Here is a 57,264-nt window from a genome sequence, read left to right on the forward strand (position 1 = left end):
ACGTACACCGTGAACAATGGGCGGGGAGCGCCGATATGACGGCACGCGAGTCCATCCTGGAGCTTCAGCGGCGAGTCAACCGGTCCATCATCGGACAGGCACGCGTCGTTGAACGGCTCGTCATCGCGCTTCTCGCGGATGGCAACGTGCTGATGGAGGGCCTGCCCGGCCTTGCCAAGACCCGCGCGATCAAGAGCCTGTCGAAGAGCCTGGAATCCAACTTCAGCCGCATCCAGTTCACCCCGGACCTGCTCCCTTCCGACATCACGGGCGGTGAGATCTACCGCAGTGACGGCGTGGGCGATGCGGCCTTCACCTTCCGCCAGGGCCCGATCTTCGGGAATCTGATCCTCGCCGACGAGATCAACCGGGCGCCGGCCAAGGTGCAGTCCGCCCTGCTGGAGGCAATGGAGGAGCGGCAGGTGACCGTTGCCGGCAAGCGGTACCCGCTGCCCGGCCTGTTCATGGTGCTGGCGACGCAGAATCCCATCGAACAGGAAGGCACTTACCCGCTCCCCGAGGCGCAGATGGACCGCTTCCTCATGCATGTCCGGATCGATTACCCGAGCGATGCCGACGAGGTGGAGGTGCTGCGGCTGGTGCGGCGGGAGCAGGGGGGAGTTCCCGAAGCGGACCGTGCGCCGCAAGAGGAGCGCATCGCCCAACGCTGTGTTTTCGACGCGCGGGCGGAGATTGCCGAGGTGACGACCGCCGAGGCGATCGAAAGCTACATCGTTGCCCTGATCGCGGCGACCCGGCGGCCCGAGGAGTATGGCGACACGCTCAAGACCTGGATCGCGGTGGGCGCCAGTCCGCGCGGCTCGCTGGCGCTCGACCGTTGTTCGCGCGCCCATGCGTGGCTGCAGGGGCGGACCTACGTGGTGCCTGAGGATGTGCAGGCCGTCGCGCACGACTGTCTGCGCCACCGCGTGTCTCTGACCTACGACGCCATCGCCGACGGCGTGACCAGCAATGGGGTGATCGACGAGATCCTGCGGCAGGTTGCCGTCGCGGCCTGAACCGGCGTGCGGAGGACGACGAATGGCGATGGATGAACCGAAGCGTTGGCAACGCAAGGCGCCGTCCAACGGCGCGGCGCGGGCCTATGTCACGCTCGACGCCCTGCAGCGCCTCCGGCATCGGGCGCGCGGCTTCAGCTTCCTGCCGCGGCAGCCGGTCCACAGCATCCTGACCGGACGCCACGCCTCACGGCTGCGCGGGCGCGGGCTGAACTTCGAGGAACTGCGCCGCTACGTCGAAGGCGACGACATCCGGACCATCGACTGGCCCGCCACCGCCCGGCTTGGCAGCCCCTACGTGCGCGTCTACACGGAGGAACGGGACCGGACCGTGCTGCTGCTGGTGGACCAGCGCCTGTCCATGTTCTTCGGCAGCCGGCGGGCCATGAAGTCGGTCGTCGCCGCGGAGGTCGCGGCGCTGTCGGCCTGGCGCGTCACGTCGCTCGGCGACCGCGTCGGAGCCATCGTCTTTTCCGAGGGCGAGGTGGCCGAGATCAGGCCACAGGCACGGAGCGGGGCGGTCCCCGGCCTCCTGGAAGCCGTGGTCCGTCAGAACCGGGCGTTGCGCGCCGACGGAGAAACTTTGGCCGATCCGGGCCTGTTCAACGATGCCCTGCGACGGGCCACCCGCCTGATCCCGCACGACGGCCTGCTGTGCCTCATCACCGACGCCTTCGGCGCTGACGATGAGACCGTCCGGCTCGTCACGCGGATCGCCGCGCACAACGACGTGCTGACGGTGTTCATCCACGACCCGATGGAAGCGGCCTTGCCGGATATGGGCCGGGTGGTCGTCGCGGAGGGGCCGCATCAGATCGAGGTCGACACGGCGGCGCGCGGCTTGCTCGATCGCTTCGCCGCCGGCTTCGCCGAGCGTCGGGCGCGCATCGCCGGCTTCGCGCGCGACCACGCCATTCCGGTTCTGCCCATCGCCACCGACCACGATGTGGTCGATCAACTTCGCGACCTGCTCGGGCACCGCGTGGCGTCTTCCGCAGCGGAGCGGAGAGGAGTGCGCGGATGAGCGACGATCCGGCGAGCCTGTCCAACCTCCGCGACCTTGCGCTCCCCAACCCGGTTCCCTGGTGGCCCCCAGCGCCGGGTTGGTGGATTCTGGCCGCGGGGGTTCTGCTGGCCGGTTTCCTGTTGGCCGTCCACGCCATGGCCCGTTATCGCGCCAACGCTTACCGCCGGGAGGCCCTGCGAGTCCTCGACGCGCTGGAGGGTGACATCGGCAAAGCCGATGCGGCCTTGCTCGCCCAACGCATGGCCTTGCTGCTGAAGCGGGCAGCGCTCGCCGCCTATCCCCGGTCGGAGGTCGCCGGCCTCGACGGAGCCTCGTGGCTCGCCTTTCTCGACCGAACCGCGGGAACCGACCGTTTCACAACGGGGCCGGCGCGGCGTCTTCCCGACCTCGTCTACGGGGCCGCCGAGGGCGGCACGGACGCCCTGCGGGAGATCGCTGCCACGGCCCGCCTGTGGCTCCGGACCCACCGCGCTCCGGCATCAAGACGGAGCGGCTGGCTATGCTGACGTTGGCCTATCCGTGGCTGCTGCTCCTGTTGCCCCTGCCGTGGATCGTCCACCGGATGGTGCCGCCGCGCATCGAACGGCGACCGGCGGTGCGCGTGCCCTTCTTCGCCACCCTGGTCGCGCTCACCGGAGCGGCACCCCAGGGGGGAACCGCCGTTGCCCGGCGGGGCATCTGGCGGACCGCCGTGCTGATCCTGTGCTGGTGCCTGTCGGTCGGCGCCCTGGCGCGTCCACAATGGATCGAGCCGCCGCTGCACCGGGACCAGCCGGCGCGGGACCTCCTGCTGCTGGTCGATCTGTCCGGTTCCATGGAGACGCGCGATTTCACCGACGCCAGCGGAGTGGCGGTGGACCGGCTGACGGCGGTGAAGCAGGTGCTCGACGATTTCCTGTCGCGCCGCGACGGCGACCGGGTCGGCGTGGTGGTCTTCGGCAACGCGCCCTTCACGCTGGTGCCCTTCACCGCCGATCTTGGGCTCTGCCGCCGTCTCGTCCAGGAGATGCAGGTCGGCATGGCCGGTCCACGCACCGTGTTCGGCGACGCCATCGGATTGGGCATCACGCTGTTCGAGCGCTCGACGGTGCCGGCCAAGACGATCATCGCCCTGACCGACGGCAACGACACGGCGAGCCGCGTCCCGCCGGCGGAGGCCGCCCGCGTCGCCAAGGACAAGGCGATCACCATCCACACCATCGCTATCGGCGATCCGACCGCGGTCGGCGAGGACGCGCTCGACGAGAAGGCCCTGCGGGACGTGGCGGACGCAACCGGCGGCGGCTTCTTCCGCGCGCTTGATCGGACCCAGCTCGCTGAGGTTTACCAACGGCTCGACGCCATCGAAACCCGGAAGGTGGACACCGTGTCCGTCCGGCCGAGGACCGACCTGTTCTGGGTGCCGCTGGCGGCGCTCACCATCCTGAGCATGGCGGCCCAGACACTCGGCCTGCTGCCGAGGCTGCGCCGCGGCTCCCCGTCCGGGCGCGCCGATGGCCATTCAGCCGCGACGCCGGGAGTGCGCCCATGACCGATCCGTTGTCCGAGCTGCATGTGCTGCGTCCCTGGTGGTTGCTGCTGCTGATCCCCGCGGTAGCCTTGTGGTGGCTCGACCGCCGGACGGGCGATCCGCTGCGGCCCTGGCGGGCCGCCATGGCTCCGGAACTGCTGGCCCATCTGACCGTCGGCGGCGGAGCCAACCGGCGCTTCGCACCCGGTACGCTTCTGCTGTTCGGGTGGTTCGTGGGGATCGTGGCGATGGCCGGACCGACGTGGCGGCGGGAGCCTTCCTTGTTCGCCGACGCTGCCCCGCCCGCCATGATCGTCCTGCGCGTGACCCCGACCATGACGGCGCCCGACCTGCCGCCAACCCGGCTGGAACGGGCCCGGCAGAAAATCTCCGACCTCCTGGACCGGCGGGAGGGGGCGGCCACCGGCCTCGTCGCCTACAGCGGCTCGGCGCATCTGGTCCTGCCGCCGACGACGGACAAGGACGTGGTTTTGACCATGGCCCGCGCCCTCTCTCCGGAGATCATGCCGCGCGAAGGCGACCAGCTTGCCCAGGCGGTGGCCCTGGCGGCGCGGGTGCTGGCGGAGGGCAAGCGCGGCGGTTCGCTGGTCGTGCTGGCCGATGCGGTGGCGCCCGATCAGGCCAACGCGTTGCGGAGCACGGGCCAGAGCGCCGATCGGCCGCCAACCGTCCTGTGGGCCATGCTGCCTCCGGACCGCGCCGCTCAGGACACCACTTTGCAGAACGCTGCCACCACCTTGGACGCCCGTTTGGTGGAGGTGACCCCCGATCCCACCGACGCCGCATCCGTCGCCCGTCGCCTGGATTCCGCGACCGCCCCGGCGGCCACCGCCCAGGGAGATGAGGCTCGCTGGCAGGACGCGGGATATTGGCTGACCCCCTTGATCGCCGCGCTGGTGCTCGGGTGGTTCCGGCGCGGCTGGAGTCTGGCGGCATGAGGAACGCAGTGGTTGGTCTTCTCGCCATCGTTCTCCTCTCCCTGGCCGGCGCCACGCTGCTCCTCGGCTGGAAGGACTTGTGGGCGACGCCCGACCAGCGTGGCCGCTGGCTTATGGAACGGGGGCGGTACGCCGAGGCCGCCGACGCCTTCATCGATCCGATGTGGCGCGGCGTGGCGCTGATGAAGGCCGGCAACTTCAAGGACGCGGCACCGCAGTTCGCCGGCATCGACACCGCCGAGGCCGCCTACGATCAGGGCAATGCCTTGGTGATGCAGGGAAAATACGACGACGCGGTCGCCCGCTACGACCGGGCGCTCGCCCTCAGGCCCGGCTGGGCGGACGCCGAGGCCAACCGGACGCTCGCCCGTCTGCGCGCCGACCGTGTCCGGGCGAAAGGGGGCGACGACGGCGACACCGAGGATGACCCGGACGACGTCGTCTATGACCGAACCAAGAAGGATGGCGGCAAGGACACGGAGACCTCCGGCGGTGCCCCGATGAGCGACGAGGCGATCCGCGCCCTGTGGCTCAAGCGGGTCCAGACGCAGCCCGCCGATTTCCTGCGGGCGCGCTTCGCCTACCAGCTTCAGGCAGCGCCTGGAGCCGGCACTGCTCCGGGAGGTTCGCCATGAGCCTGGCCCGCAAGCCGCAGCGGTGCGGTTGGGTGGCGGTCTGGCTGGCGATGGTGCTGTCCATCGGCGGCATGACCGCCGGTTCGGCGCGCGCGGAGGAGGGAACGGGCACGCCCCCGGTCGTGGTTCGCACGTCGAGCCGCCCGGACCAGACCGCCATCATCGGGCAGCATGTGCGCGTGTTCGTCGACGTCCTGTTTCTGGATGGGATGGCCCACCCGCCGCGTGTCACGTTGCCGGCCATGGATGCCGCGCAGGTCTTTCGCTTCGAGACCCAAGCGACCTCGCTGAGCGAAGGCATCCGGGGGCGGACCTATGTCGGCCAACGCTTTGAATTCGCCCTGTACGCACGGCGCGGTGGCACCCTGACCATCCCGGCAGCCAATGTCGTGCTTCTCGACCGCGACGGGCATGAAACCGGTGTGGTGTCCGGCACCGCGCTGACGCTGTCCGTCACCGTGCCCCCGGGGGTCGACCCGTCGCAGGCGGTGACCGCGTCTACACGGCTGAGCGCGCACGAGAGCTGGGCGCCGGAACCGGACACAGCGTTCAAGGCCGGTGACGCCCTGGTCCGCACCATCACGCGGGAGGTTGCCGATGTTCCGGGCAGCGCGCTTCCGGACATCCGCTTTTCGGCGCCGGACGGGGTGCGCGTCTATGGGGAGCCAGCCCGGATCGACGACCGGATCGAGCGCGGCGATCTGACCGGGGAGCGCACGGACCGGACAACCTACGTCTTCGAGACGGCAGGGCGCTTCGACCTGCCGGCCGTGTCGCAGACATGGTGGGACCTGGAGTCCGACCGTCTGCGCACCGTCACTTTCCCGGCGGTTCGCGTAACCGTTGCCGCTCCACCGCCATTGGTCATGCCGCCGGGCGGCTCGCCGGATGCTGGTCCAGGACGGATCTGGATGCTGGCGGTGGTTTTCGGTGGGATTATCCTGCTGACCGTCCTCGCCGTTTTGGCAAGGGACCGTCTTGCTCAAGCATGGAAAGCGTGGCGCCTTCGGCGGCAGCAATCGGAACGCAGCATGTTCAATACACTGCTGCGAGCCTGCCGGGGGAACGACCCACGCGCCATCTACACGACCTTCACCCGATGGCGTGATCGGTTGGCCGGACGGTGCCGGCTGGAGGATCACCCGGAAGGGGCGGCCCTCATGCTTGCCGCAAAGGACTTGGAGCATGTCCTGTTTGCTGGCGGCGGTTCGCCGCAAATATGGTCGATGGAGCAAAGCCGGAGTTTGGCGAAGGCCTTGCGGACCCTCCGCCCGGATGTCCTGCAAAGGCTAACCTCGGCAAACACCCGCAACCTTCCACCACTCAATCCTGCCCGCCTCTCGTCCATCCGGCCTCGGCTGCTGACAGCGCGCTTCAAAAGCTTGGTGAAGGAAGCCGCTTGCGGCCCTTGACCTTCCTGGCCGCGTCGAAGCCACGCGCGCCCCCTTTCCCGTGGTTTTAACGCTCTGGGTGTCGAGAATGGCGGCCGAGGGGGTCGGATCGCGGCCCTCCTGCTCGCGCAGCATCACCACCAGATGGTGGCGCAAGGTCTCCCACACGCCGGCTTCCAGGAAGGCGCGGAAGTAGCGGTAGACCGTGGGCCAGGGCGGGAAGGCTGGCGGGGGCGGTAGGGGGCGCCATTGGCAGCCGGTCCGCACCACGTAGAACAAAGACAGCCGGCGCATGTCCGTGCTGCGGGGGGCGTCCGCCGGGCTTGGGCGACGGGATCAGGGGTTCGATCAACCGGTACTGGTCATCGCTCAGCGCTTGGCTGGCGCTGTAATCGCCAACCAACCGGCGTTCCTCGGGCGTCCACATCGGCGGCCTCCGGCAGTGGGGTTCAGCGCGCCATTATCAAAGCCAAAGTCGCCGCTCAACTTGCGATGTGCATCGCCAAGGATGAGCCATCGTTCGGAAGGGTTGGGGTGGATTATTTTGAGAATGAAGAAGCAAAAGTAAAGTTACGTTTATGTATTTTAACCAAACAAGCATATCTTCATAGTTAACAAATATTCACCGCCTCCATAGCTAATCGTCGATTGAATGCAGCGCATTGTTGACTCTCGGTATTTATAGGTTATGTTTGCGCGGAGTTTGGGTTTTTAGCTCATCATCCGTCATCCGCAAAGATTGTTGTTCGAGTCCATCAGAATGCTTCGGAAAGCGCCATTTGCCTCAATGTCCTTGCAGCGGCAGTTCATGGCCCTGATCGGGATCGGCCTGTCGTTGCTGTCGGCTGTCTGCCTGTTTGGCGTCGCCTGGCTCCAGACGGACCAGATGGAGCACAACATGGAAGAGTTTAGCCGCAATGAGTTGGACTCGCTGCACGCGCTCATCGTGAGCGTGATGGCCAAACGCCCGACCGACGCCGAGGATGTCGGGATCGGGGTGTTCAACGACTGGTTCCGCCAGCGCAACACCGACTATCCCGGTCAGATCTGGAGCGCCTGGTCGCCGTCGGTCGCCAGCCACATGGCCGAGGGCTCCCCGAGCACCCCGCCCAAGGAACCGCGCGACGACATCGACCGGGAAGCGCTCCGTTCGGGCAAGCCGGTCGGCCGGTATGTGCGCGACACCTACCGGATGACGCTGCCCATTGTTCTGGGCGAGACGCCGGGCGCCGACCAGGAGGTCTGCTTCACCTGCCACGGCGCGATGGGACTGCGGAAGGGCGACGTCATCGCCGTGCTGTCCAGCCAGCTCGACGTTGGCGCGGAGCAAAGCCGCCTGCGCGACATTCTGCTGAAATTGCTCGGCTGCGGCGTGCTGCTGACCGTGACCAGCATGCTGGTGGTCCGCTGGACCTTGGTGAAGCGCGTCACCGGCCCGGTCGCCACCATCACCCGCTCGATGGAGCGCATGGCCGCCGGGGATTGGGCGGTCGATATCGCGGGCGGGGAGCGCCGCGACGAGGTCGGCGCCATGGCCCGCGCCCTGGCGGTGTTCCGTGGCAATGCGGAGAAGCGGGCTGAACTCGAAGCCGGCCAAGCGGCCCAGGCAGCGGAACGGGAGCGGCGCATGCGTCACATCGAAGAGTTGGTCCACCATTTCGAAGGCACGATCGCCCAGGTCCTCTGCAACCTCTCCTCGTCCACCGAACAATTGGTCGGTACGGCGCGCAGCATGACCGAAACGGCCGATGCCGCCACGCACACGTCCGAGCGGACCGCGGAGGCGGCCGGGACGGCGTGCGGCAGCGTGCAATCGGTCTTCGCGGCCGCGGATCAGTTGGCAAGCTCCATCCACGCCATCGGCGACGAGGTGTCGCGCTCCACCCGGGTGTCGAAGGACGCCGTCGCTTCAGTGGTGCGTTCGACAGAACGGGTCCGCGCGTTGGAGGAAACGGCGCGGCAGGTCGCCGGCATCGTCGATCTCATCTCCAGCATCGCCGGGCAGACCAACCTTCTCGCCCTCAATGCGACCATCGAGGCGTCGCGGGCCGGTGCCGCCGGGCGCGGGTTCGCGGTGGTGGCCTCCGAGGTCAAGGCGCTCGCCGCGCAGACCATGGGGGCGACGCGCGAGATCATGGAGCGCGTCGGCGCCATCACCGAAAGCACCGCCGAAGCCGTTCAGGCGGTGCGGACGGTTGCGGCCACCATCGATTCCATCGACGGCGCTCTGGTGACGATCGCGGAGTCCGTGGAGCAGCAGGACGCCGCCACGCGCGAGATTGCAGCCAACAGCCGGCAAGCTGCGGAAGGCACCGAGACCGTGACGGACAACATCCGCATCGTCGGCTCAAGCATCCATAAGGTCGAGGAGGTCGGCCATACCCTTCAGGCCGTTGTCGGTGATCTCGAGCGGCAGGCAAAAGTCCTCCGCGAGGAGGTCGATCTCTTCCTTTCCGGTATTCGCACCGCATAAGGCCCTTCTTCTCGTTTCGGGACCCAACCCATGCTGAACGTCATTCGAAAAACCCGCCTCGCCAGCCGGATCACGGCAACCACCATCTTTGGTCTTCTGCTCATGTCGGGGACGCTCATTCTGCTGGTGGGCAACGATCTGAACGCCCACCTGTCCAAGCAGGCGAACCAGCGCCTGGACGAAAACGTCTCTGCGATGCGGGAACTGGTGCTGTCGCATGGAGGCGCGCTTCGATCCGAGGAAGGGACCCTCTGGGTCGGTGCCCGCAAGCTCGACGGGCAGAACGCGCTGCTGGACCGATTTGCCGGCGCTGTCGGTGGCGTCGCGACGATCTTTCATGGGGATGTCCGGGTGGCGACGACCATCGTGACGGACGGCAAGCGTGCGACCGGCACGCGACTGGCGCCGGGACCGGCCTACGAGGCGGTGTTCACGCACGGTCGGTCGTATCGTGGCGAGAACACGATTCTCGGCAGGCACTACATGACGGCCTACGATCCGATCCGCGACGATTCCGGCCGCGTCATCGGCATCCTGTTCGTCGGCGTGGAAAAGAGCCAGTTCTATGCGGCCATTGACGCGCTGATCCGGCGGGTGACGCTGGCCGCCTTGCTGGTGACGGCCATCGTCGCGGTCGCCGTGTTCGTTGCGATGCGGGTCACCTTCCGCCCTTTCGACGCGCTCCGCCGGGTCATGCTCGACCTTTCGGAAGGCCGCAAGGTGGCGTCCATCCCCGGACTCGGCCGTGGGGACGAGCTTGGCGACATGGCGCGCACCTTGGAGGGCTTCCGCGAGAACCTTCTTCGGGTGGAGCGGCTGCGGGCCGAGCAGGAGGAGCATGAGCAGCAGGTCGTCATCGAGCGGAAGCGCTCGATGCTCGCGATGGCCGACACCATGGAGCAGCGGGTCAAGGGCATGATCGCCGCCATCGGCCGGCAGATCGAAAGCCTGCACACGGCGTCCGGCGCCATGTCCGCCGAGGCGCAGCAGACCAGCGCCCAGAGCGCGGCCGTTTCCAGCGCCTCGCAGCAGGCCTCGGCCAACGTGCAGACCGTCGCCTCGGCCACCGAAGAGCTGAACGCGGCCAGCCAGGAAATCAGCCAGCAGATCGAGCGGTCGACCGATGTCGCCCGTCTGGCGGCGGACCGGTCCCGCCGCACCGATCAGATCGTCCAGGGGCTGGCGCACGCCGCCGGGCGGATCGGCGAGGTGGTGGACATCATCCGTCAGATCGCCAGCCAGACGAACCTGCTCGCGCTGAACGCCACGATCGAAGCGGCCCGCGCCGGCGAGGCCGGCAAGGGCTTCGCCGTGGTGGCGCACGAGGTGAAGAACCTGTCCAGCCAGACCGCCCGTTCCACCGACGAGATCGCCCAGCAGATTGCGGTGGTGCAGGACGCGACCGAAAAGGCCGTAGCGGCCATCGAGAACATCGTCGGCACCATCCAGGAGGTCCACGAGACCTCCTCGTCCATCGCCGCGGCCATCCATGAGCAGCACGCCGCCATTGCGGAGATCAGCCGCAACGTCCAGCAGACCGCGGCCGGAACCGCGGACATCAACAGGCACATCGCCGACGTCTCCGCGGGCGCACAGGGAACGTTGCAAGCCGCCCACATCGTCACCCTGGCGGCGGACGAGCTGGTCCGGCAGTCCGAAGCCCTGGAACAGCAGGTCGAGGACTTCCTGAGCGAGGTTCGCCAGTCGAACCGCCTGAGCGAGGCAGCGTGAGCAAGGGCACAGCAAGCAAGGATATGGCCCGATGGCAAACAGGCATCACCCGCTGACCGGGTTTGAACGCACCTTCGATCCCGGAGAGCTGATCGTCACGAAAACCGATCTGAAGGGCCGGATCACTTACGCAAACCGGGTTTTCCTGCGCATCTCCGGGTATGACGAACATGAAGTGATCGGAGCGCCGCACAACATCCTGCGCCACCCGGACATGCCGGCCTGCGTGTTCAAGCTTTTGTGGGACACCATCGGTGCCGGCCGGGAAATCTTCGCCTATGTCGACAACCGTGCGAAGACCGGCGACCATTACTGGGTGTTCGCCCACGTAACACCGAGCTTCGACGAAAACGGCACAGCCATCGGCTATCACTCGAACCGGCGCGTTCCTCGCCGTGACGCCGTCGAAACGATCCGGCCGCTGTACGCGCAACTCCTGGCCGAGGAGCGACGCCACGCAAACCCCAAGGCCGCCATGGTCGCCTCCACCGCTCTGTTGAGCGACCTCCTCAAGCGGAATGGCACAACCTATGATAAATTTATCTTCGCTTTATAGGTCGGGCATCCTCACCGCCGGCTCGGCCGCCCTGCTGTTGGGCTCGGTCCTGTGGGAAGCCACGACGGGCGGAGCGGCGCTGCCGATGGCCGTGGTCACGCTGCCGGCGGGGGCGGCATTGCTCGCCGCCTTCTTCTTCCAATGGCGGGTGGGGGAGGCGATCAAGAGGGCGACCGAGGTGTGCCGCCAGGGGGCTTCCGGACGGTTCGAGGCCCGCCTTGTCCGCATGCGCGAGAGCGGAGAGGTCGGGGCTCTGTTCGATGCCATCAACGACCTCCTCGACCCGGTGGACGCGTTCGTCCGTGAGGCGACCGCCTCCCTGGACGTCGTCGCCAGGGGCGAGTTCAGCCGTTGTCTGGTCGAAACCGGCCTGCACGGCGCCTTCGCGCGGGCGGCCGGGGCGATCAACCGCTCCTCCGCGCACATGGCCGCCCGGATGGCCGATCTGGAGCGCAGGACCGCCGATTTCGAGAACCGCACGCTCGCCATCGCCACGACGATGGCCGACGCGGCGGCGTCGCTGCGCGCGGACGCGGCCATTCTGGCGGAAAGCTCCGAAGGGACCGTAGCGATCGTGTCGGACGTCGGCGCTGCCGGCCGGGCCACGTCCGATGTGGTTCGCCGGGCGCTGGAAACCCTGTCCGCCTTCGCCGAACGGGTGACGGAGGTCGAGCGCCATTCCGCCGTGTCCGCGGCGCAGATCGTGCGGACGGTCGCGCAGGCTCGCGAAACGGATGAGCGCATGAACACGCTGGCGACGGCGGCCCACCGCATCGACGACGTCATCGTCGTCATCGAGACGGTGGCCAAGCAGACCAACCTGCTGGCGCTGAACGCCACCATCGAGGCGGCCCGCGCCGGCGAGGCCGGAAAAGGCTTCGCGGTCGTTGCCGGCGAGGTCAAGCACCTCGCCAACCGGACGGCCGAGGCGACCGGTGAGATCACCAGGGAAGTCGCGCACATGCAGCAAGCCACGGCGGCCGCCGTCACAGCCATCCAGGGCATCATCGCGATGGTCGGGAGCCTGGACGGGCTGGCCAAGTCCACGGCGACCGAGATGCGGACCCAGAAGGAAGGCCTGAGCCATGTGTCCACAATGCTGGCGGACGCGGTCTCCACGGCGGACACGGCCGTGTCGCAGGTGTCCGGGATCGCGATGGCCGCCAGCGACACGGAACGCAAAGCCGGCGCGGTGCTCGACGCGGCGGATCGCATGCGCACCGAAGCCTGCGCCTTGCGCAGGGAAGTCGACGCTTTCCTGACGGCGGTGCGCTCCACATGATTTCGAGGACGGCGACGACAACCGGTGGCGCCCGTGGCGCCGCCTGCGACCCCGCGGCGGGTGTCCGCTTCAGCGGTTGAAGGGCATGACCATGGCAGACCAAACTCAGAAACCATCCGACTCCCAGACCGTGCTCGGCCGCGACCGTTTCGTGGCCTTTGCCTTCGCGTCGGCCCATCTCCTGTTGGAGACCGATAATGAGGGCCGCATCGTCTTTGCGGCGGGCGCGCGATGCGGACTGACGGACCGGCGCGCCGAGGACTTGGTCGGCTGTTCCCTGTTCGACCTTTTGCCGCCTGGGGAGCACACCTTCTTCCGCATGCTGCTGACGCGGCTGATCGACTCCGGAAAGCTCGACCCCACCCATGTCTTCCTGAAGACCGTCGCCGGGCAACCCTTTGCGATGCTGATGGGCGGATGCCGCCTGCCGAATTACGCGGATCGCTGCTTTCTGGGGTTCTCGATTGCCGCGCGGGTGTCAGGGCGGACCGTCGGCCGCTGCCTGTCCGACCTGAAATCCTTCGCAGAGAGCTTGGAAAGCCGCCTGTGCGCGGCGGGCGCGACCGAGCGGGGCCAGCGGCTGTCCCTGCTGGACATCGTCGGGCTTGCCGATCGGGACAACGCTCCTGAAATGCGCAACTCCCTGGAGGCTTATCTGCTTTCCGTTTCGACGGACGGGGACGCGGCGGTCCGCCTCAACGACGAGCGCTACGCCGTTCTCCACCGCGACGACCTGACGCGCGAGGAGATCATTCTCGACATCGGCCGCCTGCTGGCCCGACACGGTGCGGACGAACTGCGCGATGCCCTGCATGTCTGGCAAATCCCCGTGCAGGGTGGCGAAATGCCGATGTCCGATGTCGCGCGGGCTCTGTCCTACACCCTGCATAAGTTCGCCGCCGAGGAACCCGGGGCTTTCGGCATCGCCGACATCAACGAGGCGGTGGTGGACATGCTCCACAACACGGTCGGCCGGGTTGCCCAGGTCCGGCGCATCCTGGAACAGCGTGACTTCCATCTGGCGTTCCAGCCCATCGTGAGTCTGGCGACGGGGAAGCTGCACCATGTCGAAGCCCTGATCCGGGTCGGCGATTGCGGCTCCCCCGCCGAGTTCATCGCCTTCGCCGAACGGATCGGGCTGATCTGCGATCTGGACCTTCTGGTCTGCCAAGCCGCCCTCGACGTGCTGAAGCAGGCGGAAGACCAGGGGCGTGCCGTGCCGGACATCGCCATCAACCTTTCGGCCGTGTCCCTGGCCAGCCCGCTGATCATCGAGCAACTTCAGGCGCTGCTCCGGCCACACCAGGGGCTCACCCGCAAGCTGCTGGTCGAGGTGACCGAGACGGCCACGGTCAACGACTTCCAAGGTTTGAACCGGGTTCTGGGGCACCTGCGCAAGCTCGGCCTGCGGATCTGCCTGGACGATGTCGGCAGCGGCACGACATCGTTCATGTCGCTCAACGAGCTGCGCGTGGATTACGCCAAGCTGGACGGCCGGATCGTGCAAGGGGCGCTGACCAACGGCCGTGATCTGACCATTCTGCGGTCCATCGTCGAGATTGCCCGCCATCTCGGCACCGACCTCGTTGCGGAGCAGATCGAAACCGAGGAGCAGCTTCGATACCTGCGCAAGCTCGGGGTCCGCTACGGACAGGGCTACTTGTTCGGGAAGCCGTCGCCCGTCCTGCCCGGCTTTGACCTCGCAGCCCCCAGTCGGCCGTCGCGGAGAACCGGAGAGCGCGTGTCCTGGGAGTGAGTGAATGAGCGCCTGTCGTTCGGATGCGGCATGTCCTTCAGCGTACGTGGGAGGGGGGCTCATGGTCAGGATCGAGCTTCATATCGGGTCGTTTTCGGAGGATTGCTTTTACGCCATGGGGGAAATGCCGTTTTTGGACATGAAGGAACCGCTGGGACACCAAGGCGGCCTCTCCCATGCCGTCGCTCGGTTCAGCTTTGAAACATGGGAACATTTTTTGGCGAACTGAAGAAGGTGGCCCCAATGTTTGCTGCGGAACTCCGGTCCATGCGGGAGGCGGAGCGTAGGGCTTTCTTTGACAATCCCTCAGGGAAGGCTGTCTTGCGCATTCTTTGGAGGCATACGGATTTCGGCATGAGTTGCCGCGGCTGATGGGCCAGTCATATATTATAATGAATATTGAATATTTCTTCCATTCATGGACTGTTTTGCCATACATGGAAAGTCTATATTGATAGTATCAAATATTATTTTATTTGTTCTTTCTAAGTGTGGGGTTGGCAATGGAATTGCGGCAATTGCGTTATTTAAATATTCTGGCTGAAGCTGGCAGCTTTCATCGTGCTGCCCATTGGCTCGGCCTACGTCAACCAGCGCTCAGCCAGTCGATCCGAGCATTGGAAATGGATATTGGTGTGCAACTGGTGACACGTACCAGTTCAGGCAGCCGCTTGACGGCCGCCGGCAGCGCCTTCTTGAGCGAAGCACAACGCATTCTTGCTGCTTTGGATGCGGCGGCCGTCATTGCTCGGACCACAGCAAGCAGAGGAAGCGCACCGATGCGTCTCGGTATAGCCGCTGACGCTGCCACAGGATGGATGGCAAAGACGCTTCAAGCATTCCTACACGGAGATCCGGAATATGGTTTGGTTGTCTATGGTGGCTCCCTCCAAAATCTTCTGGCCATGCTCGATAACGGGCATTTAGATTTATGTCTAATCCCGTTTTTAGATCCTGTTGGCAATGCAACGACTGAGCCGTTATGGCGAGAAGATGTTCATCTTGCATTGCCGGCTACTCATCCGTTGGCGGCGGAGCCGTCCGTCGATGTTCGTCGCCTGGCTGACGAACTTCTACTCGTCGGATCCGTGGAGTACGATAGTATGGCAGCCAGATTGCTGCTTGATGCTTGCTATTCAGTAGGTGTCAAGCCGCGCATCACCACAGCTCTTCCCCACCAGGAAGTTCGGCTGGCGTTGGTGGCGGCTGGCTTTGGCATCGCTGTGCTGCCTGCTTCCAACCAATCCCTTGTAACTGCGATCGGAATCACCAGTCGTCCGTTGACGCCACCGCTGGTTATGACTATCGCCGCTGTTTGGCCGGCAACTGGTCTAGTTCCATCTGCTCAACATTTTATTAAGGTCGCACGTTCGTTCGAAACAGGTCCTAGGATTGATGGGGGTGCAGGGTTGTGAATGAGGGCGCTTTATTCTCATGATGGTGCTCAGGATTGACTGATTCAATTAGCTTTGATGTGTGGCCATTCTGAGAGGGTGGGCGAGGGCGCTTGCGATAGCATCCGCTACTTTGTCGGCTGCAGCTTTGATCGGATCGGTCTTCAGGTGAGCATACCGGGCGGTCGTCTGAACCTGGGTATGTCCCAGCAGGCGGCCGATCATCGGCAGGTCCTCGCCGAGTTGTAGCGCGTCGGAGGCGAAAGAATGCCGCAGGTCGTGGATGCGCACATCCTCCAGCTTGGCGCGCTTGCGCAGCCGGCGCCAGGGACGCTGCATATCGGTCAGATGCTGGCCTTCTATTCGGCCGGTGATGACATAGGGGTTGTCTGTCACCTTGGGGATGTCCTTGAGCACCTCGACGGCGGCTTTCCCGATCGTCACCAGTTTTGCCCCGGTCTTGGAGTCAGGCAACCGGAGCACACCGGCGTTGAGATCGACGTAGTCCCATTTGAGCGTCTGGATCTCGCTGAGGCGGCAGCCTGTCAGAAGGAGAAGGTGGATGCAGTTGACCGCTTCCGGTTCGGAAGTGGATTTGCGCAGCACCTTGCCAAGGCGGGCGAGTTCATCCGGTGTGAGGTAGCGTTCGCGCTTGACCTCCTTGTAGCGCTTCACCTTCCAGCACGGATTGACGCCATCGGTCCGGACGCCCCAGGTGTGGGCAACGGTGAACATGACGGAGAGAACGCCCAGGGTGCGGTTGGCCTGATAAGGGGTAGCTTTCAGGGATTGGTGAAGCTCGACCACCTCGGCGCGGCTCACATCGATGATGCGGTGGCTGCCGAGCTTGGGGTTGATGAACAGTTCGATGGAGCGTTTGTATTCGGCCCGGGTCGTCGGCTTGCAGTGGGAGGCGACGTGGTCCTCCAGGAAGCGCTTGCCGAATTCCTTCATGGTGGGGGATGCCTTGCGCCGGTCGCGCTCGGACGCTGGGTCGCTGCCGCGCCGCACATCGGACAGGTGCTTCATGGCCTCGGTCCGGGCGACGTCGGGCGTCAGGACGCCGTGGGGGCCGATGTTGACGCGGCGCAGGCGGCCGCCGGCCCGAAACTGGGCCAGATACATCTTCCGGCCGGAGGGATAGATGCGCAGTCCGAAGCCCTTCAGCTCTTCGTCCCAAAGGAAGAATTCCTGCTCGCCGGGGACGGCGGCATCGACGGACCGTTTCGTGATCTTGGTCATGGAGCACCCCACGAGCGCCGGAATCTCCGGAATCAAATCGGAATCACTTGGGAGGAAATGAGAGCGTCTCCGATGAAGCTGTAGCGTAGTTTGCCTTCCAAAAAAACGTCAATAGTAACAGAGTATTATAGCGCAATCGGATGTTCTGTCGTGGTGCCGGAAATGTGTGAGGAGGGGCTTGAAAACGAACTCATAACCTGAAGGTCGCAGGTTCAAATCCTGCCCCCGCAACCAACTTTACTGGCTCGGCAAGGCCGGCCCCGGAGACGGGGCCGGCCTTTCGCGTTTCCAGGCCACGGATCCGGGCAAGGCCCCTCATCGAGCCGCTTCCCACGCTGCGCAGCCCGCGACGCGACAGGGGCTGGCTCCGGAACGCCTCTCCGATCCGAAGCCGGATTCCGTTCCTTGCCAGCGGTAGCGCAGACCGGCGCTCAGCGTGTGGCCGGTGGCGTCCCTGCGCAGGTCGGCATTACAGCTGAGTACCTCGATAAACCGCCCTTACGAGTGGGTTCATGCCGATAAGAGGCCGTGCGGGTGGAAAACGGCGTATTTCAGGGGATGAACTCTCGGTTTTTGCGGAAAAGCCCGAAATATGCAGCGTTTTCGACGCTATATGAGCGCAGTTCGCCCCTCAGGCCAGATCAGGCGACGGAAATTGAGGAGAGGTTGGCGAGGCCGATCTTCACCGTCGCGCGGGCGAGGCCGGTGGTGCGGATGAATAGCCTTATGCGCGCCTTCTGTTCGGCGACGACATGCTCGACGGCCAAGCGTACCGCTGATCGGGCACGGTTGGCACGCTGGTGCGGCCCCGGCATCGGGCGGCCCTTCGGCTTGCGGAAATGCACCATGCTGCGGCGACCCGCCGCCGTGATGGCCGCCTCATTGGCTTTCGAGCGGTAGGAACTGTCTGCCCACACCCGGCGGTCGAAGGCGTACCGGTTGAGCAGACCCGGCAACTGGGCGCCATCGTGCCGCGCCGCGTTGGTGACGATGAAGCGCCGAATCAGGCGAAACCACCGGTCGATGGTGATGTGCGACTTGTAGCCAAAGGCCGGGATCAGCAGCCACTACACGGGAGTGTCCGGAATTTCGTGCTCGGCGGGGTTATCCTGAAGCGAAAGGAGCCCCTGCATGGCACGACGCAAAGAGCCGGTCATCCCGGACGCAATCCTCGACCAGCTGTTGGCCGGTGCTGACGCCAAGACGGCGTTCGATCCGAACGGCCTGCTCGACCAATTGAAGAAGGCGCTGACGGAGCGGGCGCTGAAGGCGGAGTTGGATCATCACCTGGCCGGTGACGAGAGTGGCAACCGGCGCAACGGCTACGGCCGCAAGACGGTGCTGACCGAGCGTGGGTCGATGGACCTGTCCATTCCACGCGACCGGACGGGCACGTTCGACCCGGCGCTGATCGCCAAGTACCAACGGCGCTTCCCCGGCTTCGACGAGAAGATCATCTCGATGTACGCGCGAGGCATGTCGACGCGGGAGATCACCGGGCATCTGCGGGAACTCTATGGCATCGAGGTCTCGGCCGACCTGATCTCCACGGTGACGGACGCGGTGATCGAGGAGGTGACGACGTGGCAGAACCGGCCCCTGGAGGCGATCTACCCGCTGGTGTTCCTGGATGCCATCCGGGTCAAGATCCGGGACGAAGGCCTGGTGCGCAACAAGGCCATCCATGTGGCCATCGGCGTGCGCGCCGACGGCGCCAAGGAGGTGCTGGGCCTGTGGATCGAGCAGAACGAAGGCGCCAAGTTCTGGCTGCGCGTGCTGAACGAGCTGAGGAACCGGGGCGTCGAGGACATCCTGCTGGCCGTGGTCGACGGGCTGAAGGGCTTTCCCGAGGCGATCGCCGCCGCCTATCCCGAAACCATCGTCCAGACCTGCATCGTCCACCTGTTGCGCCACAGCATGGAGTTCGCGTCCTGGAAGGAGCGCAAGACCATCGCCGCCGCGCTGAAGACGGTCTACGACGCCGTCGACGACAAGGCCGCCGAGGCGGCCCTGACCGCCTTCGAGGACGGACCCTGGGGTGAAAAGTACGCGGCCATCGGCAAGGCGTGGCGACGGGCGTGGCAGGAGGTCATTCCCTTCTTCGCCTTCCCCCGCGAGGTCCGGCGCATCCTCTACACCACCAATGCCATCGAGGCTTTGAACTCGAAGCTGCGCCGGGCGGTGCGCGCCAGGGGCCACTTCCCCAATGACGAGGCGGCCCTGAAGCTCCTGTTTCTCGTCTTGAACCGCGCCGAGAAAGACTGGAAGATGCCGCCGCGCGAATGGACGGCCGCCAAGGCGCAGATGGCCGTCATCTTCGGCGAGCGGTTCGCAAAGGCGATGAACGCCTGATACTCAACCCGCCCCGCCGAGCACGAAATTCCGGACACTCCCCCACTACACGAGGCGTGTCTCGGCGCTGTCGAGCGCTGAACCCTGCTTCGCCTCGACCCGCCCTCGTTTCTCCGTCCAGCGCGCCTGCGTGTCCTTTTGGCGCTTCTCCTCCTGGGGCAGCCGCTGCCGGGGCGCCTCCACGATGGAGGCGCCGATGATCTGGCCACCCAGCGCGAAGCAGCCGCGCTCCTTCAGGTCCGCGCCGAAGCGGGCGAACAGCGCTTCCATCGCTCTCGCCGTCACCAGCGCCTCGCGGAGCAACCAGATCGTCGTGTGGTTCGGAAACCGGTCGCCCAATCCCAAGCCCGAGGAACCGCATGAACGACAGTCGGTCGCGCCCCTGATACTCGGTCTGCTTGTCCGACAGACCGTACAGAGCCTGCAGCACCAACTCGCGTTCACGGGCGTATGATCGAAGTATTCGGTTCATCACCGGTCCGGCGCCTGATTTCGCAACCAAGGTTGCCGTGGCGGTGGCAAATCCGGCTTTCCATCCCACGAGATTGCTGACGGAACATCGAAGGGGGCCGACTCGCCGCCCTTGTCCTTATCGGACGGTATCCGTTCACACGTCCGCAAGCGTTGGCTCGGTTCGAAAAAACCGACACGAGTTCGGTCTGGCCTGCCAATGAGGCTGACTGGTCGGCTGGCAACCTTCCAGAAAGAGTCATTGTACGTTCCGTCTGGGGGCGATCCTACATTCTAAAAACCTTTGGTTTTCAATTCAATCCGCCAGAGAAATTTTCCCGTGTGGAGTATCCCTTTGCACCCGATATACATGCACGCTCTCGGCACGTAAGAAACTATTGGGAACATATGGATTTGTACGGGTGTATCTCAGCGCATCCGGCCAATAACGCGATACGGACGCTCCTATATACCAATAATTAGCTCTTGATCATGTATTGATCCATCTGGGACCGGTGCGCGTGCCGGCCGCGTGACGTGAGGGCTGAAAGACCGTGGCGAATCCAACCTTCACTATGATCGGCACCAACAGTTTCGGCCTTTCCGATATCGGAAGCGAGGCCGCTCCGGTGTTGGCGGACATCGATGGTGATGGCGATCTCGACCTCCTGGTTGGCAACGCGGACGGGAACACGCTCTTCTTCCGGAACACCGGAACGACGCTGTCGCCGACCTTCACGCTGGACAGCACCAATCCGTTCGGGATCAGCAACGTCAGCGCGGGCGGTGCGCTCCCCAGCTTGGTGGACATCGACGGCGACGGCGATCTTGACCTGTTCATCGGCAACCATGCCGGCACCACCCTGTTCTACCGCAACAATGGAACCTCAGCGCAGACGCCGACCTTCTCGCTGGAAGGCACCAACCTGTTCGGCATCCAGAGCGCCGGCAGTTACGGGGCGCCGAGCTTCGCCGATCTGGACGGCGACGGCGATCTCGACCTTCTGATCGGCGCTCAGGACGGGAATATTTTCTTTTACCGCAACAACGGCTCCACGCAAGCGCCGACCTTCTCACTGGAAGGGACCAATCCCTTCAGCCTGCCCCGCGACCTCAACGGCTACGCGTCGCCCGCGCTGGCGGACATCAATGGGGACGGTCTCGTCGACCTCATCACCAAGAGCACCGTCTACGTCAATGTCGGCACGGCGGCGGCGCCGACCTTTTCGCTGTTCGCCACGAATCCCTATGGGAATACCGGGCCCGGGGCCTACCCGCGCCCCGCCCTGGGCGATCTCGACGGTGACGGCGACATTGATCTGGTGGTCGGCGTCGACGGCGGCGACCTGGAGTATTTCCGCAACGTCGCTCCGGTGACCGTGACCCTCGGCAACGGCGGCAACACGATCGCGCTGTCGCAGATCAACACTTTGATCGGCGGCACGGGCACCGACCTGGTCTCGTTGGTCGACATCGGTGCGACCTTCCTGGTCACCGGGATCGAGACGCTGACCGGCAGCACCGCCACCGACGTGGTGACGCTGGGCGGCGGCGGCAATACGCTGCTGGTGAGCCGGGTCGAGACGCTGGCCGGCGGCGCCGGCGCCGATGCGGTGACGCTCGGCTCCCTTGGAAACACCCTGAGGGTGGACGGCGTCGAGACGCTGACCGGCGGCATCGGGACCGACGTGGTGACGCTCGGCTCCCTCGGAAACACCTTGCTGGTGGATGGCGTCGAGACGCTGACCGGCGGCCTCGGCCTCGACGTGGTGACGCTGGGCAACAACTCGGGCAACACACTGACGGTGTTCCGGCTGGAGACGCTGACCGGCGGCCTCGGCACCGACGTGGTGACCTTGGCCAGCGGCGGCAACACGCTGCTGGCGGAGGGGATCGAAACGCTGACCGGCGCCGTCGGCGTCGATTTGGTGACGCTGGGCAACAGCGGCAACACGGTGACGGTCCGGCTCTTGGAGACGCTGATCGGCGGGTCCGGCACCGACATCGTGACGCTGGGCACCGGCGGCAACGCGCTGACGGTCCGGCTCATGGAGAGCATCGTCGGCGGATCCGGGTCCGACACCGTGACGCTGGGCACCGGCGGCAACACGGTGTGGGTGATCGGCGTCGAGACGCTGCTGGGTGGTTCCGGGTCCGACACCGCGACGCTGGACAACAACGGCAACACGCTGACGACCCGGCTTGTGGAGACGCTGTTCGGTGGTTCCGGTCTCGACGTGGTCACGTTGGCCAGCGGCAGCAACACGCTGTGGGTGAGCGGCGTCGAGACGCTGATCGGCGGTGCCAACGCCGACAACGCGACGTTCGCCAACGGCGGCAACACGGTGACGGTCCGGCTCTTGGAGACGCTGACCGGCGGCTCCGGCACCGACATCGTGCTGCTCGGCACCGGCGGCAACACGCTGAGGGTGAGCGGCATCGAGACGCTGACCGGCGGCTCAGGCACCGACGTCGTGACGATGCTCACCAGCGGGAGCACGTTGACGGTCTCCCTGGTGGAGTCGCTGATCGGCGCCAGCGGTACCGACGTGGTGATACTGGGCAGCACCGGCAACACCATGCTGGTGTCCGCTCTGGAAACGCTGACCGGCGGCTCCGGCACCGACGTGGTGACGATCAGCGCCAGCGGTGTGACCATTCTGGTGAGCGGCATCGAGACGTTGAGCGGCAACAGCGGCCGTGACGCCGTGACGCTTGGCGACAGCGCGGGCACCACCATCCAGGTGGCGCGGCTGGATGCGCTGACCGGCAGCGTCGGAACCGACGTGGTGACGTTTGGCGGGACCTTCGGCAACACCATTCTGCTGGGCGGCGTCGAGACGCTGACCGGCGGCGTCGCGACCGACATCGTGACCCTGGACAGCAGCGGCAACACCATCGAAGTGTCGCAGATCGAGACGCTGTTCGGCGGTTCCGGCAACGATGTGGTGATGCTGGGCAGCGGCGGCAACACGCTGCTGGTCCGGCTGCTGGAGACGCTGACCGGCGGCTCCGGCCTCGACGTGGTGACGCTGGGCACCGGCAGCAACATGATGACCGTGAGCGGCGTCGAAACGATCACTGGTGGCAGCGGGCTCGACATCGTGACGCTGGGCGACAGCGCGGGCAACACGCTCACCGTATGGCGTGTCGAGACGCTGATCGGCACGTCCGGCACCGACGTAGTGACGCTGGGCAGCGCTGGAGTCACGCTGCTGGTGGACGGTGCCGAGACGCTGACCAGCGGCGTCGGCACCGACGTGGTGGAGTTGGGCAGCGGGGGCAGCACGCTGCTGGTGGGCGGCGTCGAGACGCTGACCGGCGGCATCGGCACCGACGTGGTGACGCTGGGCAGCGGTGGCAACACTCTGCTGGTGAGTGGTGTCGAAACGGTGACCGGCAGTGCTGGCACCGACGTGGTCACGCTGGGCAGCGACGGCGCCACTCTGGCGACGACCCTGCTGGAGACGCTGATCGGTGGAGCCGGTGCGGACGTGGTGACTTTCTTCCCGGCCGGCAACCAGGGGACGCTCTTCGTTTCCGGTGTTGAGACCGTTTACACACCGTTCCAAACGTTGACCCTCAACGGTATCGACACACTGATCGTGCTGCCGGCCAGCCCGTCAATCCCGGTGCTCAATCCGGTGTCGGACAGCGGAGTGGTCGGTGATGCCCTGACGAACGCGTCGCAGCCCATGTTGACGGGGACGGCCGATGTCGGCGTCGTCGTGCATTTGTACGGAAACGGCGTTGAGATCGGGACGGGAACGGCCGACGGTTCCGGTGCTTGGACGGTGAACCCCGGAACGGCGCTTGTCGACGGAATCTGGACGTTGACGGTCAGGGGGACCCTATCCGGCATTGAGGGCGGGGTGTCGGGGCCCCTCCTGGTGACCATCGACACCAGCGCCTCGTCGCCAACCGCTTTGGCGCTTGCCGTGGGTTCGAACAGCGGGTCGACGGCGGATACGCTGACGAACGTGACGCTGCCGGTGATCACCGGCAGCGTCGCCGAGGCTGGCGTGGTTGTGCTGTACGAGGGCGGCACCGCTCTTGGCACGGTGACCGCTGCGGCGGCCGGGGCCTGGACGATGACGGCCACTTCGCTGAGCGACGGTGCGCACACGCTGACCGCCACAGTGACCGACGCGGCGGGCAACAGCTCTTCGGCATCCGCGGCACTGACCGTGACCATCGACACCGGAGCAAGCGCTCCGACGAGCCTTGCTTTGGCTGCGGCGTCCAACAGCGGCTCGACGGCGGATACGCTGACGAACGTGACGGCGCCGGTGATCACCGGCAGCGTCGCCGAGGCTGGCGTGGTTGTGCTGTACGAGGGCGGCACCGCTCTTGGCACGGTGACCGCTGCGGCGGCCGGGGCCTGGACGATGACGGCCACTTCGCTGAGCGACGGTGCGCACACGCTGACCGCCACGGTGACCGACGCGGCGGGCAACAGCTCTTCGGCATCCGCGGCACTGACCGTGACCATCGACACCGGAGCAAGCGCTCCGACGAGCCTTGCTTTGGCTGCGGCGTCCAACAGCGGCTCGACGGCGGACACGCTGACGAACGTGACGGCGCCGGTGATCACCGGCAGCGTCGCCGAGGCTGGCGTGGTGGTGCTGTACGAGGGCAGCACCGCCCTGGGGACGGTGACCGCTGCGGCGGCCGGGGCGTGGAGCATCACCGCAGCCTCGCTGAGCGACGGTGCGCACACACTGACCGCCACGGTGACCGACGCGGCGGGCAACACGTCGTCCGCCGCGTCCGCGCTGACCGTGACCATCGACACCGGAGCAAGCGCTCCGACGAGCCTTGCTTTGGCTGCGGCGTCCAACAGCGGCTCGACGGCGGATACGCTGACGAACGTGACGGCGCCGGTGATCACCGGCAGCGTGGCCGAGGCTGGCGTGGTGGTGCTGTACGAGGGCAGCACCGCCCTGGGGACGGTGACCGCTGCGGCGGCCGGGGCGTGGAGCATCACCGCAGCCTCGCTGAGCGACGGTGCGCACACGCTGACCGCCACGGTGACCGACGCGGCGGGCAACACGTCGTCCGCCGCGTCCGCGCTGACCGTGACCATCGACACCGGAGCAAGCGCTCCGACGAGCCTTGCTTTGGCTGCGGCGTCCAACAGCGGCTCGACGGCGGATACGCTGACGAACGTGACGGCGCCGGTGATCACCGGCAGCGTGGCCGAGGCTGGCGTGGTGGTGCTGTACGAGGGCAGCACCGCCCTGGGGACGGTGACCGCTGCGGCGGCCGGGGCGTGGAGCATCACCGCAGCCTCGCTGAGCGACGGTGCGCACACGCTGACCGCCACGGTGACCGACGCGGCGGGCAACACGTCGTCCGCCGCGTCCGCGCTGACCGTGACCATCGATACCGGAGCACCGTCTGTTGCTATCGCGCTGAGCAGGACGACACTTGGAGTAGGGGAGACGGCAGCCGTCACCTTTACGTTCAGTGAAGCACCGGTTGGATTCTCGCTCTCGGCCGTCACAGCACAGAATGGAACGCTGTCGGACCTGTCCGTTCTGCCTGGAAGCGACGGATTGGTTTACACAGCCACCCTGACCCCAAGCGCGGAAACCAATGCCTCGGACAGCCGCATCACCGTTGCCGCGGGATGGAGCGACACGGCCGGAAACATTCCAACGGCAGCGGCCACGTCGGCCGGCTACGCCATCGACACCCGGAGCCTGCCCGTCAACACGGCCCCCGTCATCGGCGGCGCGGCAGCCGGTCAAGCGGTCAACGACACCGCCAGCAGTCAGCCCTTTGCCACCCTGACCGTGTCCGACAACCAGACCGTCCAGACGCAGACGGTCGTCGTGACGGTCCGGAATTCGGGTGGCACAGTGGGCGATGCCACCGGCGTCTTCAGCGCCGCCAGCCTCGTCGCCAGTGGTTTTGCCAAATCGGCCGCCGGCACCTACACTCTGACCGCCAGTTCCGCGGCGGCGGCCCAGGCCGCCCTGCGGCTGCTCGACTTCCAACCGGCGGCCAACCGGGCCGCTCCGGGCACTCACGAGACCACGGGCTTCGCCGTGACGGTCACCGATGCGGACGGCGCATCGGCGACGAACACCACGACCGGTATCAACGTCCTGTCGATCAACGACGCCCCGGTGTCGGCCCAGGCGCTCGGCACCAGCAACGTGGACCAGGGGCAGGCCTTTTCCTACACGGTGCCTGCGGGAGCCTTCACCGACGCCGACACCGGCGACAGCCTGACCTTCAGCGCGACCAGCGGCGATGGCTCGACGCTGCCCGCCTGGCTCAGCTTCGAAGCGGCCACCGGGCGCCTGTCCGGTACACCGGGCAACGCCGACGTTGGCACCCGGACGGTGCGCGTCACCGCGACCGACTCCTCCGGCGCGACGGTTTCGGACCTGCTGACCATTACGGTCTCCAACGTCAACGACGGGCCGGTTGCGGCGAACGATGCGGGAGACACCGACCGGCTCACCCCAGTCACGGTGGTTGCGGCAAGCGGCGTGCTCGCCAACGACACCGACCCTGACGTCGGCGACCGGCTGGCCGTCAGCGCGGTGAACGGCGACGCCGCCAACGTTGGCCGGGCCATCACGTTGGCCGGGGGCGGCCGGCTGACGCTGAACGCCGACGGCGGCTACAGCTTCGACCCGGCGGGCGCCTACGGCACGTTGCTGTTCGGCCAGACCCGGCAGGAGACGGTCAGCTACACCGTCACCGACCAGGCCGGAGCGACCTCCACCGCGACGCTGACCATCACCGTGCGGGGCGTCAACACCGCTCCGGCGGTGCAGGAGGCCAAGCACGTCGCCATCGACCAGAATTCCAGCCGCGTCGGCCTGTCGATCGACAAGCCGGTCGATCCGGAGGGCGACCCGCTGACCATCACGGTGACCGGTCTGCCGACGGTCGGGGCGCTCCAGCGGTACGACGGCACGGCGCTCGCCGTCGGCGACACGCTGACGCCGGACCAGCTTGCCGCGGTGATCTACACGCCGCCCTTTGGCGCCACCGGGGCCGCGGGGTCCTTCAGCTACGCCGTTTCGGACGGGACCCATCTGGTCGGCCGTGCGGTGACGATCAGCCTGACGCCGGTGCAATGGCTGAGCCTCACCCCGTCCAGCCTGTCGATCGCGGAGGGCAACAGCGGGTCCACCGGCCTGACCTACACCATCACCCGGCGCGGCGATACCTCGGGCGCCACCACGGTCAAATGGCAGGTCGACACGACCGGCCTGAGCGGCAGCCTTGCCGACGCGGCCGATTTCGGCGGCACGCTGCCCAGCGGCACCGTCACCTTCGCGGCCGGGGAGACCAGCAAGACCATCACCGTTCCGATCAGCGGCGACCGGCAGGTCGAGGGAAACGAGCAGTTCCGGGTCCTGCTCTTCTCCCCATCGACCACGGTGGCCGACGCCAAGATCACGGTGGAGACCGCGACGGCGACCGGCACCATCCTCAACGACGACCGTGCCGCCACGATCACCGCGGTGACCGGCCCGACCGCCGGCCGCTATCTGGCGGCGCGCGGCGACACGCTGGACTTCACCGTCGCCTTCAGCGACGCGGTCAGCGTCTCCGGCACCGGCGTGCCGCGGCTGGCGCTGACCATCGGGACCCAGACCCGCTACGCAACCTTCCTGCGCGTGGAGTCCGGCAAGCTGGTGTTCCGCTACGCCGTCGGCGCGGGCGATCTGGACAACGACGGCATCGTGGTCGCCGGGACCATCGACCCGAACGGCGCGCAGATCCGCGACAGCGCCGGCAACGCCGTCACCAACCTCGGTTTCGGTGCCGCCGCGCCGGTCACCAGCCATGTGCTGGTCAACGTCCGCGGCGGCCACGCCATCGACGGCTACATCGCCGGCGCCACGGTGTTTGCCGACGCCAACGCCAACGGCCAACTCGACGCCGGTGAGGCGTTCGGGACCACCAACGCGGTGGGGAGCTGGTCGATCCCCGGCGGGTCCGGCCCCATCGTCATGATCGGCGGCACCGACATCTCGACCAATCTGCCCTTCACCGGCGTCTATGAGGCACCAGGTTCCGCGTCCGTCATCACTCCGCTGACCACCATCATCATGGGCATGGCGGGGCTTGCCGGAACGGACAGCGCGATCGCCTCGGCGGCGACCGAACTGAAGAGCAAGCTCGGCCTTGACGCCGGCCTCGACCTGCTCACCTACGACCCCATCGTCGCGGTGACCACGGTCGGGGCGGGCGCCGAGGCCATCGCGACGGCGCTGAAGACGCAATCCGCCGCGGCCAGCGTCGCCAACGTGATCGTTCAGGGCAGCGCCGTGCTCGCCGGGGTGGTGATCGGCACGCCGCGGGCCAGCGGCGTGATCGGGCGGGCGCTGGTGGGCGCCATCGCCGACGCGATCAAGGCCGTTCCGGCGGGCGGCACGATCGACCTCGCCGATCCGGTGGTCATCGCCGCCATCCTGGCCGCCGCCGGGGCGCGGATCGGGGCTGTGGACAGCGCAAAGCTGACCACGGTGACGGGCGGTGCCGCCAACGTCATCGCCGCGTCGAACGGCGCGGTGATCAGCGCCGGCACGACCAACAGCGGCGGCATCGACGGGCTGACCCAGATGGCCCAGGCGCAAGTGGTGGCGCAGGGCACGGCGGCGGACGAACTGCGCAGCGGCACCGCCGCGGGCGACGTGTCGGGCGCCGTCACCGCCTTCACCGGCACCAACCTCCAGCAGCAGATCAGCGCCGCCCAGGTGGCCGTGGTCATCCCGTCGCGCCTCGCCATCACCGCCACCGACGCCGACAAGCGCGAGGGGGACGGCACCAACCCGGGGGGCACCACCGCCTTCACCTTCACCGTCACCCGCGCCGGCAACACGGGCGGCGCTCTGACGGTGGCTTGGACGGTGGCGGCCGGCGACGGGGCTGGAGGCGCCACGCTCAACGCCGCCGATTTCGGCGGGACCCTGCCGTCGGGCACCGTCTCCTTCGCCGATGGCGAGGCGACGAAGACCATCACCATCCTGGTGTCGGACGATACGGACATCGAGCCGGACGAGACCTTCACCGTCACCCTGTCCAGCCCGTCCGTCACGGCGACGGCGATCGAGACGGCATCGGCGTCGGGGACCATCCGCAACGAGGACCCGATCGATCCGCAATTGACCCTGCCGCCTGCAAGGATGGTGGTGGCGGGGACGGCCACGGCCATCGCCGGTCTGTCGGTTATGGATGGCGACAGCGCCACCGTAACGGTGATCCTGACGCCCGGCAACGGCAGCCTCGGCCTCGCCGGCCCCGCATCGGTCAGCACGGCCGGTGATGGCACCGTGACGCTCACCGGCAGCGTGGCCGACGTCAACACGACGCTCGCCTCGCTGGTCTTCACAGGGACCGGCGGACAGACGGCAGGCAGCATCGCGGTGACGGTGGCCGACGGTGACCCGCTGACGCCGGACGCTTCGGGCACGCTCGTCATCGCCATCCAGTCGCCACCGGCCAACGTGCTGCCGAGCAGTCCGACCCTGGTCGCCGGCCGCTCGACCGAGGTTCTGGGGCTGGAGATCACGGACGTCGACGGCGGCACCATGACCGTCGTGCTGACGCCGACCAACGGCGCCCTCACCCTGCCGCTCTACGGTTCGGCCACGACGAGCGACCTCGGCAACGGCAAGGTTCGGCTCACCGGCTCGCTTGAGGACGTGAACCGCACGCTGCAGCAGCTTGAATTCACCGCGTCGCGCAACGTCACCAGCGCGTCGATCCGGTTCGAATCCTCCGACGACCAGCCGCTGACCCCCGACGCCGACAGCCTGCTGGTCATCGGCGTGCTGTCCTCGCCGGAGCACACGGCGCCCACCGCCCTCTCGGTGATTTCCGGCGTGGCGACGGCGGTGACCGGTCTGTCGGTCAGCGACTATGACAGTCCGACTCTGCAGGTCACGCTGACCCCGACCAACGGCGCGCTGGCCCTGACGGCGCAGGGCGGGGTGACGCTGACCCAGCCGTCCGCGGGCGTCTGGCGCCTGCTCGGCACGCAGGCCGACATCACGGCGACGCTGGCCACCCTGACCTTCACCGGAACGGCGGGCCAGACCTCCGGAACGATCCGGGTGACGACGAGCGACCTCGGCACGCTGACCACCGACGCCGAGGCGACCATAGAGATGACCATCGCCGATCCGGCGACGCTGGTCGCCCCGACGCTCACGCTGCCGCAGCCGATCACCCTCGACCAGGGACTCGACACGGCGCTGACGGGCATCCAGGTCACCGATCCGGACAGCCCGGCGGTCACGGTGACGCTGACGCCGTCCCAGGCGATCCTGGGGGCCAAGGCGGCGGGGCAGGCGAGCGTCGCGACGGCGGGCGACGGAACACTGACCATCAGCGGGTCGGTCGCCGACGTGAACGCGACCCTGGCCGCCCTGCGGATCACCGGCGGCACCGCCGCCACCGCGACGGTCGCGGTGACCGTGAGCGATGGCCTCACCACGCCGGCCACCGGCACGCTGACCCTGCCGATGGTGGACGTCACCCCGCCGGGCAGCCCGACGATTACCGCGGTGAGCACCGACTCCGCCGGTACGCTGCCGGTGACGGGCACCAACACCAACCGCAACCGGCTCTTCGTCCGGGGCACGGCCGAAGCCGACAGCCGGATCGTCCTGTCCGATGGCGGGACGGAGGTGGCGACGGTCACCGCCGACGCGCAAGGCGCCTGGGTCGCCGATCTCAGCGCGGCGCCGCTCCTGGACGGCACCCACGCCTTCACCGCCCGGGCGACCGACGCGGCGGGCAACACCGGTCCGGCGTCCGGCGCCCCGTCGGTGACCATCGACACCATCGCTCCGCCGACGCCGTCGGTGGTCTTCAACGACGCGTCCATCGACCCGGCCAGGCAGAGCAGCGTCGGATTCGCCCTGTCCGGCGGGGAGAGCGGGACGACCTACCGCTGGACGCTGTCCTCCTCGGGCGGCGGCTCCCTGACCGGCACCGGGACGCTCACCGGTGCAGGCGGCACGGTCGGCGGAATCGACGTGTCCGGCCTGCTCGACGGCACGCTGTCCCTCTCGGTCACGCTGACCGACGCGGCGGGCAACGTCTCGGCGGCCGGGACGGCGACCGCGGCGAAGGCGGCGGGAGCGGTGGTGGACGGCACGCAGGTCCAGACGCTCTCGTCGCAGTCCAACGGACGGGCCGTCAGCACCGTGGCGGTCCAGGCGCCCGCCGCCGGCCGCACGGAGGACCCCAGCAGCCCGAACGCCGGGCTGGCCGACGTGCCGCTGGTCCGGGAGACGGTGACCGATCCGTCAACCGGGCAGCCGACGCTGGTGACCACGCTGCAGGTCGGGTTGCCGACCGGAGTGGGTGTGACGGCGAGTGGCCCGGCGGCCCGCGAGGGGACGACCCTGGCGCAGGCCGACCTGATCCAGGCGATCGAGGCACGCACGATGGAGGGGTCGGTCTCGCGGTCCAACCTGTCCAGCGGCGGCGCCCGCTTCCTGGGCACGCTGTCGCAGCAGGCGTCCCTGCTGCTGCGCACGCTCGCCTTCACCGCGCCCGACGCGCCGGGGGCGGCGGTCCGGGTTACCGGCGCCATGCCGGGTTCCACCATGCCGACGGCTCTGGTCATCGACACCACCGGGGTGGCGGGACCGCTGACCATCCAGCTCGACACCGTGTCGTTCGCCGCGGTCATCGGCTCGGCGACGTTGACCGGGGGAGAGGGCAATCAGGTGGTGTATGGCGACGCCGGCAGCCAGTCGATCATCCTCGGCCCCGGCGACGATGTCCTGTCGGGAGGCGGCGGCAACGACACGGTGGCCAGCACGCTCGGCAACGACACGCTGTATGGCGACGATGGCGACGACCTGATGCACGGGGGCGACGGCGACGACCTGATGGATGGCGGCGCCGACAACGACACGATGGGCGGCGGGGCCGGCAACGACACCATGGGCGGCGGAACCGGCAACGACATCCTGATCGGTGAAAGCGGCAACGACGCGCTGTTCGGCGGCACGGGCAACGACACCCTCTTCGGAGGCGACGGAGACGACACGCTGTTCGGCGAGGACGGCAACGACATCCTGTCGTTGGGAATGGGCAACGACATCGCCAGCGGTGGCGATGGGGACGACACGTTGTTCGGCGAGGACGGCAACGACACCCTCTTCGGCGGGGCCGGCAACGACATCCTGTCGCTGGGGACGGGCAGCGACCTGGCCGACGGTGGGGCGGGCAACGACACGCTGTTCGGCGAGGATGGCAACGACACGCTGTTCGGCGGGGCCGGCGACGATGTGCTGGTTGGCGGAGCTGGCCACGACGTCCTGTTCGCCGACGGCGGTGCGGACACGCTGTGGGGTGGTGCCGGGGCGGACATCTTCGCCCTTGGTGGTGCGTCCGGCGGATCGATGGTGATGGATTTCACCGCGGGCACCGACCGGCTGGCGCTCTTCGACTCCTCGCTCGATCTCAAAAGCGTGATCGCGTCGGCGAGGGTGGTGAACGGCAACACCGTGCTCGATCTGCGGCCGGGGGTGAGCGTCACCATCGTCGGGCAGACCGGTGATGCCGCCCGCTGGTTTACCTGACGGGGAGGGGGCCGTCCTGCGCCCCCTCCTTCCGCGCTGTTGGCCGCGGAAGGAGGGGTGTTATCGTCGGGTATGGCTGCGCGTGTGCTGAGGCTTTTTCCCGGACCGGCCGAAGAGGTGGCGTTGGCCGGGCTCTATGTGGCCGACGCGCTGCACAGCCTGGGCAGCGCGTCGGCGCCGTTCGTCTATGCGAGTTTCGTCGGCAGCCTGGACGGGCGCATCGCGCTGCAGGACGGCGAAGCGAGCCGTCTTCCGGTCGAGATCACCAGCGAGAATGATTTCCGCCTGTTCCTCGAACTGCAGGCCCAGGCCGATTGCCTCGTCACCCATGGCGGCTATCTGCGCGACCTCGCGGCGGGACGGCTGGACGACGTGTTGCAGATCGGGACGCGCGCCATGGACCGTGACCTCGTGCGGTGGAGGGAGGAGAACGGTTTGGCCGCCCAGCCCGCCGTCGTGATCGCCAGCGCCAGCCTCGATTTTCCGATTCCGCAGTCGGTCATCCGGGAGAAGCAGCGTGTTCTGATCGCGACCGGTCGGCAGGCCCCGCGCGATCGGGTCGATGCGCTGAGGGCGCGTGGCTATCCGGTGATCGTGGCTGGAGACGGTGCATCGGTGGAAGGGGCGCCTCTGGTCCGGGAACTCGGCAACCTCGGCTTCCGCAGCGTGTATCTGCTGACCGGCCCCCGCATGCTCTCCACCATGCTGCGGGACGGAATGCTGTCGCGGCTCTATCTCACCATCGCGCACCGCGTGGTGGGAGGGGAGAGCTTTCACACCATGGCGGCGGGGCCACGGTTGGAGGGCGCCGGCCGCCTGCGCCTGTCCTCGCTGTATTACGACAGCGCGGCGCCGGATGGGGCGGGCCAATGGTTCGCCCGGTTCGAGCCGCTGCGCCCGGTGTGAGGCCGGTGACCAAACTCAGGCCGGTCCGTGATCAGCGGCCTTGTCGAAACGAGCATGCGGGCAGGGGAGACGTGTCTCGCCGCTGCCCGCAGGAAGGTCGGTGGTAAGCATGATGAGGCACACGGCGTCGCCGTTACCACGCCATCAAAGCTGTGCGCAGGCGTAGGCGTTGATTTCGGTGCCGACGGCGATCACGCGGATTTTCGGTTTGCGCCAAGTCTTCATGGTGCGCTCCCTCAGTTTCTGGATGGAAAGGACCATCTGCGGTTTTGGTCCTCTCCAGAAAGCCTACCGGTCCGATCCTGGTGCGGCCATCCTACGAATGGATAGCGGCGCGGAAAATACGGATGGATTTTTTGCGGTCAATGAATGCCGAATTTATTCGGCACTGATTGTGATCGGGCGGTCATCCCCGCGGCGACCTCCGAATGCGTGCTTGAGAGCGAATGCCGGATCGTCCCACCATGAGGACGCGCTTCTTCGGACAGACCAGCATGGACCCGACCCGATGATGAGGAATGGTGTTCCGGTTGCGTTGCTCGCGCTTCTGATCGGCTGCGGCACGGCGCAGGCCGAGGACGGTTATCCCACCTACGCCCGCGTCGATTACGTTCTTGGCTGCATGCTGTCCAACGGCCAGGGGCCGGACGTCGTGCGCAAATGCTCCTGCAGCATCGACGAGATCGCCGCGCATTTCCCCTACGACAGCTACGTGGCGGTGGAGACCGCGCGGGGCATGCAGGAGGCGCCCGGCGAACGCGCCGCGCTGATGCGCGACGTCGGGTGGATCAAGGATCTGCTGAACGAGTTCCGGCAAGCCCAGGTCGCCGCCGACCTGAAATGCTTCTGACCCGAAATGCATCTGGGCGGTCAGGCGGCGCAGGCGACCTTCACGAACCGGAATTGGCGCGGATCGGCCAGCTCTCCTGGAAAATCCGCCCGTTCGAATCCTCGGCGGTGACATCCAGCGTTCCCTGCTCCTCCGGCACCAGGGAGAAATGGATGCTGGGGTCTTCGCTCAACGAGATGTCCGATTGCACATCGAGCACCGGCGCCCCGTTGTAGCGGATGGCGACGGTTTTCACGTAGTGGGCGGGGATGAAATAGTAGTTGAGCTGGTCGTACTGCATGCCGGTGTAATTGGGGTGGCTGATCAGCAGTTGCGCGGTCAGCGGCTTTCCGGCGGCGATGTTGTCGGGCAGGTTCAGCTTCATCTTGCCCATGCGGGCGACGGCGAGCTGAGCGTTCTTCAGGGCCGGAGCGGAGCACCCTCCGGACGCCTTGACGAATTGCGTGGTGCGGAGCAGCCGCCCGTCGCTGGTCTCCGCGACGGCGGTGATGTTGGTGTAGGCGTTCACCCGCAGACGGGTGTCGATCGCCTGCGGGCTGTCGCCATGGGCGAAACGGAAGGTCGCGGCCATCGGCACGGGATTCTCATCGACGATGAGATGGACCGCGGTTACCTGGACGCCGCTTCCCGGCGCCGTCACGATCCGGATGGGCACGACCGCCGCGTCGTTGGCGCGTTTCGGGGCCTCCAGGCTGAGGAGCGGCCCGGCATCCTCGACCGTGCGGCCCGAAAAGTACATGTCGCGCAGCATGTCCCAGCGTTCCTCCTGCGGCGAGGCCGCCAGAGCGCCCACGCTGCCCAGGCACAGCCAAGCGGCGCCCGACAGCGCGGCGCCCGACAACCTGCGGATGGTCCGGTGCGGTGTGGTCATGGTGTCATTCCCATTCCAGTTCGGCGAAGGCCGCCGTCACGTTGCGCGGGTTGTAGGACTCGAACAGACGCCAGCGCGGCGCCTCCTCGGCGGCGACCGATTCGACCGCCTGCTGGATCGTTCCGTGGGCGGCCTGGACCTTGCGGACACCCTCGACGACCCGGCTCAGGTAGCGGCGCAGGTCCCCGGTGGCATCCGGCCAGGGGGCCGAGGGCGGGCCGTGTCCGGGAACGACGCGTGCCGCCGGTTCCGCGGCCAGAGTGTCGAGGGTGCGCAGCCAGCCGAGGACGGAGCCGTCGATGGCCGGCGCCCGCTCCATGAACAGGAGGTCCCCGGCCCACAGCGTCTTCGTCTGCCGGTCGAGCACCGTCAGGTCGTTGTCGGTGTGGGCCACCGGCCACGCGACAAGGTCGAGCACGCGCCCTCCCAGATCGAGTTCCAGGCGGTCGGAAACCACGAGGGTCGGCGGGACGATCCGGACCTCCGCGGCGGCAGCGGCACCGACCGCGGCGTCGAACGCCTGGCGGTAATGCTCCCCGCGCGCCGCAAGAGACGCCTGGAGGTTGCCGTGGGCGACGAAATCGGGCCGGTCGGGCAGGAAGGCCACGTTTCCCAGAATGTGGTCCGGGTGCATGTGGGTGTTGACGACGTAGCGGATGGGCCGGTCGGTGTGGGCGCGGATCGCCTCACGCAAACGATGTCCCACAATCGGCGAGCCGCCGCTGTCGATCACGGCGACCGCGTCATCCCCGACGACGAACCCGCAGTTGGCGATGTCCCCGGCGTTGGTCGCGTCGGTTTCCTCGTGGCGACCGGCGTGCACGAACACACCGGGGGCGACCTCGAACACGGGCAGGGGATCGGCCGTCGCCGGGGCCGCCGCCCCAAACAGCCAGACGGACAGCCAGACGCCGGCCAGCGCCGCGCGAGCGGACGGCCGGAGGAACGTGGCCGCAGCAGCCATCGTCCGGTCCTGCATTGTGTTCAATCGGGCGAGTATGAAACCGCGTCGGCGGGCCCGGCAACCGGGCAAAGGTGTTTGTGCGGCGCACCGTCAAAGGCAAGCCAGCCGACGCTGACGGCGGGAGCGAACCATCCCGCGCGCTCCCGCAAGGCCGGCGCCACCGGCAGATGCGCTTCGAAATCGCGGTAGGCCACTCCCCGGCGTTCGGCCAGACGCCGCACGAGGAACCGGCCGACCCCGGCGCCGACGAGCGGCGGGGAGTCCGCCGTCAGGCCCCGCGACAGCACCTGATCGAGCGCGTCCTCGATCCGGCGGAGCTGGCGTTCCGCGAGATGGCCGGCGAGGCGGCGGGCCTTCGGCAAGCCGTCCGGTTCCAGGTCGTCGCCGACCATCCGCAGCAGGCGCCGCGCGCTGGCTGTAAGGCCGTGGTCGCGTCCGTCCGCCGTCGGGTGCTGATCGGCGCCGTCCGGCAGCGTGCCGGTCAGGCGATGGACGTCGGCCATGGTCGCGAACAACTCCGCCATCAGCGCGCGCCGGCCTCCGCCATAGGGGACCGTGTGGGCCACCGCCATGACCGGAGTGCGCACGACGCCCGTGTAGACCAGCTCGCCGCTGTCCAGCCGCTCGGCATCGGAATAGCCGGCATGGAGAGGGCCGCCGCCGAGTGGGACGATGTCGGTCGTCGTGCTTCCGACATCCAGCAGGACTCCGTCGCCGCCCGCCGCGGCCAGCAGCGCCGTGGCGTACCAGTTGGCGGAGGCCACCGCCTCCGCGCAGTCGGGCGCGGCATCGATGGGCACCAGCCCGCGTGGGCCGGCGAAGACGCTGAGTGCGGCGGCGGGCAAGGCGGACCGCATCGTGGCGGCGATGAGGCGCACGCCGTCGGCGCGGTCGTCGAACAGGTCCGCCAATTCCCCGGTCATCGTCGCGGCGGCGTGGCATGGCTGACCCCAGCGGGCGATCACCGCCGCGACGGCCTGCTCCAAGCGGTCGAGGCCCATCCAGAGCGGGCAAGGCCACTGGTCGAGGTCGCGGAGCGTCCCCGTCTCGTCGAACAGGGCGGCTTTCAGATGCGCCCCGCCGATGTCCAATCCGATCAACGCGCCGCCGTCCATGGCTCACCCCTCAAGCGTCAGAAGGACCGGTTCGATGCGCGTCACCGGCTGCGGTGGGATCGGCGGCTCACGCGCCAGATCCAGCACCGCGGCGGCGACGTTCAGCCCCGTCGCGCGCCGCACACCCACGGAGGAGGTGGTGAGGCGCGGGTTGACTTCGATGATCCTCGGCCCGTCGGGACCGACGATGACATCGACGCCCACGCACCCGAACAGGCCGGGCAACGCCGCTGCAACGCCTTGCGCGAGGTCGGAAAGGGCGGGGGAAAGCGCCATCCCGCCGACGATCCCCCCGCCGTAGGAGAAGCGGCCGCCGGACAGCGAAACGCTCTGACGGTTGGCGGTCAGCGGCCACGCTCGTCCATCGCGGCAGAGTATCGACAGGCTGGCCGGCGTGCCCGGCTGGAAGGGCTGTGCCACGAAACCGCTCCGGTCCGCCTCGGCCAGCCAGCCTTGCCAGTCGGCATGGTCGCGGATCAGCCGGGTGTCGATGCAGCCGGCCCCGTCGTCGGGCTTGACGACCCAGGGACCGTTCCCCGGCGGCCCGTCCGCGGCGACGGCACCGACCCGCCAGACCGGGACGACAGACAACCCGGCCGTCGCGTCCAGCACGGCTGCGGTCGCCGCCTTGCTGGACGCGACGGCCACCGCGTCGGCGCGGCTGTTGAGCAGGAGGCGCCCGCTGGCCTCAACCATGCGGCTGAAGCGCTCCAGCGCGCCGTCCGTTTCCGGGGCGATCGGCCAGACGCCGTCTGCCTGCCGGGTGAGGTCCTCCCAAAGCGACCAGGACTCGCGCGGGTCGGTGATGGTTATGCTGCGCACGGGCCCCGTGAGCGGCGGGAGACGGGCGTCGCGGGTGACCGTCACCGCCACTCCCGGCACCTCCAGCAGGTCGGCCAGCAGGGCGTGGAGAATCAGGTCGCCCTCGCGGGCGAGGCTGGCGGGGATGGGGACGTCCGGCGGCATGCCGCCGCCGGTCACGAATTCGACAACCAGGATGCGCATGCCGTCTGTCACCATGCAGCCGAGGGAGGGCGAGATGTTCCACGTCGTTCCGGTGATCGATCTGAGGGAGGGCGGCGTGGTGCACGCCCGCCGCGGCGACCGGGGCCGCTATCCACCCCTGCGCTCCTCGCTGTGCGCCGGCAACGACCCGGTGGCGGTGGTCGGCGGTCTGCTCCGCCTTCACCCCTTCCACGTCGTCTATGCGGCCGACCTCGATGCCATCCAGGGCACCGGAAACAACCGGCCGGCGCTGGCGCGTTTGAAAGCGGCCTTTCCCGACGTTGGATTCTGGGTCGATGCCGGGTTCCGCACCGCCGATGCGGTGCGGGGTTTCGTGGCATTGGGGCTCGGCGACGCGGTGCTCGGCAGCGAGAGCTTGGACGGTCTCGCGCCGCTGGTCATGTTGAAGGCCGATCCGGCCTGGGACCGGGTGATCCTCTCGCTCGATTTCCACGACCGCTTCATCGGACCGCCGGGCCTGCCGGACCGCCCCGACCTGTGGCCGCAGCGGATCATCGCCATGACCCTGGCCCGCGTCGGATCGGGCGAGGGGCCGGACTGGAACCGCCTCGCCGAGATTGGCCGGACCAAGCCGCAGGCCAGCCTGTTCGCCGCCGGCGGTGTGCGCAACGGCGACGACCTCCGTAACCTCGCGGCGCGCGGGAGCGCCGGCGCCCTGGTGGCGACGGCGCTGCACGACGGCCGCATCGGCGGCGCGGAATTGGCTGCCCTGTCCCGGTAAGCCCGTCACGCGGCGAAGGGATGCTTCACCTTGTCCTTCTGGCTCATCAGGTCCTGCGCGCTCGGGAAGCTGGCGACCGCGCGTTCGATGGCCTCCTTGGTGGCGCGGTAGTTGTAGTCCTGGATCTTGGCGTTGTCCTTGGCCTCCCAATGGATGAAGACGCCGACGCAGATGAAGATGTTGTCGATCTCGTCCTGCGGGATGGTGCCTTCGGACACGCAGTCGGCCACGGCCTTGGCGACGGCGTGCTGGGCGGGGCCGAACATCTGCACCGCCTGTTCCGCGCCCTTGATGGTGACCTTGTTGAACAGGATGGTCGCCGGCTTGCACATCAGGTTGGGTGCGACGACCGCGAGAAGGGCGGTGAAGCCGTCCTTGTTGTTGGTCAGCGCGTTGCAGAAGGCCGTTTCCACGGCGCTGCCGCGCGGTCCCATGATCAGGTCGATGTGGGCAACCTCGTTCCCATCACCGACCAGCGACTCACCGACGAGCACGCGGTTGATCTTCGTGGACTGTCCTCCCCACATCGGCATGTCCTCTCTCCCTAGTGTTGCCGGCGTTCTTCGTGGAGCGCGTCTTTTCGAAGAACGTCCGTTATGACGGGCGGCTGCGGGGATTGCATGAGCCAGAACGCAAGGAGGCAACCCACGACAATATCCGCGGTCGTTCCCGGGTTGACGCCATTGTATTTGAGGTCCCGGTCCAGTTCCGCCAAGCGCGATCGCGTTAGCGTCAATGCACGATCCGGGGCGGTGTTTTCCCTCAATTCCGAAGCCCGTGCGCGTAACCATTCAGAACGCTCCCGCCCGTATTTTCGGATGACATGGCTGTCGGGCAGGGTGGCGAGGAATTCGACATAAATCATTTCCGTGGCCTGCTCGAACCCCGCCCCGGCGTCCAGCCATCGCCGCAGGCTCGGCACGCCGGTGTCGAAGACATCCGCGAAGCCCGTCGCGTATTGCCGGGCGATGGTGTCGCGGTCCTGCGCCTCCCGCATGGCGTCGAGCAGAGTGACCCGCGCCGGGGCGTGCACGTCCGCCCCCTCCACGCGGCCCAACCCGGCGGGTTCGGCCAGTGCGATGGCCTGGAACGCCAGTTCCGCGTCCGCCACCGTCAGGCCGGCGAGGACATGGCCCAGCCGGTCGCGCAAGGGGGCGTTTCCGGGCATCAGCGCGGCCTGGGCCAGCGGTGCGGCCAGCAGCAGAATGCCAAGGTTGGTGTTGCAGCCGACGGCTTCCCGCGTGGCAACGACGGCGGCGTGCAGCCGTTCCCCGACGCTCAACCCCGGCCGCGCGAGGGTGGGCGCGGTCGCTTCGGCGCTGGCGAGGAACTGGGCGACGGTCATGCCATGACCCTCGGCATGGATGTGGACGTTGCCGGGCTTCAGCGCGCGCAGCTCCAGGTGGCAGGCGGCGCGGTAGGCGCCGGCGACGCCGGAGGCCGGGTCGGGGGGGATCGGCGCCCAGTCGATCATGCGCCCACCGATCATGCGCCCACCCGCTCGACGAAGTCGGCGGCCAGGGCGTCGGCGATGTCCACCGCGCTGACCCGCTGCAGGCCCTGCCACGCCGGCATGCTGTTGACCTCCAGCACCAGCCAGCGATCCGCGCGGTCCTGGATCAGGTCGACGCCGGCATAGCTCGCGCCGACCGCCGCGGTGGCGCGGACGGCGAGCGCGGCGGGTTCGTCGTCGGCGGGAGCGGCCTCGCACGCCGCCCCCTGATGGACGTTGGTGATCCAGCTCCGCCCGTGCCGGGTCATCGCGGCGACCGCCCGCCCGCCTGTCACGAAGACGCGGCGGTCCCGCCACGCGCCTTCGATCCGTGGCGGGATGAAGGGTTGGAGGTAGTAGACGCCGCCGACCGCTTCGGCGTCGGGCAGCGAGTCGGGTCCGTCCAACCGTTGCAGGCCGCGGCCCTGCGCGCCGAACAGCGGTTTCAGCACTTGGTCGGGCGCGCGGTCGAGGATGTATCGGGCCGGTTCGGCCTCCTGCGTGGCCAGGGCCGACGGGGTCGGCAGGCCGGCGCGGGAGAGAAGGAAGCTGGTCATGCTCTTGTCCACGCAGCGCTCGATGGCCCGCGCGTCGTTGCAGACCGGCACGCCGAGGTCGCGCAGCGCGTGGAGCACGCCCAGGCGCAGGGTCACCTGCTCGAAGCTGCCCTGGCCCACCGCGCGGACGAACACGCCCGCCGGCAGCGTGTCTTCGAAGCCGGGGATCAGCAGGCCCGTAGCCGTGTGGCCGACGGCGATTCCGCAGCGCCGCGGCGAGACGCAACGGCAGGGCAGGCCGCGCGCCTCGATGGCCCGGACCAGCCGCGGCGTGTGCCAGTCGGGCCGCTCGGTGAGGATCAGGGCGGCGCGTTCACCGGACATCGCGGAACGAGCGCTCCACAAGGTCCGGTGCCAAGGTGCCGCCGTGGAAGCTGCGCCCGCTGTCCAGCGCGGTGACGGTCACGCGCGCCGGGCTGAACAGCATGGAATCGATGGCGTAGAAGTCTCCCTTCGCCGCCGCGAAGATCTCCGCGAAGGGGCGTCCATGGTCGCGGGAGGCGGCGGAGGGCAGGCGGTGCGCCAGATCCTCCGCCGCGTCGTCCGGGCCGGTGACGTGCAGATGGACGGTGCCGCCGTAGAGGATCGCGTCGTTGGTGCGGCCCATGGCGGTGAGGAAACCGCCGCCCGGCGGGGGGAGCGGCGCCATGCCGATGCCATCGACGACGCGGTCGAGCGGGAAGCCGAGAGCGTGCAGCTTGTGCAGGGCGACTTCCAGCACGCGGGCGACCACCTGTGTGGTCCCGGCGAGGCTCTGCGTCGGGGTGAGGACCAGGGTCAGCCGGTCCGCGACGATGCCGCAGGTGGCGGCGATGTGGGCGATCAGTTCGGCGGGCGGCACCGTCGTCGCCTCCATGACGAAGGCCGCCGCGTCGGCCGTGTCGCGGTAGTCCAACTCGTCGAACAGCGCCTCCTGCCGGGCCAGCGCACGGCCGGGGCCGGAGCCGAGCGCGAAGAAGGCGCCCTTGCCGCTACCGTGGCTGAGGCTCCAACCGGCATACTGGCTGCCGAGGCAGGCGAGGACCGGCTGCGCGCTGTGGACGGTGACGCCGAAGGGCCAGGACGGCGGGCTGGAGATCGGGCCGAACGCCACCCGGCCAAGGCCGCCCATGCACAGTTCGGCGATGCGTCGTCCGGCCTCCAGCCCGCCGGGATGGTCGATCCCGGCATCGACGACGCAGGCCCCGCCGACCCTCCGTATGCCGAGACGGAGCATTGGGGCATCCGCCATCAGCCGTTCGACCAGCGGCGCCGACAGCGCGGCGAGGCTGGGTCGTGAATCATGGGTGTTGGGCTTGGCCATTTTAGCCCTCTCCCCTCTGGGGAGAGGGTGGCCCGGAGGGCCGGTGAGGGGGGCGTGCGTGGCGCCACGTTCGGCCCAGGTCAGCAGGGGGTTCTGTGGTCATCACTGCATCTCCATCGCGGCGCAGGCCGCCAGTTCGCGTTGCCGCCGCTCGGCGTGGCGCCGTGCCGCGGTGGCGCTGGGACCCTCCCCGAACACCGTGCAGACCGGCTCGTCGCGCCCGATCAGGGTCGGCGCCGCCGGCCGGTCGGCGGTCCAGGCCGGCCAGCGCTCCCCGGCCTCGATGCGGGTGGGCGCGTCGGCGTAGAGCACCGCCGCCGCCCTGCACCACGACAACGCCGGCAGGCGGTCGGGCAGGCGCCTGGAGCAGGCGTCGACGTGGAGGCCGAGCAAGGGCAGCATTGGCGGGTGGTCGAAGACGTCCAGCGTCGCGCCCGGCCGCGGGTTGATCTCCAACAGATGAAGATCCGATCCGGTCACCAGGAAATCGGCGCTGTTCAATCCGACCAGTTCGAATGCGACCGCAAGACGGCTTACCATGGCGGGCAAGGTGCGGGTCCAGCGCTCCGGACAGCGCCATGGTCCGGCGGCGCCGCCGTAGCGGTAGGGGCTTGCCGCGGTCGGCGCGGTCCACTGCCGGCTCAGCCCGACAATGACGGCGCGGTCGCCGTCCGCGAGAAAGAGGACCGATACGGCATGGCCGGCAACGCGGTGCTGGAGATACCAGCCCGGCTTGGCTTTGCCGCCCGTCGCGGGGGTGATGTGCGTGCCGCCGCTGGCGCCGATCCGCTTCGACAGATAATCGCCGGGCGACCCGTCCCAGGTCGGCGCGACCGGAGGGTGAGAGATGCCAAGCCGGTGCAGAATTGCGGCGAGGCGGAACGGGTCCTTGACGCGCGCCACCACCTCGGGCCGGTTGCCCATCAGAGGGCGATCCTCCGCGAGGCGCGCCAGCAGCGCCGGATCGTCTTCGAAGCCGGCGCCGTAGACCAGCGGCAAGCCGCGCAGCTCCGCCCGCGCCAGGGCCTTTCGAAGGGGGGCGGACTCCAGGCGCAGACCTTCGGCGGGCAGACGCAGGCAGGGCTCGGCAAGCTGTCTGGTGTCGAGATCGGCGAACAGATCGATGGACGCCGGCCGCCGGCCGGCGCGGCGGGCGGCGGCGGCGAGCGCCCGCGCCGACAGGGCCGCGACGAGGATGTCCGGCCTCTCCACCACCGACTCAACCGGCGATCTGGCGGGCGGCGTCGTAGGCATCGCAGAAATCCAGATACACCGCCGTCTTCGCCGCGGCGAGACGAGTCAGCAGGGCGTGCTGCACCCGGAATTTGACCGCGCCGATCGCCAACGCGCCGACGCCGACACCGCGCCCGGTGGCAAGCGGCGTTCCGTTGTCCTTGGGGCCCACCCCTTCGATCCCGGACGGCGGAACCGCGTTGATGTCCGCCGCAACCAGCAGGCGCCCCGCCGCGGCGAGGTTGCGCGCGGAGAGGATCTGCACGCCGGCCCGCCCGCAACCAAACACCACCTCGGCATCGGCGAGCAGCGCCTCCCGCGCCGCGTCGTCGGGCGCGTCGGCGCAGGCCAGTTCCACCCCGAAGCGCCGCCGGAACTCGGCGGCCTTCGGCTCCACGCCCGACAGGCCGCGGTGGCTGACCAGGGTGACGCGCGCGCCGGCGAGGGCCGCGATTACGGCGGCGATTCCGCCGACCACGCCGGTCGCGCCGAACACCTTGAGGGTCAGCCCCTTGATCCCGTCCGGGTGGCTGCGGCGCAGGGCGCGCTCGACGACGGCGACCATGGCGCCGGCCGTCGTGAAGGCGCCTGACGGATCGACCATGACCGAGATGGTGAAGGGCGCGAACATGGCCTTGCGGGCGGCGTCCATCATGTCGAGCGCCAGCACGGCGTCGCGCCCGCCGATGAACAGCCCGGTGCGCGCCGCGTTCGCCGGGTCGCGGGAGAACATCGCATCCTGGGTGATGCCGGTGACCTCCTCCAGCGCGACGCCGGTGTATGGGAACAGCGGTCCCATGCCGGCGTCCGCCGCCATGTTGACGTCGAAGGCGCTGACGTGCTTCAGCGGCGTCAGCATGTGCAGAACATAGGGTGCGGCCATCGCGCGCCTCCCGCTTGGCTCGGGTGTGAAGGGTCAGGAGGCCCGCAGCACCACCCGGTCGGTGGTGGATTCCAGCGTCGCGCCGTCGTTGCGGCCACGGGCCAGATGGAAGTCCAGCGCGGACCCCGCCCAGCGCCGCCGCGCCTCCGCCAGCAGGGCCTCGGCCCGCCGGGCGTCGCCGACAATGGCGAAGCCGGTCGGCCCCCAGGATGTCTGCCCGACGCCGGGGATGCCCTCGGCCTCCAGCCACGCCAGCGCCTCGGCGACCAGGGGGCTGGTGAAGCGCCCGCCTTGGACCGGGGCGAAATGGTCGCCCACGGTGCGTTGCAACTCGCCCACCGCCTGTCCGAAACGGTCGGCGTCGCCCTCGATCAGCGCCGGAAGCGCCGCCATGACGATCAGGCGGCAGAGGTGCCCGGCCCGCTCCGCCGGAAAGGGCGGTAACGCCTTGAAGGCCTGCAACTCGGCGGTGCCGTGCAACCCCTGGCCGTCGCGGTGCAGGATCAGCAGAACCCGCCAGGACTCCGGAAAGGGCAGGCGCGCGACGATGGGCGGCGGCGCGTCGTCCGCCCCCCGGCCACCGTCCAGGATGACGCCACCATTCTCGAAGGCGCCGATCCCGATGCCCGAACGGGCGCCGCGCTCCAACTCCGCGGCGAGGCGGCGAACCGTCGACGGACGGCCGTGCAGATGCGCGAGCGCGGTGCCGACCGCCAGACCGAGCTGGGTGCCGGAGCCAAGCCCGACATGTTCGGGAATGGCCTCCTCAACCGCCAGTTCGGCGCGCGCCGGCCAGCGGAAACGGTCGCAGACCGCCCTTGCGGCCTTCAGCGCACGCTCCGCCGACGGGCCGCTCGCGCAGAGACGGTCGGACGGGCGTGCCCGGAGTGTCGTCGCCATCCCGTCGAGCGTCAGGCCCAAACTGCCGAAGCGGCGGCCCAGACCGCCGTTCATGTCGAGAAACCCCAGATGCAACCGCGCGGGCGCCGTGACCCGCACCTCCCTGACTTCATCGACGCCGAGTGGCATGAGGACCTCACTCGCTTAAGGAAAGTTGCGTCGTTCTTTTGGTCATGATAATCTTTCGTTAAAGAAAGGCCCCGATCCAATAGTATATACCTCTTCGGGGTGAGGACTGTTCGGTCGCTTCGGGGAGGAAGACATGACCGCGGTTCAGGAAACCACCTATTCCGATTCTGAAATCGTTGAGCGGCTGCAGCAAATATTGCCGCGGTGGCGGTTCGAGGATGGCTGGATCCGGCGGAAGTACAAGACGAACAGTTGGAAGGGCACCTTGATGGTGATCAACACGGTCGGCCATCTGGCCGAGGCCGCGTGGCACCACCCGGACCTTACCGCCTCCTACGCCTGGGTCGAGGTGCGGCTGAAGACCCACTCGGCCAAGGGCATCACCGACAAGGATTTCGACCTCGCCCGCAAGATCGAGGAAGTCATCCAATGGCAGCCCGCCCGCGACGGCGGTGCGCTGGAGGGAACGCCCCGCGACGATCCGCGCTTCGCCTACATCAAGTACGACTGACGGCATGGCGAGCGACCGGCCAACCCATCTCATTCGCCCCGTCGTCCATCGTGACGTCGTGTGCCCGTTCTGCGGCCTCGGTTGCGACGACCTGACCGTCGAGGAGGAGCCGCCCGCGACGCTGGCGGTGCGCTCCACTGACTGCCCGGTGGCGCGCGAGCGCTTTTCCCGGACGCCGTCGGCAGAACCGCCGCGCGTCGCGGGCGTCGCAGTGCCACTGGCGGAGGCGGTGGAGGCCGCGGCGGCGGTATTGGCGGCGGCGCAAGCGCCCCTGGTGGCCGGGCTCGGCACCGACGTCGATGGAGCGCGGGCCGCCCTGTCGCTCGCCGAACGACTGGGGGCGGTGGTCGATCACGCGTTGTCCGACGGGCTGTACCGAAATCTGGCGGTGCTTCAGCGCACGGGCTGGATCGCGACGACCCTGGCCGAGCTGCGCAACCGCTGCGACCTGTTGCTGGTGGCCGGACCGGACCCGGCGGCGCTGCACCCGCGCCTCTTCGAGCGCTGGGTGGCGCCCGCGCCGGCCTTCCAGACGCCGCCTTCGCGGGAGGTGGTGTTCCTGTGCGGCGAGCCGCTGGATGCCACGCGGACCGCGCTCTCGGGGATTCCCGTCACCGTCCTGCCCGGTGATCCTGCGAAGATTGGGGACGCAGCAGCGGCACTGGCCGCGGCCTTGGCCGATCCGTCCCGTGCCTTGGGAGCCGCCGGCATCGCGCCCGGCGACATCGCCGCCCTGGCGGAGCGGCTGCGCAAGGCGCGCTACGCGGTCGTGGCCTGGGCCGCTTCCGCCTTCGACGAGCCGCACGCCGACCTGACGGTGGAGCGGCTGGTCCGCCTCGTCCGCGACGCGAACCGGCACACCCGCTGCGCCGGCTTGCCGCTGGCCGGTCACGACAATGTGGTCGGGGTCAATCAGGTCTGCACGTGGCGCTTCGGCGTGCCGCTGCGCACGTCGCTGGCCGGAGGAATGCCGCTGCACGATCCCCACCGCTTCGCCTGGGCGCGCTATGCGGATGTGGCGGACGCCGTCGTCTGGGTGTCCACCTTCCGGCCGGAGGTGCCGGCCTTTTCCGCGGGGCAGACGGTCATCGCGCTGGCCCCGTCGGGAACGGCCATGGCTGAGGAGCCGGCGGTGTTCATTCCCGTCGGCACGCCGGGCATCGACCACCCGGCCCATGTCTTCCGCAGCGACACGGTGGTCGCTCTGCGCGCGCGGCGCCTGATCGACCGTGGTTTGCCGGACGTCGCAACCGTGCTGAAGGCCATCGCCGCCGCCCTGCCGCAGGAGGCTCCCACATGCTGACGAAGCTCGCCGGGGGGCGCCTTTACGATCCGGCCAACGGGCGTGACGGTGCGGTGGGCGACCTGTTCGTCCGGGATGGCCGGATCGTCGCCGATCCCGGACCCGGCGCCGCGCCGGACGAGGTCCACGACCTGTCCGGGCGGGTCGTGATGGCCGGCGCCATCGACATCCACAGCCACATCGCCGGTGGAAAGGTCAATATCGCGCGCCTGCTGATGGCGGAGGAGCACCGGGCGGCGGCGATCACCACGGAGGAGCCATGCGGTTGCGGCGTCGGCCTCGCCACCCCGTCCACCCACGCCACCGGCTGCCGCTACGCTCAGATGGGCTACACGGCGGCCTTCGAGCCAGCGATGCTGCCGAGCAACGCCCGCCACGCCCACTTGGAAATGGCGGACATCCCGCTGATCGACACCGGCGGCTATCTGGTGCTGGGCAACGACGACCTGCTGCTGGAGCTTCTCGCCTCCGGCGCTGGGGAGGAGGCGGTGGCCGATTACGTCGGCTTCATGCTGAACGCCACGCGCAGCCTTGCCGTCAAGGCGGTGAATCCCGGCGGCATCAACGCTTTCAAGTACAACCAGCGCCGCCTCGACGTGGACGAGGCCGGCCCCTTCCACGCCATCACGCCGCGCCGCATCCTCACCGCGCTGGCGGGGGCGGTGCAGCGGCTGGGGATTCCGCATCCCCTGCATCTGCATGGCTTCAACCTCGGCGTGCCGGGCAACGTCGAGGCGACGCTCGACAGCATCGCGGCGGTCGATGGTCTCCGGCTCCACCTCACCCACGTCCAGTTCCACGCCTACGGCGTGGAGGGCGACCGGAAATTCTCCTCCGCCGCCGCGCGCGTGGCCGAGGCGGTCAACCGCCAGCCCAACATCTCGGTGGATGTCGGTCAGATCATGTTCGGCCAGACGGTGACGGCCTCGGCCGACACCATGGCGCAGATGAACAACGCCGGGCTCGCCCACCCGAAGAAATGGGTGATGATGGACATCGAATGCGACGCCGGCTGCGGCGTCGTGCCTTTCCGCTACCGCGACAAGGCCTTCGTCAACGCGCTGCAATGGGCGATCGGGCTGGAGCTGTTCCTGCTGATCGAGGACCCCTGGCGGATCTTCCTCACCACCGACCACCCCAACGGCGCGCCCTTCACCAGCTATCCCGAACTGATCCGCCTGCTGATGGACCGCGATCACCGCCTCACCCGGATGGCGGAACTGCACCCGGCGTTGCCGGAGCACACCATCCTGGGATCGCTGACGCGCGAGTATTCGCTGGGCGAGATCGCCACCATGACCCGCGCCGCGCCGGCGCGCATCCTGGGCCTGACCGACCGCGGCCATCTCGGTCCGGGGGCGGTCGCCGACATCACCGTCTACACCGACCGGCCGGACCGTCGCGCGATGTTCGAAAAGCCGGACCTCGTCTTCAAGGACGGCCGGCTGATCGTCCGCGACGGTGTGGTGGTGGCGTTCCTCCAGGGGCGCACGCATGTGGTGGAGCCCGCCTACGACCCGACGATCGAATCCTGGATGGCGCGCCGCTTCGACGAGCGCATGGGCCAGCGGCTGACGCATTTCCGCATCGCGGAGGAGGAGATCCGTGGCGGCAACGGCCTGGTCCGCCACGCCTGTCAGCCCGGATCATTTTGATGGGGGCGTTCTGATGCGGCTCAACGGCGTCCACATCGAGGACACCTTCGCCGAGGCCTTCCCCATGCTCGGCACGCGGCTGGTCATCACCGCCGATACGCCGGACTGGGTGCAGGCGGCGGTGGTCAGCCTGACGGGCTTCGCCACTTCGGTGATCGCCTGCGGCTGCGAGGCGGCAATGGAGCGCGTGTTGCCGCCCGATGAATCCCCGGACTCCCGGCCCGGCGCCGCGGTGCTGCTGTTCGCCATGTCGAAGGCGGAACTGGCGAAGCAGGTGGCGCGCCGCGTCGGGCAATGCGTGATGACCTGCCCTGGAACCGCCTGCTACGCGGGGCTGCGGGAGGGCGCTGTGATTCCGCTCGGCAACGCGCTGCGCTATTTCGGCGACGGCTGGCAGATCGCCAAGCGGGTCGGGTCCCGCCGTTATTGGCGCATCCCGGTCATGGACGGCGAATTCCTGTGCGAGGCGGCCACCGCGGCGGTCGACGGCGTCGGCGGCGGCAACTTCATCATCCTGGCGGCCGACCGCCGCGCCGCTCTGGCGGCGGCGCAGGCCGCGGTGCAGGCGATCCGCAAGGTGCCGGGGGCGATCCTTCCCTTTCCCGGCGGGGTGGTGCGCTCCGGCTCCAAGATCGGCGGCAAGTACAAGGGGATGATTGCCTCGACCAACACCGCCTTCTGCCCGACGCTTCGGGCGGCGGTGCCGGTCTCGCTGGTGCCGGAGGGGGTGGAGTCCATCCTCGAACTGGTCATTGACGGGGTCAGCGAGGCGGCGGTCGCCGCCGCCATGCGCGCGGGCATCACCGCTGTGGCGGACCTCGGCGCCGCGGGTGGCGTGGTGTCGGTGACCGCCGGCAATTACGGCGGCAAGCTCGGCCGCTACCAGTTCCGGTTGCATGAGGTGATGGCATGAGCGGCCTCGTCCTCACCACGCGCGATCCTTCCGGTCCGCCCATCGACATGACCGGCGTCCTCCCCGAACGGCTGATTGAGGGTGGCCGGGCGGCGCTGGCCGGGCTGATGCTGGTCCGTGGGCGGGGGCGTCACCGGTTGGACGCGCTGTTCACGCTGGAGGACGGCGGCCCTCCCGGTTCCCTGATCCTGCGCCCCGGCAGCGCGGTGCTCGACGGGGTGGGGACCGGCATGAGCACTGGAGGGATTCGGGTCGAGGGGGAGTGCGGTGCCTATGCCGGCAGCGGCATGCGCGGCGGCACGCTGACCGTCGCGGGGAACTGCGGCGCCTTCGCCGCCGCCGAAATGTCCGGCGGGCGCCTGCGTGTCGCGGGCGATGCCGGCGAATTCCTGGGAGCGCCGCTGGCCGGCGGCACGCGTGGCATGAGCGGCGGCTCCGTCGTCGTCATGGGCAACGCCGGCGACCGTGTCGGCGAGCGGATGCGCCGTGGCCTGATCGCCGTCCACGGACGGGCGGGGAGCCTGTGCGGCGCCCGGATGATCGCCGGGACCATCGTCGTCGGCGCCGGTTGCGGCCCCGATCCGGGGCAGGCCATGCGCCGGGGCTCCATCCTGCTGCCCCAAGCGCCGGACGCCGTTCCGTCCGGCTTCGTCGATGGCGGCACGAACGACTGGCTGTTTCTGGACCTGATGCGGAAGGAGCTGATCGATGGCGGGGCTTGGCCCAATGGATTCCCAACCGCCGGAACCCGCGCCCGGCGCCTTATCGGCGACCGGTCGGCCGGGGGGATCGGAGAGGTGCTTATTCTTGGGGAAGCGTAGCGGGCGCGCTCCGGTGAGCCGGGCTGGCGCCCTTCTGACCATCGCCGCGGCGCTCCTCCTCGGGGCTCCGGCGTGGGCCGCCGATCCGCTGGTGGTCCGCATCGGCTATCTGATCCGCGCGGAGGAGCCGCGGATTCCCCAGACCTTTCTCGAACCGGTGTCGGAGGACGAGGGCGTCCAGGGCGCCCGCCTCGCCATCGCCGACAACAACACGACCGGGCGGTTCCTCAACCAGCGCTTCGATCTGGTCGAGGTGACGGTGCCGGAGGACGGGCGCGTCGAGGACGCCGTGCGCGACCTTGCCGGGCAGGGTGTGCGCTTGCTCGTCGCCGACCTGAAGGAGGACGCCCTGCTCGCCGCGGCGGCGGCGCCCGAGGCGGCCGACATGCTGATCTTCAACACCCGCGCCCCGGACGACGACTTGCGCAACGAGCGCTGCCGCGCCAACCTGTTGCACGTCACGCCCAGCCGGCGGATGCAGGCCGACGCGCTGGCCCAGTACCTCGCGTCCCGGAAATGGATGAACTGGCTGCTGGTGGTTGGGCGGGCGCCGCAGGACGCCGCCTACGCCGACGCGATCCGCGCCGCCGCCAAACGCTACCGCGCCAAAATCGTCGAGGAAAAGCGCTGGACCTTCGAGGACGCGAACCGCCGCGTCGACACCGGGCACGTCACCGTGCAATCGGAGATTCTTACCTTCACCCAGGGCACCGAGCACGACGTGCTGGTCGTTGCCGACGAGGCGGACGGGTTCGGCGAGTATCTGCTCTACCAGACGTGGCTGCCCCGCCCGGTCGCCGGCACCCATGGGCTCGTCCCGACCGCGTGGTCGCGCGTGCATGAGCAGTGGGGGGCGACGCAGATCCACAGCCGCTTCGAACGGCAGGCCGGGCGCTGGATGCGCCCGCGCGACTACACCGCCTGGATGGCCGTCCGCGCGGTGGGCGAGGCGGCAACGCGCACCAAGTCCGCCGACCCCGCGGCGCTGGCCGCCTTCGTGCGCGGCCCCGACTTCACCCTGCCGGCCTTCAAGGGGCAGGGCCTGACCTTCCGCGACTGGGACGGGCAGCTTCGGCAGCCGGTGCTGCTGGCGGGGCCGCGGGTGCTCGTCTCGGTGTCGCCGCAGCCGGGCTACCTGCACCAGTTCTCGGAACTCGACACGCTCGGCGACGATCGCCCGGAAAGCCGGTGCCGAAACCGCTGAGAAAAGCCCCGGCAGGGGGCAACCATGGGAGGGAACGTGATGTCGTTAACCGGAGGAGCCGCCCGGATCGGCGCTTTAGCGTTGCTGGGCTTCGCCGTCGCCCAGCCCGCACAGGCGGACACCATCTTCGTCTCGAACGAGAAGAGCAACACCGTCTCGGTGGTGGACGGTGGCAAGCTGCAGGTGGTCGCGACGATCAAGGTCGGCCGCCGGCCGCGCGGCATCACCTTCAACGAGGACATGACGCAGATCTTCGTCTGCGTCGGCGACGACAACCGGATCGACGTCATCGACGTGGCGACCCAGAAGGTCGTCGACCGGCTGCCGTCGGGTCCCGATCCGGAGCTGTTCGTGCTGGACCCGCAGGGGCACCGGCTCTACGTCGCCAACGAGGACGACAACATGGTCTCGGTGGTCGACATCGGGAGCAAGAAGATCATCGGCGAAATCCAGGTAGGGGTGGAACCGGAGGGCATGGGCGTCAGCCCGGACGGCAAGATTCTGGTCAACACCTCCGAAACGACGAATATGGCCCATTTCATCGACACGGAATCGCACAAGATCATCGACAACGTGCTGGTCGATGCGCGTCCGCGCGTCGCCCAGTTCACCGGGGACGGGCGGTTCGTCTGGGTGTCGTCGGAGGTCGGCGGGACGGTCAGCGTCATCGACGCGGCCTCGCGCAAGCTCGTCCACAAGATCAGCTTCGCGGTCCAGGGCGTGCCGCGCGAATCCATCCAGCCGGTCGGCATCCAGCTGACCAGCGACGGGCAGCGGGCCTTCGTCGCCCTCGGCCCGGCCAACCGGGTCGCCGAGATCGACGCCAAGACCTATGAGGTGAAGCGCTATCACCTCGTCGGCCAGCGCGTGTGGAATCTGGCGCTGTCGCCGGACGAGAAGCGCCTCTACACGACGAACGGCGTCAGCAACGACATGTCGGTGATGGACCTGGAGCGCGGCCGGGTCGTGAAGTCGATCTCGGTCGGCGGCGCGCCCTGGGGCGTGATCGTCAAGCCGTGACCTTATAGCCCTCTCCCCTCTGGGGAGAGGGTGGCCCGAAGGGCCGGTGAGGGGGATGTGCGTTTCGGTACGTCCGGCAAAAGCGCAACCCCCTCACCCTAACCCTCCCCAGAGGGGAAAGGGGATTTCACACACGGTTGCTCCCGGCGATGGAGACGACATGGATTGCTTCGAAACGGCGCCACCCGACCCGCAAGCCCGTTCCGGTGACGCCGCGGCGGCCCCGGTCCTGGCGGTTGAGGGGCTGAGCCACAGCTTCGGGGCGCGGGTGGCGCTGGATGGTGTGTCGTTCGGCGTTCCCGCGGGGCGGTTCACCGTGCTGCTGGGGCTCAACGGCGCCGGCAAGACGACGCTCTTCTCTCTGATCACGCGGATTTACAACACCCGCCGGGGAAGCATCCGGGTCTTCGGCTTCGACATGCGCCGGCACCCGGCCCAGGCGCTGGCGCGCATCGGCGTGGTGTTCCAGCAGCCGACGCTCGACCCAGACCTGACCGTCATCCAGAACCTGCGCTACCACGGCGGGCTGCACGGCTTGGCATCCGCCGACATCGAAGCCCGGGCGGGCGAGGAACTGGCCCGCATCGGCTTGTCCGAGCGCGCCGACGAGCGGGTGCGCACCCTGTCCGGCGGGCAGCGGCGGCGGGTTGAAATCGCCCGCGCGCTGCTTCACCGCCCAAGCCTTCTGCTGCTGGACGAGCCGACCGTCGGGCTCGACATCGAGCTGCGCCGGCAGGTCCTCGACCATGTGCACGATCTCTGCCGGGAACGGGGATTGGCCGTGCTCTGGGCGACCCACCTCATCGACGAGGCGCGCGACGGGGACGGCGTCGTGGTGCTGCACGGTGGGCGCGTGCTGGCGAGCGGGCTGGCGGAGGAGGTATGCGCCGCCACCGGCGCCGCGACCCTGGGCGACGCCTTCGCCCGACTGACGGAGAAGAAGGTGCGGCAATGAACGCGACGCTCCACTGGCGTTGCCTGCGCGCGGTCATCGTCCGCGAGGGGCTGCGCTTCGTGCACCAGCGCGAGCGGTTCTTCGCCGCCCTGGTGAGGCCGCTGGTCTGGCTGGCCATCTTCGCGGTGGGGTTCCGCGCGGTGCTCGGCCTGTCGATCATCCCACCCTACGAGACCTACATCCTCTACGAGGATTACGTGACGCCGGGGCTGGTGGCCATGATCCAGCTCTTTAACGGGATGCAGAGTTCGCTGTCCATGGTCTATGACCGGGAGATGGGCAGCATGAAGACCCTGCTGGTCAGCCCGCTGCCGCGCTGGTACCTGCTGGTCTGCAAGCTGCTGGCCGGCGTTCTGGTGTCGATCGCCCAGGTCTATGTCTTCCTCGCCATCGCCTGGTTCTGGGGCGTCCAGCCACCGGAACTCGGCTATCTCGCCGTTCTGCCGGCGCTGGTGCTGAGCGGGCTGATGCTGGGCGCGCTCGGTCTTCTGCTGTCCTCCTTCATCCGGCAGCTGGAGAATTTCGCGGGCGTGATGAACTTCGTCATTTTCCCGATGTTCTTCGCCTCCTCCGCGCTCTACCCGCTGTGGCGCATCCGCGAGGGCAGCCCGACGCTCGCCTGGATCGCCGGGATCAACCCCTTCACGCAGGCGGTCGAACTGATCCGCTTCGCTCTGTACCTGCAATTCAACGGCACGGCGTTCCTGGCCGTCACCGCGTGCCTCGCGCTGTTCCTGGGGGGAGCGATCCTCGCCTACGATCCCGGCCGGGGCTTTTGGGCCCGCCGCGGCGGGCCGGCGGAACAGGGGTGACACGACGGGCGGAACCGCGCCGGGCGACCTGCGGTTGATGGCACAGACGACCGTCCGGTCATCCCGCCGGGCGGGCTCGGGTGGAGGAAACGTCATGACGGGAAAATCCGACAAGCCTCAGGACCAGCCACGCGGCGAGAAGAGCGTTCTCGGCAGCGAGCAGGAATTCAAAAAGGACGAACCGCAGGACGCCGGCCGGGACGAGCGGGCAAAGGAGGACATCGGCCGCATGGGCGAAGCGTCCCGCCAGAACCGCAGCACGAAGGACGCGGGTTAGCAGCGCCCGATCGTTCCCAGATTCGTCCAACATCATGCCGGAGGACAGGTCCATGAAACATCTGCACATCCTGGCCGGTGCGTCTCTGCTGGCCCTCGCGTCGGCCGCGGCGGCGGTTCCGGCGTCGGCCCAAACCACGGGCGGCGCGATGCCTCAAGGCTCGGGAAGCCAAAGCTCCAGCCCATCGACCGGCGCTCTGCCGGACAACTCCCTGGCCGGGCAGCGGCAGGGCACCGTCGGCGGCGGGGTCACTCAAGGCGGTGGACAAAGCGGCACGTCCGGCTCCACGACGCCCGATTCTTCGGCGTCCGGTGCGTCGGGCGGTTCCACGAGCGGCACCGGCGCTCTGCCGGACAACTCCCTGGCCGGACAGCGGCAGGGCACCATCGGCGGCGGCTCGGTGACGCAGGGTGGCAACGCCACCTCCCAACCGCCGAAGCAGGGGTCCGGGCAGTAGCGGGTCGCGGGTTCAACCGTTGAGGGGCTGTCTCGGGACGGCGTTGCGGACCGCGGCCAGCGCGGCCGGGTCCAACACGCCGCCCCGGTCGGCACCGGCGCACAGCGCGGTGCGGAAACCGAGATAATCGGGCGCGAGCGGCAGCAGCGGCGGAATGTCGTCCAGGCGCAGTGAACCGGCGAGTCCGGTCAGGAGGCCATGATCGCGCGCCTGTGCCAGGAAGCGCGCCAACTCGTCTTTGGTCTTGTGCCGCAGCAACCCGCCGGAGCCTTTTCCCGCGGTGTCGAGCATGGCTCCGGCGAAGCCGGCTCTCGCGATATCGGGAAGCAGAGTGCCAGGGTCGTTCCAAAGATCGGCGAACAGCACAGCGACGATACGGGCGCCCCGCCGCGTGTCGGGCGCCAGTGCCTTCACGCAGCCCGCCGGATCACCGGATGGAAACAGGCCGATCTTGACGTAATCGACGCCACAGGCCCAGGTTTCGACCACCCGCCCCGCCACGATCGCGGGGGCCATCGGCAGGTCACCCACGGTGGCGCTCAGCGGCGCGCGGACGGGCCATTGGCGGGCCGTATCGACGGCGCGGACAATGCCGTCCAACGGCCATGCCCCAAGTGCACCCGTTTTCGGATCCTTCAAATCCAGAATGTCCGCATCCCCCCGTGCGGCGAGCGTCAGTTCCGCAAGGGACGCAACGCTGGCGAGCAGCCGGGTCACGATGCCTTCCCCCCGCTTGCCCGGTGTTCGGCGATGCGGTCGAGCAACCAGCCCCACGCTTCCAGCTCCACGGGGCCGGCGGTCTTGCTGATGGCGATGGACAGATAGTCGATTTCGCGGTCGATCTTCTCGGGCGGCAGGAGATGCAGGCGGCTGACCAGGATCGCACCCTCCACCACGGCGGCCTGCGCCCGGTTGAATCCACGAAAGGGGCGATGGGTGACGCGATGCACCGGGCGGCAATCCAGACGCGGGCGCACGCCGTCGTCCTCCACCGCGGCCACGTCCAGTTCCTCATGCGCCAGCGCCCCGGCGAGCACCGCGCCGCGGATGCGCTCCGCCGGGGTGGTCGGCCAGTCGCGTTGCCGCCCGGTGACGCAGCCGGCGAACACCCGGACGTCGTCGGTGAAGTTCACCACCGCGCAGCGCGTGGCGAGCAGGTTGTCGAGCGTGCGCGAGGGGCGGAAGGGAGCCAGGACATAGCCGGTCCCGGTCACCGTGGCGCCCATGGGGGCGACGTGGACGTTGCCCGCCGCGTCGCAGCTCGTGATGATGGTTTCGCGGATGAAGGTCACGTCTTGCCCCCTCCGGTGTCGCCGGGCGCGTCCACCGCCACGCCCCAGCGCAGTTCGTTGTCCTGGCTGTAGCGCTTGCCGAGCTGCCAAGCGATCTGCGCGCGCGCCAGTTCCGCCCCGAGATAGAAGGCGTGCCCAATATCGGTGCGGGGATCGATGTGCGGGAGCAGGGCGAAGGGATCGCCGGCCACATGGTGCCCATCACGGTTGTAGAGATGGAGCCCCTGTTCCGTCACCTCGATCCGGTAGTTCGGGTCGCGGATGCGGGAGGCGAGGTCGGCCACCTGCTCAGGCGTGCTGGTGAAGGGCTTGCGGTCGCGCAGGCAGAGCAGGGCGTCGCCGAAATTGCGGGGCAGGGCACCGGCCTCCGCGGCAGCGAAGAACTGGCGCCGCGCCGCGTCGAACTCGCGGATGGTCCGGCGGCAATGGGGGCTGACCTGCACCGTCAGGATGTGGTCGATGCGCAATTCGGAGACGATCCCCATCAGAAGCGCGGTCATCCCCGGCGTGTCGGCGTCGGTCAGTTCGGTGACGTTGCCGACCCCCATCAGGATTTCCAGCTCGGGATGGCGCGCCCGGACCTCGCGGTAGCGCAGCAGGGAGTCGGTGAAGCCGTGATGGATCGGCTCCAGGATCGGGTCGGCGATGCAGCGGCGTCCCGCGCCGCCGATCGCGTCCAGCGCCCGGTCGAGCGACGGGAGATCGCCCGGCGTGGTGGGAATGACGATGGGCACCGCGTCGG

47 protein-coding genes and 3 pseudogenes (1 of these 50 cut by a window edge) are annotated in these 57,264 nt (G+C 68.4%); 30 read left to right on the forward strand and 20 right to left on the reverse strand.

Annotated features, from left to right (window positions below):
- The first annotated feature begins 35 nt into the window (after positions 1 to 35).
- Genes Sp245p_RS27890 through Sp245p_RS27920 form a run of 7 tightly spaced genes read left to right on the forward strand, consistent with a single transcriptional unit; the run spans position 36 to position 6,562 of the window.
- Positions 36 to 1,019, forward strand: coding sequence for an AAA family ATPase (locus Sp245p_RS27890; protein WP_014242189.1), 984 nt, complete (start codon positions 36 to 38; stop codon positions 1,017 to 1,019).
- A 22-nt stretch (positions 1,020 to 1,041) separates the two neighbouring features.
- Complete coding sequence (locus tag Sp245p_RS27895) at positions 1,042 to 2,043, forward strand: DUF58 domain-containing protein (protein WP_014242190.1); 1,002 nt, start codon at positions 1,042 to 1,044, stop codon at positions 2,041 to 2,043.
- Positions 2,040 to 2,552, forward strand: a complete 513-nt coding sequence (locus Sp245p_RS27900) for a DUF4381 domain-containing protein (RefSeq protein WP_014242191.1) — start codon at positions 2,040 to 2,042, stop codon at positions 2,550 to 2,552. The genes Sp245p_RS27895 and Sp245p_RS27900 overlap by 4 nt, the downstream gene beginning before the upstream one ends.
- The gene (locus Sp245p_RS27905; protein ID WP_052584463.1) at positions 2,546 to 3,577 is read left to right on the forward strand and encodes a VWA domain-containing protein; all 1,032 of its coding nucleotides are present in this window, start codon (positions 2,546 to 2,548) and stop codon (positions 3,575 to 3,577) included. The genes Sp245p_RS27900 and Sp245p_RS27905 overlap by 7 nt, the downstream gene beginning before the upstream one ends.
- Complete coding sequence (locus tag Sp245p_RS27910) at positions 3,574 to 4,515, forward strand: VWA domain-containing protein (RefSeq protein ID WP_014242193.1); 942 nt, start codon at positions 3,574 to 3,576, stop codon at positions 4,513 to 4,515. The genes Sp245p_RS27905 and Sp245p_RS27910 overlap by 4 nt, the downstream gene beginning before the upstream one ends.
- The gene (locus Sp245p_RS27915; RefSeq protein WP_014242194.1) at positions 4,512 to 5,150 is read left to right on the forward strand and encodes a tetratricopeptide repeat protein; all 639 of its coding nucleotides are present in this window, start codon (positions 4,512 to 4,514) and stop codon (positions 5,148 to 5,150) included. Before Sp245p_RS27910 ends, Sp245p_RS27915 begins: the two co-directional genes overlap by 4 nt.
- Positions 5,147 to 6,562, forward strand: a complete 1,416-nt coding sequence (locus Sp245p_RS27920; protein ID WP_014242195.1) for a BatD family protein — start codon at positions 5,147 to 5,149, stop codon at positions 6,560 to 6,562. Before Sp245p_RS27915 ends, Sp245p_RS27920 begins: the two co-directional genes overlap by 4 nt.
- Positions 6,563 to 6,706: 144 nt before the next feature.
- Here Sp245p_RS27920 and Sp245p_RS36595 read toward each other — a convergent pair.
- Positions 6,707 to 6,841: pseudogene (locus Sp245p_RS36595) on the reverse strand (transposase); the annotation flags it as partial.
- Positions 6,842 to 7,283: 442 nt separating this feature from the next.
- Here Sp245p_RS36595 and Sp245p_RS27930 point away from each other — a divergent pair.
- From Sp245p_RS27930 to Sp245p_RS27955, 7 genes are all read left to right on the forward strand, one after another.
- Complete coding sequence (locus Sp245p_RS27930; RefSeq protein WP_129557246.1) at positions 7,284 to 9,014, forward strand: methyl-accepting chemotaxis protein; 1,731 nt, start codon at positions 7,284 to 7,286, stop codon at positions 9,012 to 9,014.
- A 30-nt stretch (positions 9,015 to 9,044) separates the two neighbouring features.
- Entirely contained in the window at positions 9,045 to 10,745 is a 1,701-nt protein-coding gene (locus tag Sp245p_RS27935; RefSeq protein WP_014242199.1) for a methyl-accepting chemotaxis protein, read from the forward strand.
- Between the two features lie 31 nt (positions 10,746 to 10,776).
- Entirely contained in the window at positions 10,777 to 11,301 is a 525-nt protein-coding gene (locus tag Sp245p_RS27940) for a PAS domain-containing protein (protein WP_014242200.1), read from the forward strand.
- Positions 11,276 to 12,583: a methyl-accepting chemotaxis protein gene (locus Sp245p_RS27945; protein WP_014242201.1), complete on the forward strand. Its 1,308-nt coding sequence runs from the start codon at positions 11,276 to 11,278 to the stop codon at positions 12,581 to 12,583. The genes Sp245p_RS27940 and Sp245p_RS27945 overlap by 26 nt, the downstream gene beginning before the upstream one ends.
- 91 nt (positions 12,584 to 12,674) lie before the next feature.
- Positions 12,675 to 14,339, forward strand: coding sequence for a sensor domain-containing phosphodiesterase (locus Sp245p_RS27950; RefSeq protein ID WP_158310426.1), 1,665 nt, complete (start codon positions 12,675 to 12,677; stop codon positions 14,337 to 14,339).
- 61 nt (positions 14,340 to 14,400) lie between these two features.
- A complete protein-coding gene (locus Sp245p_RS35210) occupies positions 14,401 to 14,568 on the forward strand; it encodes a hypothetical protein (protein WP_158310427.1) in 168 nt (55 codons plus the stop codon).
- A 274-nt stretch (positions 14,569 to 14,842) separates the two neighbouring features.
- On the forward strand, positions 14,843 to 15,754 hold the full coding sequence (locus Sp245p_RS27955) for a LysR family transcriptional regulator (RefSeq protein WP_082188283.1): 912 nt from the start codon (positions 14,843 to 14,845) through the stop codon (positions 15,752 to 15,754).
- Between the two features lie 48 nt (positions 15,755 to 15,802).
- Here the strand turns inward: Sp245p_RS27955 and Sp245p_RS27960 are convergent, their stop codons facing one another.
- The gene (locus Sp245p_RS27960; RefSeq protein WP_014242206.1) at positions 15,803 to 16,975 is read right to left on the reverse strand and encodes a tyrosine-type recombinase/integrase; all 1,173 of its coding nucleotides are present in this window, start codon (positions 16,973 to 16,975) and stop codon (positions 15,803 to 15,805) included.
- A 641-nt stretch (positions 16,976 to 17,616) separates the two neighbouring features.
- Positions 17,617 to 18,039: pseudogene (locus tag Sp245p_RS27965) on the reverse strand (transposase); the annotation flags it as partial.
- Between the two features lie 67 nt (positions 18,040 to 18,106).
- On the opposite strand from Sp245p_RS27965, the gene Sp245p_RS27970 reads away from it, so the two are divergent.
- Complete coding sequence (locus tag Sp245p_RS27970) at positions 18,107 to 19,327, forward strand: IS256 family transposase (protein ID WP_109138360.1); 1,221 nt, start codon at positions 18,107 to 18,109, stop codon at positions 19,325 to 19,327.
- Between the two features lie 45 nt (positions 19,328 to 19,372).
- Here the strand turns inward: Sp245p_RS27970 and Sp245p_RS36015 are convergent, their stop codons facing one another.
- Positions 19,373 to 19,666 (reverse strand): hypothetical protein, encoded by a 294-nt coding sequence (locus tag Sp245p_RS36015; protein ID WP_244439529.1) that lies wholly within the window; start codon positions 19,664 to 19,666, stop codon positions 19,373 to 19,375.
- A 34-nt stretch (positions 19,667 to 19,700) separates the two neighbouring features.
- Positions 19,701 to 19,799 (reverse strand): annotated as a pseudogene (locus Sp245p_RS36020) (hypothetical protein); the annotation flags it as partial.
- 553 nt (positions 19,800 to 20,352) lie between these two features.
- On the opposite strand from Sp245p_RS36020, the gene Sp245p_RS27980 reads away from it, so the two are divergent.
- Positions 20,353 to 32,352, forward strand: coding sequence for an Ig-like domain-containing protein (locus Sp245p_RS27980; protein WP_246119825.1), 12,000 nt, complete (start codon positions 20,353 to 20,355; stop codon positions 32,350 to 32,352).
- 72 nt (positions 32,353 to 32,424) lie between these two features.
- Positions 32,425 to 33,258: a RibD family protein gene (locus Sp245p_RS27985; RefSeq protein ID WP_041813164.1), complete on the forward strand. Its 834-nt coding sequence runs from the start codon at positions 32,425 to 32,427 to the stop codon at positions 33,256 to 33,258.
- Between the two features lie 144 nt (positions 33,259 to 33,402).
- Here the strand turns inward: Sp245p_RS27985 and pqqA are convergent, their stop codons facing one another.
- Positions 33,403 to 33,519: a pyrroloquinoline quinone precursor peptide PqqA gene (pqqA, locus tag Sp245p_RS27990; protein WP_237907549.1), complete on the reverse strand. Its 117-nt coding sequence runs from the start codon at positions 33,517 to 33,519 to the stop codon at positions 33,403 to 33,405.
- A 247-nt stretch (positions 33,520 to 33,766) separates the two neighbouring features.
- Between pqqA and Sp245p_RS27995 the strand changes: the two genes are divergently transcribed.
- A complete protein-coding gene (locus tag Sp245p_RS27995) occupies positions 33,767 to 34,108 on the forward strand; it encodes a hypothetical protein (protein ID WP_035680323.1) in 342 nt (113 codons plus the stop codon).
- A 40-nt stretch (positions 34,109 to 34,148) separates the two neighbouring features.
- Here the strand turns inward: Sp245p_RS27995 and Sp245p_RS28000 are convergent, their stop codons facing one another.
- The 4 genes from Sp245p_RS28000 to Sp245p_RS28015 are packed head-to-tail and all read right to left on the reverse strand — an operon-like array spanning position 34,149 to position 38,063.
- The gene (locus tag Sp245p_RS28000; protein ID WP_014242215.1) at positions 34,149 to 34,979 is read right to left on the reverse strand and encodes a quinoprotein dehydrogenase-associated SoxYZ-like carrier; all 831 of its coding nucleotides are present in this window, start codon (positions 34,977 to 34,979) and stop codon (positions 34,149 to 34,151) included.
- 4 nt (positions 34,980 to 34,983) lie between these two features.
- Positions 34,984 to 35,943: a quinoprotein relay system zinc metallohydrolase 2 gene (locus Sp245p_RS28005; protein WP_041813546.1), complete on the reverse strand. Its 960-nt coding sequence runs from the start codon at positions 35,941 to 35,943 to the stop codon at positions 34,984 to 34,986.
- A gap of 20 nt (positions 35,944 to 35,963) precedes the next feature.
- The gene (locus tag Sp245p_RS28010) at positions 35,964 to 37,058 is read right to left on the reverse strand and encodes a hydantoinase/oxoprolinase family protein (protein ID WP_014242217.1); all 1,095 of its coding nucleotides are present in this window, start codon (positions 37,056 to 37,058) and stop codon (positions 35,964 to 35,966) included.
- 3 nt (positions 37,059 to 37,061) lie between these two features.
- Entirely contained in the window at positions 37,062 to 38,063 is a 1,002-nt protein-coding gene (locus Sp245p_RS28015) for an ATP-grasp domain-containing protein (protein ID WP_014242218.1), read from the reverse strand.
- Between Sp245p_RS28015 and Sp245p_RS28020 the strand changes: the two genes are divergently transcribed.
- A complete protein-coding gene (locus tag Sp245p_RS28020) occupies positions 38,062 to 38,805 on the forward strand; it encodes a HisA/HisF-related TIM barrel protein (RefSeq protein WP_211101815.1) in 744 nt (247 codons plus the stop codon). The genes Sp245p_RS28015 and Sp245p_RS28020 overlap by 2 nt on opposite strands.
- Before the next feature lie 5 nt (positions 38,806 to 38,810).
- Here Sp245p_RS28020 and fae read toward each other — a convergent pair whose 3' ends face one another.
- The 7 genes from fae to Sp245p_RS28060 form a co-directional block, all read right to left on the reverse strand.
- On the reverse strand, positions 38,811 to 39,338 hold the full coding sequence (gene fae / locus Sp245p_RS28025; protein WP_162471583.1) for a formaldehyde-activating enzyme: 528 nt from the start codon (positions 39,336 to 39,338) through the stop codon (positions 38,811 to 38,813).
- Between the two features lie 11 nt (positions 39,339 to 39,349).
- The gene (locus tag Sp245p_RS28030; RefSeq protein WP_082188285.1) at positions 39,350 to 40,279 is read right to left on the reverse strand and encodes a triphosphoribosyl-dephospho-CoA synthase; all 930 of its coding nucleotides are present in this window, start codon (positions 40,277 to 40,279) and stop codon (positions 39,350 to 39,352) included.
- Positions 40,280 to 40,290: 11 nt separating this feature from the next.
- Positions 40,291 to 41,178: a RimK family alpha-L-glutamate ligase gene (locus tag Sp245p_RS28035; protein WP_109139102.1), complete on the reverse strand. Its 888-nt coding sequence runs from the start codon at positions 41,176 to 41,178 to the stop codon at positions 40,291 to 40,293.
- Positions 41,168 to 42,157, reverse strand: coding sequence for a methenyltetrahydromethanopterin cyclohydrolase (gene mch, locus Sp245p_RS28040; protein ID WP_014242222.1), 990 nt, complete (start codon positions 42,155 to 42,157; stop codon positions 41,168 to 41,170). Before mch ends, Sp245p_RS28035 begins: the two co-directional genes overlap by 11 nt.
- A gap of 102 nt (positions 42,158 to 42,259) precedes the next feature.
- Positions 42,260 to 43,411, reverse strand: coding sequence for an ATP-grasp domain-containing protein (locus Sp245p_RS28045; protein WP_144019298.1), 1,152 nt, complete (start codon positions 43,409 to 43,411; stop codon positions 42,260 to 42,262).
- Positions 43,377 to 44,273: an NAD(P)-dependent methylenetetrahydromethanopterin dehydrogenase gene (locus tag Sp245p_RS28055; protein ID WP_041813167.1), complete on the reverse strand. Its 897-nt coding sequence runs from the start codon at positions 44,271 to 44,273 to the stop codon at positions 43,377 to 43,379. The genes Sp245p_RS28045 and Sp245p_RS28055 overlap by 35 nt, the downstream gene beginning before the upstream one ends.
- 33 nt (positions 44,274 to 44,306) lie before the next feature.
- Entirely contained in the window at positions 44,307 to 45,302 is a 996-nt protein-coding gene (locus Sp245p_RS28060) for a beta-ribofuranosylaminobenzene 5'-phosphate synthase family protein (protein ID WP_109139105.1), read from the reverse strand.
- 133 nt (positions 45,303 to 45,435) lie between these two features.
- Between Sp245p_RS28060 and Sp245p_RS28065 the strand changes: the two genes are divergently transcribed.
- From Sp245p_RS28065 to Sp245p_RS28115, 11 genes are all read left to right on the forward strand, one after another.
- The gene (locus tag Sp245p_RS28065) at positions 45,436 to 45,813 is read left to right on the forward strand and encodes a 4a-hydroxytetrahydrobiopterin dehydratase (protein WP_109139106.1); all 378 of its coding nucleotides are present in this window, start codon (positions 45,436 to 45,438) and stop codon (positions 45,811 to 45,813) included.
- Positions 45,814 to 45,817: 4 nt separating this feature from the next.
- Complete coding sequence (locus Sp245p_RS28070) at positions 45,818 to 47,116, forward strand: formylmethanofuran dehydrogenase subunit B (protein WP_014242227.1); 1,299 nt, start codon at positions 45,818 to 45,820, stop codon at positions 47,114 to 47,116.
- Positions 47,110 to 48,771 (forward strand): formylmethanofuran dehydrogenase subunit A, encoded by a 1,662-nt coding sequence (locus tag Sp245p_RS28075; RefSeq protein ID WP_014242228.1) that lies wholly within the window; start codon positions 47,110 to 47,112, stop codon positions 48,769 to 48,771. The genes Sp245p_RS28070 and Sp245p_RS28075 overlap by 7 nt, the downstream gene beginning before the upstream one ends.
- A 13-nt stretch (positions 48,772 to 48,784) precedes the next feature.
- Positions 48,785 to 49,684 carry a formylmethanofuran--tetrahydromethanopterin N-formyltransferase gene (gene fhcD, locus Sp245p_RS28080; protein WP_014242229.1) on the forward strand — a complete coding sequence of 300 codons (900 nt, stop codon included), beginning with the start codon at positions 48,785 to 48,787 and terminating at the stop codon, positions 49,682 to 49,684.
- Positions 49,681 to 50,505 (forward strand): formylmethanofuran dehydrogenase subunit C, encoded by an 825-nt coding sequence (locus Sp245p_RS28085; protein ID WP_014242230.1) that lies wholly within the window; start codon positions 49,681 to 49,683, stop codon positions 50,503 to 50,505. Before fhcD ends, Sp245p_RS28085 begins: the two co-directional genes overlap by 4 nt.
- Positions 50,492 to 51,709, forward strand: coding sequence for an ABC transporter substrate-binding protein (locus Sp245p_RS28090; RefSeq protein ID WP_244439493.1), 1,218 nt, complete (start codon positions 50,492 to 50,494; stop codon positions 51,707 to 51,709). The genes Sp245p_RS28085 and Sp245p_RS28090 overlap by 14 nt, the downstream gene beginning before the upstream one ends.
- Before the next feature lie 39 nt (positions 51,710 to 51,748).
- The gene (locus Sp245p_RS28095) at positions 51,749 to 52,729 is read left to right on the forward strand and encodes a PQQ-dependent catabolism-associated beta-propeller protein (RefSeq protein ID WP_041813173.1); all 981 of its coding nucleotides are present in this window, start codon (positions 51,749 to 51,751) and stop codon (positions 52,727 to 52,729) included.
- A gap of 160 nt (positions 52,730 to 52,889) precedes the next feature.
- Positions 52,890 to 53,684 (forward strand): ABC transporter ATP-binding protein, encoded by a 795-nt coding sequence (locus Sp245p_RS28100; RefSeq protein WP_014242233.1) that lies wholly within the window; start codon positions 52,890 to 52,892, stop codon positions 53,682 to 53,684.
- Positions 53,681 to 54,496, forward strand: a complete 816-nt coding sequence (locus Sp245p_RS28105; RefSeq protein ID WP_014242234.1) for an ABC transporter permease — start codon at positions 53,681 to 53,683, stop codon at positions 54,494 to 54,496. Before Sp245p_RS28100 ends, Sp245p_RS28105 begins: the two co-directional genes overlap by 4 nt.
- Before the next feature lie 94 nt (positions 54,497 to 54,590).
- On the forward strand, positions 54,591 to 54,773 hold the full coding sequence (locus Sp245p_RS28110) for a hypothetical protein (protein WP_014242235.1): 183 nt from the start codon (positions 54,591 to 54,593) through the stop codon (positions 54,771 to 54,773).
- Between the two features lie 52 nt (positions 54,774 to 54,825).
- The gene (locus Sp245p_RS28115) at positions 54,826 to 55,230 is read left to right on the forward strand and encodes a hypothetical protein (protein WP_014242236.1); all 405 of its coding nucleotides are present in this window, start codon (positions 54,826 to 54,828) and stop codon (positions 55,228 to 55,230) included.
- A 12-nt stretch (positions 55,231 to 55,242) separates the two neighbouring features.
- On the opposite strand, the gene Sp245p_RS28120 is transcribed toward Sp245p_RS28115, so the two are convergent.
- The 3 genes in view from Sp245p_RS28120 to Sp245p_RS28130 are tightly spaced (each overlapping or abutting the next) and all read right to left on the reverse strand, a layout consistent with a single transcriptional unit that may run on beyond the window.
- Positions 55,243 to 55,947, reverse strand: a complete 705-nt coding sequence (locus tag Sp245p_RS28120; RefSeq protein ID WP_014242237.1) for a (5-formylfuran-3-yl)methyl phosphate synthase — start codon at positions 55,945 to 55,947, stop codon at positions 55,243 to 55,245.
- Complete coding sequence (locus Sp245p_RS28125) at positions 55,944 to 56,522, reverse strand: DUF447 domain-containing protein (RefSeq protein WP_014242238.1); 579 nt, start codon at positions 56,520 to 56,522, stop codon at positions 55,944 to 55,946. The genes Sp245p_RS28120 and Sp245p_RS28125 overlap by 4 nt, the downstream gene beginning before the upstream one ends.
- On the reverse strand, positions 56,519 to 57,264 hold the 3' portion of the coding sequence (locus Sp245p_RS28130) for a DUF6513 domain-containing protein (RefSeq protein WP_014242239.1). It continues 622 nt past the right edge of the window; 746 of the gene's 1,368 nt are visible here — the last part of the coding sequence; its start codon lies beyond the right edge, outside the window; the stop codon is at positions 56,519 to 56,521. Before Sp245p_RS28130 ends, Sp245p_RS28125 begins: the two co-directional genes overlap by 4 nt.

This window comes from Azospirillum baldaniorum (genome assembly GCF_003119195.2).
GTDB lineage: Bacteria > Pseudomonadota > Alphaproteobacteria > Azospirillales > Azospirillaceae > Azospirillum > Azospirillum baldaniorum.

Excerpts from the sequence above, each read along its gene's own strand:
- Sp245p_RS27890 (WP_014242189.1), top strand. The coding sequence starts at position 36 with ATGACGGCACGCGAGTCCATCCTGGAGCTTCAGCGGCGAGTCAACCGG.
- Sp245p_RS27895 (WP_014242190.1), top strand. The coding sequence starts at position 1,042 with ATGGCGATGGATGAACCGAAGCGTTGGCAACGCAAGGCGCCGTCCAAC.
- Sp245p_RS27900 (WP_014242191.1), top strand. The coding sequence starts at position 2,040 with ATGAGCGACGATCCGGCGAGCCTGTCCAACCTCCGCGACCTTGCGCTC.
- Sp245p_RS27905 (WP_052584463.1), top strand. The coding sequence starts at position 2,546 with ATGCTGACGTTGGCCTATCCGTGGCTGCTGCTCCTGTTGCCCCTGCCG.
- Sp245p_RS27910 (WP_014242193.1), top strand. The coding sequence starts at position 3,574 with ATGACCGATCCGTTGTCCGAGCTGCATGTGCTGCGTCCCTGGTGGTTG.
- Sp245p_RS27915 (WP_014242194.1), top strand. The coding sequence starts at position 4,512 with ATGAGGAACGCAGTGGTTGGTCTTCTCGCCATCGTTCTCCTCTCCCTG.
- Sp245p_RS27920 (WP_014242195.1), top strand. The coding sequence starts at position 5,147 with ATGAGCCTGGCCCGCAAGCCGCAGCGGTGCGGTTGGGTGGCGGTCTGG.
- Sp245p_RS27935 (WP_014242199.1), top strand. The coding sequence starts at position 9,045 with ATGCTGAACGTCATTCGAAAAACCCGCCTCGCCAGCCGGATCACGGCA.
- Sp245p_RS27940 (WP_014242200.1), top strand. The coding sequence starts at position 10,777 with ATGGCAAACAGGCATCACCCGCTGACCGGGTTTGAACGCACCTTCGAT.
- Sp245p_RS27945 (WP_014242201.1), top strand. The coding sequence starts at position 11,276 with ATGATAAATTTATCTTCGCTTTATAGGTCGGGCATCCTCACCGCCGGC.
- Sp245p_RS27950 (WP_158310426.1), top strand. The coding sequence starts at position 12,675 with ATGGCAGACCAAACTCAGAAACCATCCGACTCCCAGACCGTGCTCGGC.
- Sp245p_RS35210 (WP_158310427.1), top strand. The coding sequence starts at position 14,401 with ATGGTCAGGATCGAGCTTCATATCGGGTCGTTTTCGGAGGATTGCTTT.
- Sp245p_RS27955 (WP_082188283.1), top strand. The coding sequence starts at position 14,843 with ATGGAATTGCGGCAATTGCGTTATTTAAATATTCTGGCTGAAGCTGGC.
- Sp245p_RS27960 (WP_014242206.1), bottom strand. The coding sequence starts at position 16,975 with ATGACCAAGATCACGAAACGGTCCGTCGATGCCGCCGTCCCCGGCGAG.
- Sp245p_RS27970 (WP_109138360.1), top strand. The coding sequence starts at position 18,107 with ATGGCACGACGCAAAGAGCCGGTCATCCCGGACGCAATCCTCGACCAG.
- Sp245p_RS27980 (WP_246119825.1), top strand. The coding sequence starts at position 20,353 with ATGATCGGCACCAACAGTTTCGGCCTTTCCGATATCGGAAGCGAGGCC.
- Sp245p_RS27985 (WP_041813164.1), top strand. The coding sequence starts at position 32,425 with ATGGCTGCGCGTGTGCTGAGGCTTTTTCCCGGACCGGCCGAAGAGGTG.
- pqqA (WP_237907549.1), bottom strand. The coding sequence starts at position 33,519 with ATGGTCCTTTCCATCCAGAAACTGAGGGAGCGCACCATGAAGACTTGG.
- Sp245p_RS27995 (WP_035680323.1), top strand. The coding sequence starts at position 33,767 with ATGATGAGGAATGGTGTTCCGGTTGCGTTGCTCGCGCTTCTGATCGGC.
- Sp245p_RS28000 (WP_014242215.1), bottom strand. The coding sequence starts at position 34,979 with ATGACCACACCGCACCGGACCATCCGCAGGTTGTCGGGCGCCGCGCTG.
- Sp245p_RS28005 (WP_041813546.1), bottom strand. The coding sequence starts at position 35,943 with ATGGCTGCTGCGGCCACGTTCCTCCGGCCGTCCGCTCGCGCGGCGCTG.
- Sp245p_RS28010 (WP_014242217.1), bottom strand. The coding sequence starts at position 37,058 with ATGGACGGCGGCGCGTTGATCGGATTGGACATCGGCGGGGCGCATCTG.
- Sp245p_RS28020 (WP_211101815.1), top strand. The coding sequence starts at position 38,062 with ATGCCGTCTGTCACCATGCAGCCGAGGGAGGGCGAGATGTTCCACGTC.
- Sp245p_RS28015 (WP_014242218.1), bottom strand. The coding sequence starts at position 38,063 with ATGCGCATCCTGGTTGTCGAATTCGTGACCGGCGGCGGCATGCCGCCG.
- fae (WP_162471583.1), bottom strand. The coding sequence starts at position 39,338 with ATGCCGATGTGGGGAGGACAGTCCACGAAGATCAACCGCGTGCTCGTC.
- Sp245p_RS28030 (WP_082188285.1), bottom strand. The coding sequence starts at position 40,279 with ATGATCGACTGGGCGCCGATCCCCCCCGACCCGGCCTCCGGCGTCGCC.
- Sp245p_RS28035 (WP_109139102.1), bottom strand. The coding sequence starts at position 41,178 with ATGTCCGGTGAACGCGCCGCCCTGATCCTCACCGAGCGGCCCGACTGG.
- mch (WP_014242222.1), bottom strand. The coding sequence starts at position 42,157 with ATGGCCAAGCCCAACACCCATGATTCACGACCCAGCCTCGCCGCGCTG.
- Sp245p_RS28045 (WP_144019298.1), bottom strand. The coding sequence starts at position 43,411 with ATGCCTACGACGCCGCCCGCCAGATCGCCGGTTGAGTCGGTGGTGGAG.
- Sp245p_RS28055 (WP_041813167.1), bottom strand. The coding sequence starts at position 44,273 with ATGGCCGCACCCTATGTTCTGCACATGCTGACGCCGCTGAAGCACGTC.
- Sp245p_RS28060 (WP_109139105.1), bottom strand. The coding sequence starts at position 45,302 with ATGCCACTCGGCGTCGATGAAGTCAGGGAGGTGCGGGTCACGGCGCCC.
- Sp245p_RS28065 (WP_109139106.1), top strand. The coding sequence starts at position 45,436 with ATGACCGCGGTTCAGGAAACCACCTATTCCGATTCTGAAATCGTTGAG.
- Sp245p_RS28070 (WP_014242227.1), top strand. The coding sequence starts at position 45,818 with ATGGCGAGCGACCGGCCAACCCATCTCATTCGCCCCGTCGTCCATCGT.
- Sp245p_RS28075 (WP_014242228.1), top strand. The coding sequence starts at position 47,110 with ATGCTGACGAAGCTCGCCGGGGGGCGCCTTTACGATCCGGCCAACGGG.
- fhcD (WP_014242229.1), top strand. The coding sequence starts at position 48,785 with ATGCGGCTCAACGGCGTCCACATCGAGGACACCTTCGCCGAGGCCTTC.
- Sp245p_RS28085 (WP_014242230.1), top strand. The coding sequence starts at position 49,681 with ATGAGCGGCCTCGTCCTCACCACGCGCGATCCTTCCGGTCCGCCCATC.
- Sp245p_RS28095 (WP_041813173.1), top strand. The coding sequence starts at position 51,749 with ATGTCGTTAACCGGAGGAGCCGCCCGGATCGGCGCTTTAGCGTTGCTG.
- Sp245p_RS28100 (WP_014242233.1), top strand. The coding sequence starts at position 52,890 with ATGGATTGCTTCGAAACGGCGCCACCCGACCCGCAAGCCCGTTCCGGT.
- Sp245p_RS28105 (WP_014242234.1), top strand. The coding sequence starts at position 53,681 with ATGAACGCGACGCTCCACTGGCGTTGCCTGCGCGCGGTCATCGTCCGC.
- Sp245p_RS28110 (WP_014242235.1), top strand. The coding sequence starts at position 54,591 with ATGACGGGAAAATCCGACAAGCCTCAGGACCAGCCACGCGGCGAGAAG.
- Sp245p_RS28115 (WP_014242236.1), top strand. The coding sequence starts at position 54,826 with ATGAAACATCTGCACATCCTGGCCGGTGCGTCTCTGCTGGCCCTCGCG.